This window comes from Vibrio sp. S17_S38, assembly GCF_014694375.1.
Taxonomy (GTDB): domain Bacteria; phylum Pseudomonadota; class Gammaproteobacteria; order Enterobacterales; family Vibrionaceae; genus Vibrio.
The window spans coordinates 1-57,671 of sequence record NZ_JAAUWW010000015.1 but is presented as its reverse complement, the minus strand read 5'-3'; the positions used below and the strand labels follow the sequence as shown (position 1 = coordinate 57,671).

The following is a 57,671-nucleotide window of genomic DNA, read 5'->3' as shown; positions in this document are numbered from 1 at the left end:
GTTCAAAGGCGAAGCTTTTAAAATAAGCCAAGGTTTTGACAGCTACGTTATGGATAACATTTTATTTAAGCTGTCTTTTCCTGCAGAATTTCATGCTCAGACTGCGGTTGAGTGCGCCGTGTCTTTATATCAAAAAATAAAAAATCGCTTGGATGAAGTTGAACGAATTGAGGTGACGACTCATGAGTCAGCGGTGCGTATTATTTCCAAAACAGGGGATTTAGCCAATCCAGCGGATCGAGATCATTGCCTACAATATATGATCGCAGTGCCATTGATTTACGGTGATTTAATCGCGGAACATTATGAAGATAGTTTTCATCAAGCCGATGTTCGAATTGATGCTTTACGTAATAAAATGGTGATTCAAGAGAATACGCAATACACCAAGGACTATCTTGATCCTGAAAAACGCTCCATAGCTAATGCGCTACAAGTGTTTTTTAAGGATGGAAGTTCCACTGATAAGATTGAAGTGCAATATCCCATTGGTCATCGCCGCCGTCGCGAAGAAGGGATCCCAGTTCTTGAAAGTAAGTTTGAACGTAACCTCAACACTCGATTTGTACCACATCAAGTGAAACGTATTTTAACGGCGTGCAAAGATCAGCCAGTGCTAGAAGCTATGCCTGTGAATGAATTTATGGATATGTGGGTAGGGCACTGATTTTTCTATACTCAGATTAAGTGATGAAAATTAACCATATTGTTACCCTCCTTTGATTATTCATTGGAGAGTTTTCTTATAAACATTAAATAGAGATTTAGGTACACTAGCGCCTTATCTAATCGATGTGAGTTCTTCGTGCAATTTAACGATACTCGACTTAAGGATGCTAGATGTTCCAATGGTTAACATATCAATGGCAATTATTGTTGCTAGCAATTGGATTTTTTTCACGCCTGCCTATTCCAGTGAGCACTCCTTATAGTGATATTCGCATGAATCATAGTGGACGTTATTTTCCACTCGTGGGTTTATTGCTTGGAGGAATGTGCGCACTCGTTTATACCCTTGCTCATTTTGTTCTGCCCGTTTCTACGAGCTTATTTTTAATGATGGTGTTTAGTTTAATGCTAACTGGCGCTTTCCATGAGGATGGCTTGGCAGATATGGCTGACGGTATTGGTGGAGGGATGACAGTTGAACGCCGGTTATCAATAATGAAAGATAGCCGAATCGGGACTTACGGTGCATCAGCATTAATGATGGCGTTACTCGGTAAATTTGTGTTATTGAACGAGGTTGAAAAATTAGACTCATTAGCCATGATCGTGATTATTGCTTATGGTTTCAGCCGCAGTATGGCAGCCAGTTTTATTTATGATATGCCTTATGTGACGGAAAGTGATGGCAGTAAAAGTAAGCCATTGGCGAGCCAGCAAAATTCGGGTGAGTTGAGCGTTATTTTACTTACTGGAATCTTGCCTTTATTGTGGTTAAGTCCAAGTGTTGTCGTGATTTTATTGATTAGCTTTATGTTATTACGTTTTAGTTTTAAGCATTGGTTATTCGATCGCTTAGGTGGCTTTACTGGAGATTGTCTCGGTGCGGCTCAGCAGTTATCGGAGTTGATTTTTTACCTTATCATCGTTGGGGCGAGTCCTGTCTTTCAGCATCAAGAACGTACCCTTTATTTACTGCTTGATGTCTTAAAAGGGTGGATGGTATGAAACAGTTGATTTTAGGTGGTGCGCGCTCAGGTAAATCCAGTTTTGCTGAACAACAAGCTCAATCTTTAGCTCAAAAAAACGGCTTCACTTTGCATTATATTGCTACCGCATTATCGTTTGACGATGAAATGACGGAACGGATTGATCATCATCAAGCAAGGCGAGGAGCTGAGTGGATTCTACATGAATCACCTTATCAACTTTGCGAAAAACTACCCCAATTTACGCCAACAGATGTTGTGTTGATCGACTGCTTAACCTTGTGGCTGAATAATCAAATATTTCAGTTAGGTGAGAATGCGAATAGTAAAACGCTCATGCAATGTGTTGATAAATTAGTCAAAGGTATTGAGCAATCTCAAGCTCATATTATTTTGGTTTCCAATGAAGTAGGGATGGGCATTGTTCCATTAGGTGAAGTCTCTCGTTTATTTGTCGATCATGCCGGTTGGATGAATCAATCCATAGCGAAATTGATGGATGGCGTAACGTTTGTTGCCGCGGGCTTACCATTGAAGTTAAAAGGATAAGTGGTGGAAGAAAAATATCATACTCAAACACTTTATCTGATTCGTCATGCAAAAGTGATTGGCGATCCTGCTTTATATGGCTATACGGATGCTAAAGTTAATGATGAAGATAATCAGAATATTGCATTAAGGCTGAGCGGGTTAAATTTTACGCCTGATTTTATTGTTACATCGTCACTTTGTCGCTGTCATAGCTTGGCAACTGAAATTGCTCGGTATCATTCAATATCAGTACAAGTTAACGCCCAATTTAAAGAAATGAATTTTGGTGATTTTGATGGCGTTCCTTTTGATGAACTGAATCAAGAGTGGTCACAATTAGAGCATTTCTGGGCAGAACCAGGTGAGTATCCTTTACCTAATAGTGAATTGTTGTCGACTTTTTATGATCGTATTACCCAAGGTTGGCAGCAGCTACTTGATGCTCAAACTGGAGATGGTTTGCTAATTTGTCATGGTGGTGTCATTCGGATGATTTTGGCAGGAATACTTGGTGTTAATTTTAAACAACCGCAATGGCATTCCAGTTTACAAATATCTAATGGAAGCACGACACAGGTTGATATTTTGAGAGATAATCTCGGTAACGTTCTAGGAACAAAAGTCGTTAATATTAGTCAACTGTGATTTTCAGGACTAAATGAATGAGTAGAAAATATACCACTGATAATAAAGTTATGATTTAAATGCAATAAAACCAGCCTTAATAATACTAAGGCTGGCTTTGTGTTTATCATTTAAAGACGGTTAATCTTTAAAGTTATTAAACTGGAAAGGTTGTTCCAACTCAGAATTACGAATAGCAGCCATCGCTTCTTGTAAATCATCACGTTTTTTACCAGTCACTCGTACTTTATCGCCTTGGATAGCGGCTTGAACTTTTAATTTAGCCTCTTTAATTAATTTAACGACTTTCTTGGCGACATCCTGCTCAATGCCTTGCTTAAAGCTCGCTTCTTGTGTCCATGTTTTACCTGTTTGATCGGGCTTCTTTAAATCAACAGAGTTAGCATCAACACCGCGTTTCGCTAATTGGCCGCGCAGCATGGTCATCATTTGACCGAGTTGATAGTCATTTTCAGCCGAAAGCTTCACAATATCGTTTTTAAATTCGAATTTGGCTTCGACATTACGGAAGTCAAAACGAGTATCAAGTTCACGGTTAGCATTTTCAGCCGCATTACGCACTTCAACGCTGTCTACTTCAGAAATAATATCAAATGAAGGCATGAGGTTAGTCCTTTCTATTTTATTTATTGGTTGTATTTTTAGTGGCTACTGCCTGAATTGATGACGCTAACATATCTAGCATGGTCAACGTATCGTTCCAGCTTAAACATGGATCGGTAATGGACTTACCATAAGCTAAGTTCTCGAGATCGTTCATAGGTTGATTGCCTTCTTCAATAAAGCTTTCCGCCATTATTCCAGCAATATAGGTTGAGCCACTTTCAATTTGTTGGCAGATGTTTTTTGCCACATCGAGCTGTTTACGGTGTTCTTTTTGGCAGTTGGCATGACTAAAATCAACTACAAGGCGAGGTGTTAATTCAACCTCAGCTAATTGTTGGCAAGCTTGTGTTACGGAGTCTGCATCAAAGTTTGGACCAGAATCGCCACCACGTAAAATCGTATGTCCATATGGGTTACCCGCAGTGCGGTATACCGTCATGCGGCCATTTTTATCTGGAGAGCAAAAATAGTGAGAGGCCTGCGCAGCACGGATAGCGTCAGTGGCAATTTTAACATTACCATTGGTTCCGTTTTTAAAACCAACTGGGCAAGAAAGTGCAGATGCCATTTCTCGATGTATTTGAGATTCGGTTGTACGAGCCCCAATGGCGCCCCAAGAAATTAAATCTGCAATATATTGGCCGGTTATCATATCTAAAAACTCAGTGGCGGTTGCCAGACCAAGTGTGTTGATATCGAGCAGAAGTTTGCGCGCTTTGTGTAAACCCGCTTCTAAGGCGTAGCTACCATCAAGATTAGGATCAGAGATTAAACCTTTCCACCCAATAATGGTGCGAGGTTTTTCAAAGTAAGTGCGCATAACAATGAAAAGCTGATCTTGGTATTGAGCTTGAAGTTCATTTAAACGTTGGGCGTAATCTAACGCTGCATTGGTGTCATGGACTGAACATGGGCCAACGACCACTAATAAACGATGGTCGTTACCCGAAAGAATCGCTTCAATTTGACGGCGAGAAGATTCGATATGTTCGGCAACGTGATCGGAAAGTGGGTGAGCTTGGGTGAGTTCCAGAGGCGTTGGCATTGGGCCAAGTGCTTGCGTTCTTAATTCATCTGTTTTTACGTGTGTCATTCGACTGTCTTATTGATTTAAAGGTACACCCGATAAAGATAACGGAAATGGGCAAGGTAATAAACGCCAGATTGGTTTTTATCCATAAGAATTAAGGAATTTATTGGAAATTTTTCGATTAAACCGAATGTAATGACTTTTTCGCTTGTTTTGTTGATGTTTCGTCAGTATTTTCTTTGTACATCAGATGTATTTAAACGGAGTAGTTATGTCTCACACAAATCCTGGAAAGATCCCAGAACACTTGTTATTGGGTGATGTTCTTTCGTCAAAGTCAAGCCGTTGTATTGAAGGGGCGCAACATTTATATGTTTCTTTTAGTGATTTAGTTTTAGACAATATTACTTATCATCCTCAAATTGGTTTGCATCTGGATGCGTTAAGCGAGCAAGAAAAAATCGAATTATCATCAATACTGAATCTTCATGAGCTGTCGTCTAGTGATGTGGATGAACATTTTATTCAAACTTTAGTGAGCTTGGTTGAATCGGCAGTTAATCCATCTCATCAACAAATCAGAGTTTGTCTATCAGATGCCGATAGCCACCAATATGCTGCATTGTTAGGTGGTCATATTGAAGCTCAAGAGGTTAATCCTGCGATTGGACTCAGAGGTGTGGCTCGTTTTGCTTCTCTTGAGCACACCCATTCTTTTGAGCTGGAATGCCAAGTGGTAAAACAATTACGGGCTAAAGGGTTAGATATTGAAATTGTGGTGCCATTTGTTCGCGCATTAAGTGATGCCGCCACGATAATTGATCGCCTTGCCGTTCAAGGGTTGCCGCGCGGCCTTAATGGGTTAAAAGTTTTGTTTTGCTGCGATGCACCTGCTTCCATATTATTAGCGGATCGTTTACTGCAATATTTCGATGGCATGGTAGTGAACACAAATAACTTAACTCAATTAACGATCGGTGCGGATCAAGATAATACCACCTTAGGGACGCTATTTAATCCTGAACATGAAGCGGTGGTTTTACTGATCAGTCAAGCAGTAAAAACAGCTCAACAAGTGAATAAACCCTGTGTAGTGTATTGTCAAAAATTGGCAGAGTACTCTAAGATTCAAGATGTTTTACTCGATCAAGACGGTTTACAGGTACTGGCTGGCGTTTAATTTAAATTGGCTGTTTTACTTTGCCTGTCACCACAAACCGACCATTTATATGGTCGGTTTTTTTATCTCTATTACAAGTTTGGATATTGCTAATTGACTTAAATGTTAATAGTAAGTTAACTGGTCTGATGTGATAGCTATTCAACCCATTTAGTAATATGAGGATAAACATGGATATTCTAACTTCTGTAAATCAACATTTGGCGTATTTCGGTGAGCAATTGGTACCAATGATAGGATATTGCAAACCGGAGATCATTAAGCTCACTCAAGAATCGGTCGAGATTAAAATGCCATTAATTAAATCGACTAAGAATCATTTAAATAGTATGTATTTTGGTGCATTAGCGGTTGGTGCGGATACGGCAGGTGGTTTTTTAGCTATCAGTAAATCAGAACAGATGGGGCAGAAAATATCGTTAGCATTTAAAGCAGTGAAAGCTGAATTTTTAGCTAGGCCTGAAGCGGATGTTGTGTTTGTGTGTAATGACGGGAAGTTGATTGATCAAATGCTAGCGGAAACGATGAGTACCGGTTTGAGAGTGAATCAAGTCGTGACGATAACCGCACTTTGCCCAAGCTTAAATGGCGATGACCCAATGGCTATTTTTGAATTAACACTTTCCGTAAAAGCGGTGAAAAATTGAACTGTTTTGTAATATTGGAGTGCTTTGTAATATTGAATAGCTTATAACGCGTAAAGTATTCATTCATATAGGATATGGCTTTGCTGGAGAAACATAAAAACTTACAAGTGTAAGCCGAAATTTATAGCGTTTGTCAGTTTGGTGGGTAAAATGCAGACAAAAAATAAAACATGTAAGCTCAAATAAACCAAACCAAATCATTATATTAAGATTGGTCAACAGGTAAATACAGCATGTCATTAGAACAATATCATCCAGTTCGTGCGCTTTATAAGCAAGTACAAGTACAGCCAGATCAAATTGCCCTTGAAGGGTTCGAATTATCTGCGCCTTGGGATCAAGTTTCATGGTTTCGATTTGACGCTATATCGACTAAAATGGCGCAAGTTTTAATTCATTTTGGTGTGGGTATTCAAGATAAGTGTGCGATTTTATCGGACAACAAGCCTCAATGGACTTGTGCTGATATTGCTTGTTTGAAAGCGCGCGCTGTTGTCGTTCCTATTTATCCAACCAATACCTCAGAACAAGCTCGTTATATTATTAATGATGCTCAAGCGAGTGTTATTTTTGTCGATACTGCCGAGCAATATAAAGCCGCGTGTAACCTACAAGCGCATAGTAATAGCATTTCCCATATTGTAGTTTTTGATTCAAATACAGCTTTACTGAATACCGAATACCATCATCATTTTGATGCTTTGCTTGTCGATGAAATGTTAATCACGGAAGAACATGAAACTGAATTACAGCAACGTTTATTCGACGCCAATCTTGATGATTTGTTAACCTTGATTTATACATCAGGAACTACTGGTGAGCCTAAAGGGGTTATGCTCGATCATCGAAATATTGCTTCAACGATGCGTCAGCATGATGAAAAACTTGCGTTCTCTACTGGTGATGTATCATTGGCATTTTTACCACTTAGCCATGTATTTGAACGAGCTTGGAGTTTCTATGTGTTATGCCGAGGTGGTAAAAATGTATATCTCGCAGATACGAATAAAGTGAAAGAGGCTATCGCACAAGTTCGCCCTAACACTATGTGCGTCGTTCCTCGATTTTTAGAAAAAGTATACAGTGCAGTAAAAGCAAAAGTGTCTAAAGGCTCATCTACGCAACAAAAAATATTTGGTTGGGCACTATCGGTTGGTATTAGACAATTTGAAGTGCAACAAGGCAGAATGATAGGAACGATTTGGTCAAGTATTCAACAAGCGCTAGCCACTAAATTGGTTTTTTCAAAGTTGCAGCAAGTGCTTGGTGGTCGCCTTAAGTTTATGCCTTGTGGTGGCGCTGCATTAGATAAAGAGGTAGCAAGCTTTTTTCATGCGATAGGAGTACCTGTACTATGCGGCTATGGCATGACGGAAACAACCGCTACGGTGACATGCAATACAATTGTAAATCGTGTATCAGGATCAAATGGCCAAGTGCTGAGTGAAACCGAAGTTAAGATCGGGGAAAGTAATGAAATACTGGTACGAGGCGATACTGTGATGCGTGGTTATTATAATCGACCAATCGATACAAAAAATGCATTTCAAGATGGTTGGTTGAAAACAGGTGATGCCGGTGAGTTTGACGCTAATGGTAATTTATATATTACCGATCGCATTAAAGAACTAATGAAAACCTCTAATGGTAAATACATTGCGCCTCAACGTGTGGAAGGAAAAGTAGGGTGTTGTTCGTTCATTGAACAAATCGCGGTGATTGCAGACCAACGTAATTATGTAACGGCTTTAATTGTTCCTGCTTTTGAATCACTTGAAGTTTGGGCAAGAGACAAAGGTTTACAGTTTGAATCCTCTATTGAGCTACTTCGAAATCATCATGTAATTGAACATTTCGAAAGCCGCTTGAAAGAATTACAGCAAGAATTAGCTGGTTTTGAGAAAATTAAAAAATTTACTTTGTTGTCAGAAGCATTTTCGATTGAGAAAGGCTTGATCACGCCAACGTTAAAATTACGTCGTAAAAACATTTACCAAACTTATGCCTCTGAAATCCAAGCTATGTATCCTTAAATATTGGAAGTTAGAAATATATCAATTGGTTAAAATTAAATGGATGATTAAACATAAAAGAAATTCACCTTTAGTTTTAAAATAAGATTGCTAACAAAATATTAATTATGTTATTTTTGCGGCAATCTTGAGGAGTAAAAGTTGTACCTTGGGGGATACGCGTAAGGACATTCAAGCTGATTGTGCCATTACGTATGAGTAGGTACTGATAAACGTTTATCAGTAGAAGGGATACAAATGCTGAAATTAAAGGAAGCATTTTTATAGGAAGCCCAACATTGAACACGCTAGCCACGATTTTTAAAATCAGCTTTAGAAGCATAAATAAAATCATCAACCAAATCATTTTGGTGATGACACTTATCAACTCGACTCGATTTTCATGCTATTGCTGCATGCCACTTAATCGTCGCACGTCAAGCCTTACCGAACCTTGATTTAATACGAATTTAAAATGTAAACATACTTATTATGGCTTTAATTTAGCGTTTATCTTTACGCTATTTTTCTATATAGGTCTGTTTTCGATTTCCTTTTGTGTTTTAAACGAATCCTTATTTATAGTTTGAATAAGGTTATTTAGGTTGGTTGCTTTTTCTGGCCCATTTGATTGGAAAGGAAAAGTATACAATTACATTTAAGAGTTACTGACATGACTACTGCTTTTAATTTTGAGCTTAATACCGCTCATGCTCCATTCACTACTAATATTCCATATGTAGATGGTGTGTATGACCTTACTTTAGATCAAGTATTACTCGATCAAGAACAACACGAATCGGCTGTTCGTTCTTATCCACGTCGTTTGCCTATTGCTATAAAGAGGGCTTACGGTGTGCTGGTTGAGGATACTCGTGGACAATTATTTTTAGATTGTTTAGCTGGAGCAGGAACTTTAGTGTTGGGTTACAACCACCCTGAAATTAATCAGGCACTTAAAGAACAATTAGATTCAGGCTTACCTTATCAAACCCTTGATATTACGACACCAGCAAAAGATCATTTCATTAAGCAGGTAAAATCTTTCCTACCTGCAAATTTTGCGAATAATTCCGTTATCCAATTCTGTGGTCCTTCTGGCGCAGATGCAGTTGAAGCCGCCATTAAACTGGCTAAGCAAACGACCGGTCGTAATACTATGATGGCGTTTCGTGGTGCTTATCACGGTATGACAAACGGCACGATGGGAATGATGGGGAATTTAGGAACGAAAGCACGTCGCACGGGTTTGATGTCTGATGTTCACTTTATGCCTTTTCCATATAGCTTACGCTGCCCATTTGGTATCGGCGGTGACGACGGTGCGAAACAAAGTATTCGTTATATTGAACGTATGCTCAATGATGATGAAAGTGGCATTCAAAAACCGGCGGCGATTATTGTTGAACCCGTTCAAGGTGAAGGTGGCGTTATTCCTGCCCCTGCTTTTTGGCTACGTGAGTTACGTCGTATCACTCAAGAGCATGGTATTTTATTAATTTTTGATGAAATTCAATGTGGTGTTGGTAAAACAGGGCATAATTTTGCTTTTGAAGAGTCGGGCATTTCGCCGGATATTCTTTGCCTATCAAAAGCGATCGGCGGTGGATTGCCAATGTCGATTCTTGTGTTCAATAAAGAAATTGATACTTGGAATCCGGGTGAGCATACCGGTACTTTCCGTGGTAATCAGCTCGCGATGGTTTCAGGTGCAAAAGCATTAGAAATTATTCAACGTGATAATTTGGTCGCGCATGCTAAAGCTGCAGGTCAATACTTGCGTGAAGGTCTTGAAAAAATCCAACGTGAAGTCGGCTGTATCGCAGAAGTTCGTGGTAAAGGGTTAATGTTAGGTGCAGAGGTTGTTAATCCAAATGGTGAGTTAAATAAATTTGGCGAACGCATTCCTGCTTCTGAATTAACGTTAAAGATCCAACGCGCGGCATTAGAGCGTGGTTTGATGATTGAAAAAGGTGGACGTGATGGTTCCGTTCTACGTTTTTTACCACCAATTATTATCAGTTTTGAGCAAATTGACTTTGCATTAAAAACATTAAAAGAGGCGATCATTGCCGCTGGTGGTGGTATTGATCCAGAAAAAGCTCAGCTTCCACAAGAAGAGACTAATCACCAAGAGTGGCATAAGCACTTTATCCAAACGGGTGAAAATGGCGCAAATAGTTTTGAGCATGCGATGAATCAAGCCACTCAAGCGATGAAAGCAGTTTTTGAAGCAGTGGATAAACCTTATTCAGGCATTGACCCTCAATTGCTAAAAGCACAAATTGAAGCCGTAGATTTGGATTCAAGCAACGATGATTTACAACAAGTTATCCATAACAATACTAACTTAGTCGCTAAAAATTCGATTTTTGTTCAGCATCCAAATTGCATTGCTCATTTGCATACACCGCCACTTGTACCGGCTATTGCATCTGAAATTATGATCGCATCACTAAACCAATCGATGGATTCATGGGATCAAGCATCGGCAGCAACTTATGTTGAGCAGCGCGTAGTGGATTGGTTATGTGACAAATATGGTATGAGCTCCCAGGCTGATGGAGTATTCACCAGTGGTGGTACTCAAAGTAATCAAATGGGCTTATTACTCGCGCGTGATTGGATTGCCGATAAATTGAGTCAACATTCTATTCAAAAATTAGGTTTACCGGATTATGCCGATAAGCTGAGAATCGTGTGTTCCAATAAGTCCCACTTTACGGTGCAAAAAACGGCATCTTTAATGGGGTTAGGTGAAGCAGGGGTTGTGTGTGTCGATACCAACACCGATGGAACCATTCATATTGACTCTCTTGCCGAGACATTGATTGAATTGAAAGCGCAGGGATTAATTCCGTTTGCTGTGGTTGGTACGGCGGGCACAACTGACCATGGTGCGATTGATGATTTGAATGCGATTGCCGACTTAGCGCAAACGCATTCTTTATGGCTACATGTTGATGGCGCTTATGGTGGCGCATTGATTTTGAGTCAACATAAAGACCGTTTGGCTGGTATTGAAAGGGCGTCGTCGATCAGTGTCGATTTCCATAAATTATTTTATCAACCAATTAGCTGTGGCGCGGTACTCGTGAATGATAAAGCGAACTTTAAGTATCTGCTTCATCATGCTGATTACCTTAATCGTGAAACTGATGAATTGCCAAACCTGGTGGATAAATCAATGGCAACAACACGCCGTTTTGATGCTTTAAAAGTCTTTATGACAATGCAAAGTGTGGGAACGCAAGCGTTGGGTGAAATGTATGATCATTTGATCGAACAAACTCAGCAGGTTGCTCAAATGGTCTCTAATGATGCGGCTTTTGAACTGCTAGCACCGCCAGCATTATCGACTGTGTTAATGCGTTACAGTAATGTAAATTTAAGCGAAGAAGCATTGAATGATTTAAATCGTCAAATTCGTATTGAAGCCTTAGTTCGCGGAATTGCAGTGCTAGGCGAAACGACGGTTGATGGCAAAGCAGCATTGAAATTCACAATTTTAAATCCATGTTTAAAGTTATCTGGTTTTGAATCGTTATTACATGACATTAACCAGTTGGCACAAACATTAACAAGCAATAAATAATACACAAAATTACGTTCATATAAGCAATCATCGCTTATCGTTGAACATGGTAGGAAATTAAGAAGGAAGGTGAACTAAAGATGTCTATTTTAAGTATTGCTACTGGTGGTGCTTAAGGTAGGCGCGGTTGTTGCCTTTGTTGAAAACAAAATTTACAGCTTATATAAGCCAATATTACTTATATGAGCATGATTAAAAATTAAGAAGGAAGGTGAACTAAAGATGTCTATTTTACAAATTGGTGCGGGTGGTGTTGGTTGGGTTGTTGCGCATAAAGCGGCTCAAAATAATGATGTGTTAGGGGATATTACTCTTGCATCTCGGACGTTATCTAAGTGCGAAAAAATTATTGATTCAATTAAAGGTAAAAATAACCTCAAAGACCCATCAAAGAAATTAGAAGCTCGATTTGTAGATGCAGTTGATGTGGCATCTTTAGTGGCATTAATTAATGACGTTAAGCCAGATTTAGTGATTAATGCCGGTCCTCCTTGGGTTAACGTGACCATTATGGAAGCGTGCTACCAAGCTAAGGTTTCTTATTTAGATACGTCTGTTGCCGTTGATTTATGCAGCGAAGGACAGCAAGTGCCAGAAGCGTATGATCCTCAATGGGCGTTTCGTGAAAAGTTTGCGCAAGCAGGCATTACCGGTATTTTAGGTGCAGGTTTTGATCCTGGTGTGGTGAGTGTGTTTGCCGCTTACGCCGTTAAACATTTATTCGATGAAATTGACACCATTGATGTAATGGATGTTAATGCGGGTGATCATGGTAAGAAGTTTGCTACCAACTTTGACCCTGAAACCAACATGCTTGAAATCCAAGGTGATTCTTTCTATTGGGAAAATGACAGCTGGAAACAAGTTCCTTGTCATACGCGCATGCTTGAGTTTGATTTTCCAAATTGTGGTGAGTTTAAAGTCTACTCAATGGCACACGATGAAGTACGTTCAATGCAGGAGTTCATTCCTGCAAAACGTATCGAATTCTGGATGGGTTTTGGCGATACATACTTAAACTACTTCAACTGCATGAAAGATATTGGCCTATTAAGCCCAGATCCTGTGACCTTACAAGACGGTACTGTGGTTGAGCCTCTGAAAGTATTGAAAGCCTTACTGCCAGATCCAACGTCATTAGCACCTGGTTACACAGGTAAAACTTGTATTGGTACTTGGGTTCAAGGTACGAAAGATGGTAAAGCACGCAGCGTGTTTATTTATAACAACGCTGATCATGAAGTCGCTTATGAAGATGTTGAGCATCAAGCGATTGCTTATACTACGGGTGTTCCTGCTATTACGGCGGCATTGCAATACTTTAATGGTAGTTGGAATCAAGCGGGCGTGTTCAACATGGAACAACTTGATCCTGATATGTTCTTAGAGACAATGCCCAAAATTGGTCTTGATTGGCATGTTCAAGAATTAGAACCGGGCCAACCGAAGATTAATATCTTAAAATAAGCTTTACTTAATTATCTATTGAAAAAACAGCCATGTGACTATCTCATGGCTGTTTGTTTATCATTCCCTTATTGATTGAGAACTTTCTATGCAAAAAAATCTCCCAACGCCATATTTTATGATCGACGAAGACAAGCTTATTCATAACCTTGAGATCGCTAAAAAACTAAAAGAATTAAGTGGTGTTAAATTGGTTTTAGCGCTCAAGTGCTTTTCTACTTGGGGCGTGTTTGACATTATCAAACCTTATCTTGATGGCACGACAAGCAGCGGTCCTTATGAAGTTATGCTTGGTCATGAAACTTTCGGTGGCGCTGATTCTGGTAAAGAAAATCATGCGTACAGTGTGGGTTACAGTGAAGATGATGTAAAAGCGGTGGTGGGCATTTGCGACAAGATGATCTTTAATTCATTAAGTCAACTACAAGCTCATCGTCACTTAGTGGAAGGTAAAGCGTCAATTGGCGTTCGTTTGAATCCGGGGGTTAGTCGTGCAGGGCAAGATTTGGCCGATCCTGCGCGTCAGTTTTCACGTTTAGGGGTTCAAGACGCTCAATTAAATGCGGATCTATTTGATTCTCTCGATGGTGTGATGTTTCACATGAACTGTGAGAATAAATCTGCCGACGACTTTATCTCTTTACTAGACAGTATTTCACAACGTTTCGGCACTTATCTCGATAAGCTAGATTGGGTAAGTTTAGGCGGTGGGGTGTTCTTTACTTGGCCGGGTTATGAGGTTGAAAAACTCGCACAAGCCTTAAAGCACTTTAGTGAGAAACATGATGTTCAACTCTATTTAGAGCCGGGTGAAGCGGTCATTACCAAAACTGCTGATTTAGTGGTAACGGTGGTTGATGTGGTTGAAAATGGCATGAAAACGGCGATTGTGGACTCTGCTACTGAAGCGCATCGACTTGATACCTTAATCTACAATGAACCAGCCACCATTGGTGAAGCGACTGAAAATGGTGAGTTTGAATATGTGATAGGATCTTGTTCTTGCCTTGCCGGAGATCAGTTTTGTGTGGCGAAATTTGATGAGCCTTTAAATATTGGTCAACGGTTGCATATTCTTGATAGCGCAGGTTACACCATGGTGAAATTGAATTGGTTTAATGGATTAAAAATGCCAAGCGTGTATTGCAAGCGTTCTAATGGCGATATTCAAAAGCTGAACGAATTTGGCTATGATGATTTCAAGCGGTCACTATCGCAATGGTCAGTAAGTTAATTATTTAGCCTAAATAGTGGCAGTTCATCTTATAAAATGGCAGTGTAATCGTCCGATTCACTGTCATTTTTAATATTAAAATACCCTAAATGAATTCTTTTCTTTATCTATTTAACAAGCATTGGGTAAAAATACACCAACGCACTGAGTTTTTTATTGAAACTGTTTGCTATTGAGCGATATCATATACGGCTATTTTTTTGTAAAGATTTTATTATGTCAGATGAAGAACTCGCTCTAAAGTGGATGCGCCAACAAGCTTGTAAAATTGATCAGTATGTTGTTAATCCATCATTTGATGAATGTGTCGAGCTGATTGAACCTGCTTTTAAAAAAGGAAAAAGTGTCGCTCAGTTGAAATATCTACTTGGTGAAGCCGATCGTAGAGCGGGCGCGGCAGATCGTAAGCATGCAGCTTTAAAATATGCGAAAGAAAAGAACCCTAATGCAGGTCAAGTTTTGCGTCTTCAAAGTAAACTTCAGCAAGTTCAAATAGCGTTGAAATTAGCGACCGGTGACAACAATATGACTATATCTCAGTTTTGCTCGGAATATGATGTCACTAAGCGAGACGGTAATACCGCGTGGAATGAAACATTGGTCGAGCTGAATAAGAGAAAATAATCATTTCAATCGTTAATATTGCTCACCTTCGGTTATGCTGAGTAACTGCGCCCTTATCATAAAAATTTAATACCGCATCGTTGCTATTACAATCCAAACCCAATATTGATTGTAATCTGTGTAAGATATCGCCTAAAACCATCCTGCCCCAAAATTAGTTAGATGTTGTCATTTTGAATATCGACGAAGGAGTGTAATTTAGAATCGCCTAAGGTAAATTTGAGAAAAGATTACCGTAAGGATTTGATTTAAGTCTCGGGTACCGGTGAGGTATTTACTGACGTGATGAAGCCGATATAATTAAAAATAACAGCTTCTAATCTGAAAGATATAAAACCCAAAAAGGATATATATGCGATTTACTAAGCAAAACATAGATGTTGAACCGAGTGATATTCTAGCGACAAAGTTAAAAGCATTTTTGGTAGAGAATAAAGCCCAGTTTGAACATAGCTTGATTCCGAATATGGATCATATTGACCATCGAGCGTTAAATGAAAAGGGAATTGAGATCTTAGAGGTGAATTATCTTGTAGATAATCGTTATTCTCTTGTGTACCAGTATGATTGGTTTATTTTTAGTGGCTGTACCAATACGGATGAGTCTGGCATGGAAAAAAATAAGGTCACCATTACGTTATTAGATAATGGCGACCTTGAGTTTGATCGTTCAGCGCTTGGGATTAGTTAACTATTTTAATTGGCTGATTTTTCGGTATCGTCGCTGATACCTTGTTCTTCACTTGGTGCTTTCCTAGCCCAAATACCAGCGAGAATTGAGCCTGAAATGTTATGCCATAACGAAAATAGGGTACCAGGCATAGCCGAAGCAGGGGTAAAAAATTTCATTGCTAATGCTGTTGCCAAGCCGGAGTTTTGTAACCCGACTTCAAATGAAATCGTTCGACAGATAGTTTCATCAAACCTGAGTAAGCGGCAAATCCAATAACCGGCTAGTAATCCAAATCCATTATGAAGGATAACAGCAACCGCAATGATTGGGCCAATAGTGGTAAATTGTGAAGCATTGAGAGCAATCACAATGCCAATAATCATCACAATGGCGATCATTGAAATCAGAGGAAGAATAGGCTCTAATTTTTTCGTAAAACTATGAATGAATTGATTAATTAAAATGCCTGCTCCGACAGGAATTAAGACAATTTTCACTAGACTTAAAAGCATGGCGCTGGCGGGTACATCAACCGTTTGGCCTGCTAACATTTCAGATAAAAATGGTGTCATAAACACGCCCAATAAAGTCGAAATCGCGGTCATTGAAATAGACAGTGCCACATTTCCTTTGGCTAAGTAACACATAACATTGGAAGATGTACCTCCTGCCACACTACCCACAAGCACCATACCAATGGTTAATTCAGGGCTGAAATCTAACAAATGACTAATTAGAATCGCGACTAATGGCATGATGGTAAATTGTAGAATAATACCAACTACTACTGCAGTTTTGTGTTTGACTACATTAATGAAGTCGGAAGGTTTTAATGTGAGTCCCATCGCGAGCATAATTGTGACGAGTAGTGGCACAATGTAAGATTTTAATGGTTGAAAGAGTTCTGGTTGTACGTAAGCAATAATTGAAATGAGTATCGCCCATACTGGAAACAGGCGTGTGATCGTCCCTAACATAAATATCTCCTTATTATTTTCAGCTAGAATGCCACAAGTACCTGCTGGCCACCAAGCTTAGAGTAAATAATATGTTACATAAATGTTGTTTCATGGGCGATATAGATATGTTTATCACGATTTTAGTTGAGCATCAGTATTAGGTAACCAAGCCTTTAGTCCCATTGTTTCCAGTTCTGAAATTACATCTTGTACATTAGTGGCGGTGGGGAGCTTAACGGTTAAATGTGAGCTGAACATGCTGGAGCTCACTCCAAGGCTATCCGCTAAAAAGACTCTATTGCTTTCAATATCGAGTATTTGCCCATGTTCAGCTTCAAGGGTGTTGGAAATATCCTTCATGATACCGTTTCGATCATCGGCATCAATGCGAAGGCTGTAAGTATTTTTATTTTCACCCTGCACATTGATGCTTGAATCTGCGAAATAAACACAGAGATCCGGTTGATCTCGAAAGGCTTGCTTAACTGTTTCTACATTATCATCTGGTATGCTTATTTTAATCAGGCCAGATACTTGATTGTCGAGGTAGCTAATTTTTGTAATGAGCCATTTACCATCATGATCATGGGTTGTTTTCGCCAACTGATTTATCATGGCAGGAGAGGCTTGTCCTGCAAAGTTGATAATGAAAATCTTAGTCATCATTTTACTCCATCTATCTGAATCTAAATTGAAGCTTATTATTAGTTTAGGTAACTTTCCGTTATCTGGCTAAATATCAGAATGTATTTAGTTGAACAATTATCTCAATTATTTTGTGTATTTAGGCTGTGTTCTAGATTTTGGTATGTCATTATTTAAAGAGTTAAAGTTCTCTAAAGCACTAATCGTTATAGATAAAAGGACAAGACATGAAAATTTCGATGCTAAGTACAGGTGAAGAAGTGTTGCATGGCGATATTGTTGATACTAATGCCTCTTGGCTTGGTGAGCAGTTTTTCCAACATGGATTGGGTTTAAGTTATCGAGCTACTGTGGGTGACCAACTTGATGCTTTAGTTAAAGAAATTACAACATTAAGCTGGCGTAGCGATGTCATCATCGTTAATGGTGGACTGGGGCCGACCAGTGATGACATGAGTGCACAAGCGATGGCTGATGCAGCAGGTGTTGAGCTGGAGTTGAATCAAGCTTGGGTAGAGAAAATGGAAGCGTATTTTTCTCAGTCTAAGCGGCCGATGGCACAGAGTAATTTAAAACAAGCTATGTTGCCGAAAGGCGCGGAAGTGATTGATAATCCGGTTGGGACGGCTTGCGGTTTTAGTATGCGATTAAATGATGCATTGATCATGTTTACGCCTGGTGTGCCGTTTGAATTCAAGCGAATGATTAAAGAAGAAATTTTACCTTTATTGCATAAGCTTTACCCTGAAGTTGAGCAACAAGCGTGTCATAAAATTTATACTTTTGGCTTAGGTGAATCTGGAATTGCGGATTTATTGCAACCAATCGATCTTCCAAAAGGATTCAGTTTAGGCTACCGCTCTTATATGCCTTTTATTGAGGTTAAAGTGTTTAGCCCGCGTGATCATGAACAAATTGAATCCATAATGTTTCAGATCGATGAAACATTATCTGCTTATGTTGTCGGTATTAATCAACCTTTAATTGAAGTGGTAGGAGAGGCGTTGAGTGATAATCAATGGCAGCTTTCATTAATGGAACAAGCGACAGGTGGAGAGCTGGCGAGAACCTTATATCAGTCGGAAAAAGCACAGCAGTACTTTCAGCAAAGCATTGTCGATAACCAGGTTGAACCGCTGTCAGATCTAGAAGATGGTGTGATTATCGCAACAGAATACCGCATAGATACTCAAGGTGATGTGAGTTTAGCTAGCTTTAAATTGAAAGATGACAGTTATGCATTGGTACTGGTAACTAGTCAGAATTGTTTTGCTCAACAAGTGGTCTTTAAGCGTAATTATCCATTAAAGTCTCAACAGATCTTACTCAGTACCATGTTATTTGACATGTTGTGTCGTCATGCAAAACATGAAGTAGTGTTTGGTGAGTTTGCTCAATGTGAACGTGTCGGGTTGATGGAATCATAAACAATGAGTAAATATCTATAGAATACAAAGTAGCCTTATTTATTATGAGTTTTTTGTGATGGATATTTACTCGATTGAAGTGGGTGTTTAAATAACATGTCATTGCTATGACAAATGTAAATGGTGTTTTTAATACGGTTTACAGGGGTATAACAATGAGACTTTGACATGAAATTAACAACACTTGCACCTATTTCAATATTGCTTGCGACAACGACTGCTTATTCAGCTGAGAAAACTCCAGATCCTGATGAAGGAAAGTTCAGTGGTGGTATGAAACTTGGTTTTATCTATTCCAATGCTTCAACCAGCTCAACGTCTTTGAACTCAGCGGCTAAGTTGAAGTATGAAAAAGCTAAATGGACAAATGAATTTAAAGGCGATACTTACTATACAAAATCGTCTGATTCAGAGGATGATGGTACTAATAAGTATTCTCTTGGGTATAAGTTGTCTTATCAAATCGCCAAGAGCTATAAAACGTTTATTGATAATAAATATGAACATGATCAATTTGAGACTTATCGTGAAGTGTATTCGGTCACCGCTGGTATTGAAAAAGCATTAATTGATAGTGATACAACACAAGTTAATGTGGGTGGTGGTCCTGGTTATCGTTACAACAAACGTCAACCAGATGATGTGGATGCGCCAAATCAAGTTACGGAAGATATCATTGCGAATGCCTTCATTAATGCAGATACAGAAGTAACAGATAGCTTATCGGTAGGTGGAGATGCAGAAGTCGATTATGGTAAATCCAATACAACTTATACGTTAGGAGCGAATTTAAGTAATAAACTGATTGGGGATGTTGCATTAGTATTTGATGCTAAATATATCTATAACACTGATGTGGCTTCGGATAAGAGTAATGATGAAATTTATACGACGGTCAGTATCAGCTACGATTTTTAATAACCTTTTATACTCGTCTTTATGATTGATTAAAAAACGCTAAGTAATTAAAATACTTAGCGTTTTTTATATCTGTTTTACGAGGTCAGCTATTCTTTATGCCCGTTGTTTTATGGTTTGATAACGAACTTTTTCTAAAACTAAGTCTGTTTTAGCTTTACATATACAAGGCAAAATTTCTTTTGGATGTGTAAAGGCTAATGCAAAGCCAACATATTCTACTTCACCAGATACCAATTCACATTTACAGGCACCACAATGCCCATCTCGACACTGGAATTCAGGTTGTAATCCTGCACCTTCCATTGCCTCAAGCAAGGTTGTTCTGTTGTCGGTCTCTAATAAAGTGGCTTGGTTGACGTGCATTTTATTCATAAGCAATAAGAGCGATTACAGCTCGAAATCTCCAAAGTCATCCGCGCCAATTTCGTTATCAATTTGACCAACAAGGTATGAACTAATTTCAGTTTCTTGAGGTGCAACTTGTACATTATCAGAAGATAACCAAGCATTAATCCATGGAATAGGGTTTGACGTTGCCTTTGGATAGGCCATTTCTAAACCAACCGCTTGCATTCGAATATTGGTGATGTACTCAACGTATTGGCACAGAATATCTTTGTTAAGGCCGATCATTGAGCCATCTTTAAATAAGTATTCTGCCCATTCTTTTTCTTGCTCGGCTGCTTCTTTGAAAAGATCAAAGCAGTCTTGCTTACATTCTTCTGCAATTTGCATAAAGCTAAAGTCATCTTGCCCATTACGTAGAATATTCAACATATGTTGAGTTCCTGTAAGGTGAAGAGCTTCATCACGCGCAATCAATTTGATGATTTTAGCGTTGCCTTCCATTAATTCACGCTCAGCAAAGGCAAATGAACAAGCAAAACTGACATAAAAACGAATTGCTTCTAAGGCGTTAACAGACATTAGGCAAAGATAAAGTTGCTTTTTTAATGCCATTAAGCTGACATTTACTTCTTCGCCGTTAAGAATATGTGTGCCTTCACCATAGCGATGATAATCATTGGTTAAACTGATTAATTTATCGTAGTAATGCGCGATATCTTTAGCACGTTTAACGATGTGTTCATTCTCAACGATATCGTCAAACACCACGCTTGGATCATTAACAATATTACGAATAATATGCGTATAAGAACGGGAGTGGATTGTTTCAGAAAATGACCATGTTTCAATCCAAGTTTCTAACTCAGGTAGCGACACTAAAGGGAGGAGGGCAACGTTTGGACTGCGACCTTGGATTGAATCTAATAGCGTTTGATATTTTAAGTTACTGATGAAAATATGTTTTTCATGATCAGGTAACTTGTTGTAATCAATACGGTCGCTTGAAACATCAACTTCTTCAGGACGCCAGAAAAAAGATAATTGTTTTTCGATCAATTTCTCAAAGATTTCAAATTTTTGTTGATCGTAACGTGCAACGTTGACTGATTGGCCAAGAAACATTGGCTCTTTTAGTTGATCGTTTTTATTTTGATTAAAAATACTGTATGCCATGTAAACCTCTTAAGTGAATAGCGTATACCCATATTATTTTGAAACTGCAGCTTTGTTGGCTACGTGTACTGTAACTTCAATTATTGGGGATATTGGCTATTCAAAAGCAACTGTTACTTAAAATAAGCTGCTGTATTACCTTCCAAAATATAATGAGAGCATATTTCTATTGATGCTTTTACTTTAGAAGGTATTTAATGAAAGTAACCTGCAACAAAAGAAGCAGGTTACGGTTTTTAAATGGTGTTAGATTTTACAGCCACCGCCTGCGCAATCATCTTCTTGTTCAACAACTATGCCATTATCACCTTGTTCATCACTCGCACCGTCACGAGTGTTGTGATAATACAATGTTTTGACACCAAATTTATAAGCTGTCAGTAAATCTTTAAGTAGCAGCTTCATTGGGACTTTACCATTTTCTTGAGCATTTGGATCGTAGTTTGTGTTGGCAGAGATAGATTGATCAACGAACTTTTGCATAATCCCGACCAAATGCAGATAACCGTCATTAGATGGAATTTTCCATAATAGTTCATATTTGTCTTTCAATGCTTGATATTCAGGAACCACTTGTTTCAGAATGCCGTCTTTTGATGCCTTAACCGATACAAATCCTCGTGGTGGTTCAATACCATTGGTTGCATTAGAGATTTGTGATGATGTTTCAGATGGCATCAAGGCTGTTAAGGTCGAGTTACGTAAACCATGCGTCATTATTTCGCTGCGCAACGTTTCCCAATCTAAGTGTAAAGGCTCATTACAAATGGCATCCAAATCTTTCTTATAAGTATCGATTGGTAGAGTGCCTTTTGAATAGGTCGTTTCATTGAAAGCAGGGCAAGCGCCTTTTTCTTTCGCAAGTTCTACTGATGCTTTTAGAAGGTAATATTGCATCGCTTCAAAAGTACGGTGGGTTAAACCGTTAGCACTACCATCTGAGTATTTCACACCATTTTTAGCTAAGTAGTATGCATAATTAATTACGCCTACACCCAATGTGCGACGGTTCATTGTTGCTTTACGTGCAGCTGGAAGAGGGTAATCTTGGTAGTCTAATAATGCATCTAAAGCACGAATAACAAGATCAGATAAATCTTCAAAATCACTCAGTTCTTTAATTTCACCCAAGTTAAAGGCTGAAAGTGTACAAAGTGCAATTTCACCTTCATCATCATCTACGTTGCTAAGTGGTTTAGTTGGCAGTGCAATCTCAAGGCATAAGTTAGATTGACGTACTGGTGCTACGCTTGGATCAAATGGACTGTGAGTATTACAGTGATCGACGTTTTGGATATAAATACGACCAGTAGAAGCACGCTCTTGCATAAGTAGAGAGAACAAATCGACGGCTTTCACGGTTTCACGACGGATAGAAGTATCCGCTTCGTATTTCACATACAGTTCTTCAAATCTATCTTGGTCTTCGAAAAATGCATCATAAAGACCAGGAACATCTGAAGGTGAGAATAAGCTGATGTGACCGCCTTTAATGAGGCGAGAGTACATAAGTTTATTTAGCTGAACACCGTAGTCCATATGGCGAACGCGGTTCTCTTCAACACCACGGTTGTTTTTAAGGACTAACAGGGATTGAACTTCTCCGTGCCAAAGAGGGTAGAACATAGTTGCAGCGCCGCCACGTACGCCGCCTTGTGAGCAACATTTTACCGCTGTTTGAAAGTATTTATAAAATGGGATACAGCCGGTATGGAAGGCTTCGCCATTACGGATTTCAGAACCAAGCGCACGAATACGGCCTGCATTGATACCGATACCTGCACGTTGAGAAACGTAACGAACAATTGAGCTAGCAGTGGCGTTAATAGAATCTAAGCTATCACCACATTCGATTAAGACACATGAACTAAATTGACGAGTAGGCGTGCGGACGCCAGCCATGATTGGTGTTGGTAGCGAAATTTTAAACATTGATACAGCATCGTAAAAGCGTTTGATGTAATCAAGGCGAGTGTCTTTTGGGTATTTGGCAAATAAACAAGCAGCAACCAAAATATAGAGAAATTGGGCACTTTCGTAGATTTGTTTGGTAACACGGTTTTGGACGAAATACTTACCTTCAAGTTGCTTAACCGCAGCATAAGAGAAGTTCATATCGCGGTTATGATCAAGGAATTGATCCATCGCGTTAAATTCGTCTGCCGTGTAATCTTCTAGCAAATGTTTATCATATTTACCCATATCAACTAATTTAGCGACATGATCAAATAATGCTGGTGGTTCAAATTCGCCATAAGCCTTTTTACGCAAATGGAAAACGGATAAGCGTGCTGCTAAGTATTGGTAGTCAGGGCTTTGTTCTGAGATGAGATCCGCTGCTGATTTAATGATAGTTTCATGGATATCAGAAGTGGTAATACCGTCATAAAATTGGATATGAGCCTTTAGTTCAACTTGTGACACGGAAACATTATGTAAATCTTCTGCAGCCCATGTGATCACTCGGTGGATCTTTTCAAGATCGATTTGCTCTTTATATCCATCACGTTTCGTGACTGTCAATTGTTGATTCATTCGAATTGAGTTCCCTAACTAACTAAATGGTGCAAAGCCGCATGCTAAATGTGTTCGAAAGTTGCGAGCTTTTGACTGGCTTGTCTTGATTCAAGGAAAAGTAACAAACACTACATATGGGGCCTCTTCCTTGAATAGGTTACAAGATAGTGCGAAATGCTTGAGTTTTCAAGTCAGGAAATAATGAGGGCTGTGGATAAGTGAGGGATAGTTTTTTTTCAGTAAGTAGCTACTAACCTATGCAATTATGTATTACTGGGAAAGAAAAAAAATCTCATAATATTATGCAGAAAAACTAGCCGATCAAAAAAATATTTAGCTTGATCTTTAATAGAAAATGATCAGAAAAAAGATCGATTTAATTGTGTGCGATTAGGCATGTTTTTATGAAATAGTCATGTATGAAAACCGATGTTTTATGATCGGTTATTCACACGGTAAATGATTTGAAATTTCGTTATTTTATACACTGAGTATGAATGATGTAATTGACATCAACGTTTCTACCAAGCGAGTAAGTATCAGTGAGTAAGTTGTAACCTAAACCAGTAATGGATTGCTCTTGTAGTGATGTGCTATCGACCATTTTAAGCAGTTCTGAAGGTCGAATGAATTTAGCATGGTCGTGAGTGCCTTTAGGGACTAATTTCATGACTTGTTCAGCACCGACAATCGCAAATAGGTAAGATTTAACATTACGGTTTAAGGTTGAGAAAAAAACATGACCGCCGGGTTTAACTAATTTTGAACAGGCTTGGATCACCGATAAAGGATCTGGCACATGTTCGAGCATCTCCATACAGGTAACAACATCATAACTGGCAGGATTCTGTTCGGCGTGATCTTCTACTGTACTTTGAATATAAGTTAGGTTTGTACCGGTCTCAAGTGCGTGTAATCGTGCGACTTCAAGCGGCTCTGCGCCCATGTCCAATCCAGTAACTTCGGCGCCTTCTTTTGCCATACTCTCAGCTAAAATTCCGCCACCACAACCGACATCAAGTACTTTTTTCGCAAATAGGCCGTCAGCATTATCTAAAACAAAGTTTAAACGTAACGGATTGATTTGGTGTAGAGGCTTAAATTCACCATCTAAATCCCACCAACGAGAGGCCATATCCGCAAATTTTTTGATCTCAGCAGGATCAACATTCTGTTTAGTTGTCATATTGGTCATTCTTTCTCAATATTAAGATGGTTAACACTATATCAGGAAAGAATAGAGCGACAAATAGAACAAGATGTATTTGATAAATAGCATTAATCCAATTTTATATTCATTAGATTTAGAGTTAGCACGATATAAGATGCACTTACTTATCATTAAAATAGATTGAGATTATGTCTATTCGTCTATCTTATTGCCTTGTCATCGCGCTAATATTTTGAGCGTAGTTCAATTTTTCTGCACTTAAAGCGTGAAGTTGCTATCAACAGCTTAAAAGCAATATGAAATAGATGCCGAGAAGTGGTTTTATGTGTTATATTTTTACACCTTGTGCGTGTCGCAATTTTAAAGCTATTTTGGGCTTTTATATAAATCATGCGATCAAAAAGAATAGAGGGATAATGGCTCTATGAGCGATTTAGCTAAACAAATTACGCCAGTAAATATTGAAGACGAACTTCGCGGTTCGTATCTTGATTATGCGATGTCTGTCATCGTTGGTCGTGCACTTCCTGATGTGCGCGATGGTCTAAAGCCTGTTCACCGCCGAGTTTTATTCGCGATGAATGTGCTTGGTAATGATTGGAATAAACCTTACAAAAAATCTGCTCGTGTCGTTGGTGACGTGATCGGTAAATATCACCCACATGGTGATAGTGCGGTATATGACACCATCGTTCGTATGGCTCAACCATTCTCTTTACGTTATATGCTTGCCGACGGCCAAGGTAACTTTGGTTCTATCGATGGCGACTCTGCCGCGGCGATGCGTTATACCGAAGTTCGTATGTCTAAAATTGCACATGAACTGCTTGCTGATCTTGATAAAGAAACAGTTGATTACGTTGATAACTATGACGGAACGGAAAGAATTCCGGCGGTTATGCCAACTAAAGTGCCTAACCTATTGATTAATGGTGCTTCAGGTATCGCGGTAGGTATGGCAACTAATATTCCACCACATAACTTAGGTGAAGTGGTCGATGGTTGTTTGGCTTATATTAGCAATGAAAGCATTACCATTGATGAGTTAATGGAATTCATTCCTGGTCCTGATTTCCCAACGGCGGCTTTAATTAGTGGTCGTAAAGGTATTATTGACGCATACAAAACTGGACGCGGTAAAGTTTACATGCGTTCAAAAGCACATATCGATGTGGAAAAAAATGGTCGCGAAACAATCGTTGTAACTGAAATTCCATACCAAGTGAACAAAGCTCGCGTAATTGAAAAAATTGCCGAGTTAGTAAAAGACAAAAAAGTTGAAGGTATCAGTGCGCTGCGTGATGAGTCAGATAAAGACGGCATGCGTATCGTTATTGAATGTAAGCGTGATGCGGTAGGTGAAGTGGTTTTAAACAACTTGTATTCACAAACTCAATTGCAAACGACTTTTGGCGTGAACATGGTTGCGCTAGATAACGGCCAACCGAAACTGTTCAACCTTAAAGAAATGATTAAGTGCTTCGTTGATCATCGCCGTGAAGTAGTAACACGTCGTACTATCTTCGAATTACGTAAAGCTCGTGATCGCGCTCATATTCTGGAAGCTTTATCACTTGCTCTATCAAACATTGATGAAATCATCGAACTTATTAAACAAGCTCCAACCCCTGCTGAAGCTAAAATTGGCTTGGTGGCTCGTGGTTGGCCGCTTGGTAACGTTGCTGGCATGCTTGAGCGTGCAGGGACAGATGCCGCGCGACCTGATTGGTTAGAAGATCAATACGGCATTCGTGATGGCGAATACTTCTTAACCGAGCAACAAGCACAAGCTATCCTAGAATTGCGCCTACACCGCCTAACTGGTTTAGAGCACGATAAGATTCTTGATGAATACAAAGCATTATTAGATGAAATTGCAGAATTGATTCACATTCTTTCAAGCACAGAGCGTTTGATGGAAGTGATTCGTGAAGAACTTGAAGCGGTTCGTGAAGCGTTTGGTGATGCTCGCCGTACTGAAATTACAGCGGCTAGCCATGATATTGATATGGAAGAGCTGATCGCGAGAGAAGATGTTGTTGTAACACTTTCTCACGAAGGTTATGTGAAGTATCAAATTCTAAGCGATTACGAAGCTCAACGTCGTGGTGGTAAAGGTAAGAGTGCAACTAAGATGAAAGATGAAGATTTCATCGAGCGTCTATTAGTTGCCAATACGCATGACAATATTTTATGTTTCTCAACTCGTGGTAAAACATACCGCTTGAAGACTTACCAATTACCATTTGCGAGTCGTAACGCTCGTGGCAAACCAATTGTAAATATTTTACCGCTAGAAGAAAATGAACGTATTACCGCCATTCTTCCTGTCACTGAGTTTACTGAAGATAAATTTATCTTTATGGCAACAGGTGATGGTACGGTTAAGAAAACATCGTTAGCAAGTTTTGCTAATGTTCGTTCAAATGGCCTGATTGCAGTAAATTTACGTGATGAAGACTCTTTAATCGGTGTTGATATTACTTCCGGTTCTGATGAAATCATGCTGTTCTCGAAAGAAGGTAAAGTGGTTCGCTTTAGTGAAGAGCACGTTCGCGCTATGGGACGTACTGCTTCTGGTGTTCGTGGTATCCGCTTGGCAGAAGGTGATCAAGTCGTCTCACTTATTATTCCTTCAAACGAAGGTGGTGATGTACTGACTGTTACTGAAAATGGTTATGGTAAACGTACCGTTATCACTGAGTATCCAACTAAAGGTCGTGGCACTAAGGGTGTTGTCTCGATTAAGGTTTCTGAGCGTAACGGCCAAGTGGTTGGTGCGGTTCAGGCATTGGATGCGGATGAGTTCATGATGATAACTAATGCTGGCACGTTGGTTCGTACTCGTGTATCGGAAGTGAGTCAGGTTGGTCGTAACACACAAGGTGTGACATTGATCCGTACCTCTGAAGGTGAAAAAGTGGTTGGTTTACAACGTATCGAAGAAATCGAAGAAGAAATTATCTTAGATGAGAACGGTGATGTTGTCGCGGTTATTGCTCCAACAACTGATGAATCAGCGACAGAAGTAGACAACTTAACGGATGATAATCAAGAAACAGACCAAGAATAGTCATTAATTCTTCAACTGTTATTTGAAATAAAAGCCGAAGCTTCAAGCCTTCGGCTTTTTTACGTCAAAAATTTGATACCTTACCTCAAAGAGGTATTTCAATAATATCCGACTAAAATACTATGTTTTTACTTGCTTACACATGTTATTGTTATATTATAACAATAATTATTTGTATCATTAATCCTAACTTTACTTGTGTCTCAAGATGTTTAGGGAAATAATATCTCGTAGAAGAACAAATGAATAGAGAGAATAAAATGGCTGAAGTACGTGCCAGAGTTGACTTAAAAGTGGGTATTAATAGTGATATTAGTGCAGAGATATTGTCATTTCACGGTCTTAAAACCGAAAAAGAACACATCGCTATTATTTTTAAGCAAGCTGATAAACAAGATCAGACGCCATTAGTTCGTATGCATTCAGAATGTTTAACTGGCGATGTATTCCATTCTTCTCGTTGTGATTGCGGCGAGCAACTTGATGAAACGGTAAATAAAATGGGCCAACACGGCGGCATCTTATTATATTTGCGTCAAGAAGGTCGTGGTATTGGCTTATACAATAAAATTGATGCTTATCGCTTACAAAGTGAAGGTATGAATACTTATGAAGCCAATAATCATTTAGGGTTTGGGGATGACTTACGTGACTTTTCCGAAGCAGCTCAAATGCTAAAAGCGCTAGAAATTGATAAAATAAAATTGATTACGAATAACCCTAAAAAAATGAAAGAGTTACAAGAGTTTGGCATTGAACTAGAAGAAGTTATTCCAACTCATGTACATATGAAAACCGGTAATGAAAGTTACTTGAAAGCGAAAGCATCTCATGGGAAGCATCGTTTAAAATTCGATTAGTGGTAAAAAATCTAGTCTGTAACACCTTATATGTAGTCAATCATTATCTATTTTATGAACCTCTATCGATCTTATTGATAGAGGTTTTTTTGTACCAAAATTTTATCTACATCATAAAACTTTATGAAGAGTTGATGAACAGGTTGTATATGGGGTGTAATTCAGTATTATTCGTATGATCTCATGGTAGTGATAATCACTTGCATTTAGTCTGAGGATAAGAACAAATGACATTTACTATTTAAAGCCAATTTTTATAGGGTGTAAATAAACTATGACTGAGCATATGAATTGAAAATAAATCTATTAGTTTTAATAACATAGGAATTAATAATGAAAGCAATATATTTATGCTGCGTAGTTTTATTTGGTTTAATAACAACGCCAGTCAGTGCTGCTACAACCGAAAGCTTAGTACGGCAAGTGATTGATGAAAATTTGGATGCTTCTCAACGAGAAGATAGTGATGCTTATATGGCGACCATGCATAGCCAATCGCTTGCTTGGATCCCAACGAAAAAAGCGATTCAAGGTATATTTGGAAACTATAAGCTGAACTATTATTTGGAACAGTTTCACTATATTGCCCAAGAGAACGAATACGCTTACGCAAGAGTATGGATAAGAACAACAAAGGTTTCAGGACCTTCTTTTAATAATAATAAACTTGAGGCATTAATTGTGTTTAAGAAAGAAGGTGAGAAGTGGAAAGTTTGGTCACAAGCCAATATGCAAATTCAATATATAGATTAAAGGTCGGATCTTGTCAAATGAAGGTGAGACTGGCATAGTCCCTCCATTATCGAATGAAAGAGATACCTTATGAGCTTGCAATATCAATCTGTGCCGGTGACGCCATTTCAGCAAAATTGTTCTATCGTTTGGTGTGATCAAACCATGAAAGGTGTGATTGTTGATCCCGGTGGAGAAGTGAATCATTTGGTGACTATTATCAATACGCTAGGTGTTCAGCTCGAAAAAATCGTCTTAACCCATGGTCACCTTGATCATGTCGGTGGAACTCCCGATTTACGAGAAGAAATGAATGTTCCTGTAATAGGACCTCATATCGATGATGCATTTTGGTTACAAGGCTTAATGAATCAAAGTCAAATGTTTGGTTTTCCACCGATTGATCCTTTTGAACCCACACAATGGCTGCAGGAGGGGGACATCATTGAATTTGGAGAGGAAGTTTTAAAGGTCATTCATACACCTGGCCATACTCCAGGACATGTTATTTTATTTAGTCAAAGTGCAAAAATTGCTTTTGTCGGTGATGTGTTATTTAACGGTGCGATTGGCCGTACTGATTTTCCTAAAGGTGATTATCAAACCCTAATTGACAGTATTAAAAATAAATTATGGCCATTGGGTAACGATGTTCGTTTTATTCCTGGTCATGGCCCTGAGTCTACTTTCGGACAAGAGCGGAAATCGAATCCGTATGTGGCTGATGAAATGCCGTTGTATTAAAAACAATAAAGTTAACTCGCCGCGAGATATCGGCGAGTTAATCCTATAAATTCATCTTTTGATGTGGTTAAGTCGCACTCCGCTATAAAAATATCATAGCCCCATAGCTCTCTTTGAATGATCATTCTATTGATTAACATTGCTCTTAATCCAGTCACAGTCCAACCATCTTTAAATGTATAAGCCGTGTCATTGATAATGTGATTTTCAAATTCATGTTGTTTTTGTTGTTGCTTCAAACCGAGATACAGCAAGTTACGTTGGTGGATTAAAATGTGTCTGATCGCTTTAAGACTGATGCTTTGAATAAAAGGTTGATAGTTCTTCATTTCAATTCCGATCCAAGGAATATCTGTATTCCAGCCTTGAATTGTATATTCACAATTGCCGGTATGATTAATGTTGCTCCATTGCAATAGCCAGCCACCTCGATATAAATGTTGTTGTAAATGAGTGTCTGTCAAAGTAAAGCCAAAATTCTGGCTGTAAATTAATTCTTTAATTGCGATGTAAAGACTAAAGATAATGAGACAAAAAAGTACGGTAACTTTGATATTAAATTGAGCTTGAATCGTGAAAATGCAGCAAAGTAAAAGTGCCCATAGCACGTACTTTAACCATAGAGGGATATCTGGTTGCTTGTGGAAAAACTGTAGGGTTGGCATTACCTTCATTTTATGTACCACTTGATTAAATAAATTTAGTCTTTTGCTCATCTTGCTTTGGGGCAGCTCTATGACGATATAATAAAATCATGAGTTAATTTGTTTATTTTAGCTAATTTCAATGAAATGTTAGTAATGTAGTGTAAAAAATAGCCAATTACTGTGAATTTGAATTATATTTTGTTATAACACCGTCAACTTTTTACCACACTATAAATAGTGACTTTATGGAGAGTTTTAATGAGACTGGCACATAAGCGCAACATACAGCGTAAACTTAAGAAAGCAGTAAAAGTTGCTAAAGTAACGGCTGATAGCAATATAACAGCAGCTAAGCCTAACGCTAAAAAAGTAATAGCGAAAACTAAATCAGCTGTAGTTAAAGCTGAGAAAAAAGTAATAGCTGCGGTTGAGGCGACTCAAGATATTAAGTTGACGCCAAAGCAGCAGTCTATTCTTGATATTGTTGCTGCTCACGTTGAAGGTATTAACTCTAAAGATATTGGCCTTGAAGCGGGTCAAGAAGAAGCTAAAGCAGCAGCATGGGCAACTGGTGGTTTGAAAAAGCTGCTTGAAGAGGATTTAGTGATTAAAGAGCAAGCTGAATCGAACAAAGTGATGTACAAACTGGCTTAGTTGATTGATCCTAGTTTAGTTCACGTTAAATTGGTTTACTGATGTTCTTATGACCAAACAATACCATGATATTTTCGAGTGTTATTTGTTCGTATTGTTGGTTTTATATCCTATTGAGCGTTTATTTTTGAGTTTAACTAGATATTTTTCATTTGGACGTTAGGATCCTGTCAATTGAGTTTCATTTTTTTACAATTTTATGTTCAGTGTACAAGTATATTTGTGCTCTGAAATCGGTTCGCTATTCCAATATGGATGAGATGTATGACTAAAGGTATAGACAAATATAGTATAGACAGCACGGACTATACGATAGGGCAAGATAATGTCCAAAAATGGGGCTTTGATGTCCATAATGCGGTATTTAGTATTAGTGCAGGGTTAATTCTCCTTTTTTTGGCCGTTATTTTAATCGTTGATCCTGCTACCGCAAAAGATGTTTTAGATGGTGTGAAAATGTCCATCATCAATCGATTCGACTCGCTATTCATTATCGCAGGTAATATTTTTGTTATTTTTTGCTTAGCGTTGGTTGTTTCTCCTTATGGAAAAATTCGCTTAGGCGGTGTTGATGCAAAAGCAGAACATTCTTATCTTTCATGGCTAGCGATGCTTTTCGCCGCAGGTATGGGGATTGGATTGATGTTTTGGAGTGTGGCTGAACCTGCCGCGTATTATACGGACTGGTTTGGAACGCCTCTTAATGTAGCCCCTAATACTCCAGAAGCTGCAAGAATGGCATTGGGAGCAACCATGTACCATTGGGGGCTTCATCCTTGGGCGATCTATGCTGTAGTCGCGCTTTCATTATCTTTCTTTGCTTACAATAAGGGGTTACCTCTATCCATGCGTTCTATTTTTTATCCTATTTTAGGAGATAGAACATGGGGGTGGCCTGGGCATATTATTGATATTCTTGCGGTAGTTGCTACATTATTTGGTCTTGCAACATCGTTAGGTTTTGGTGCACAGCAAGCTGCAAGTGGTATTGGGCATGTTTTTGGTATTCATGCAGGTGTCGGTTTGCAACTTATTGTGATTTTTGTCGTGACATTGTTGGCGGCAGTTTCTGTTTATCGAGGTATCGATGGTGGGGTGAAATTAGTCAGTAACCTTAATATGATTGTTGCATTTATTTTACTCGTTTTTATTATTTGTGTCTCTTTTGGAACGGTATCCCATACTATTCCTGAAACAGCAATGAGCTATATTGAGAACATTCTTCCTTTGTCGAATCCATTTGGTCGTACTGATACGGATTGGATGCATGGATGGACTGTCTTTTATTGGGCATGGTGGATGTCTTGGTCACCATTCGTAGGTATGTTTATTGCTCGTGTATCTCGTGGTCGCACAGTGCGTGAGTTCATTATTGCTGTTTTGTTGCTTCCAACGTTTATTACGACTATTTGGATGGGAACATTTGGCGGTGTTGGTATTGAACAGATCGTCGATAAAGTTGGTGTATTAGGGGAGCAAGGTTTCACTGATGTCACTATGGCTATGTTTCAAATGTTCGATGCACTGCCAATGAGTAATGTAATTTCAGTTGTAGGCATTGTGTTGATTTTAGTTTTCTTTATTAGCTCATCTGACTCAGGCTCACTAGTGATTGATAGTATTACCGCTGGCGGGAAAATTGATGCACCAGTACCTCAACGACTATTTTGGGCTTTGATTGAGGGGGCTGTTGCTATGGCGTTGCTTTGGGTTGGAGGAAGTAATGCTATTGCTGCGCTACAAGCCGTGGCTATTTCAACCGCACTGCCGTTTGTATTCGTACTATTGATCATGTGTGTTAGTTTGATCATGGGGATGAGAACGGAACGTATTAAGCATTAAAATTAGTTAGTAAGAATAAAAGTAAATAATAAAAGGTTGGCCGTTTTAATAATGGCCAACCTTTTTCTTATCTAACATTTAATCACTATAATTCACTGGATTTTAACTAACACCAAATGTCACTGATGGGAGTTTCTGGTGAGAAGTGATAATGAATTTGGGCCTGTAGCAACTCGGCAGTTGCAATAGCATCGACTAATGCATGGTGAGGTTGATAAGCTGGTAAGTTATAACGAGTACGACTGGTTCCTAATCGTACGGATTCTGCTTTTTTCCGTCGTAGTTTATTCCACCAGCCACTTACAGCTTGGTTTTGAATTATGGATTCGATTTCGAGTGTGTCCACCATTGGAAATAAAATCCCTTCACCAAGCCGCTCTTTTAATGCTCTATCAAAAAATCGACGTTCAATATTACGATAGTGTACAACCACAATTTTACCCGCTAACGAATCTAAAACTTCCTCCAATATCCGCTTTAAATCAGGAGCATCAGATAGATCGCTATGTGTAATACCATGGATGATGACAGAATCTTCATTCATTGGTTTGCGCGGTTTAACGAGCCAATGTTTACTTTGGTTGCAATAGATCCGTTGTAGCGTAAAGGGAATAAGACCGATACTAATAATCCCATCTTTATCATAATCAAGACCGGTGGTTTCAAAATCTAATGCCACAAATTCAACCGCGCTTAATGGAGTTTCAGGGTCAATGACTCCAGTTTGATAAAACGTTTGTAAACGATGATCTTTGACTTCTTTAGCTTGTCTACTAAAGAAAACATTCCAATCAAAATCCTCTTCAGAGTGTGTATTATTCATAGTCATTACTCTTATCGCATACGGCGGATAGTGTTTGGTTGGCTCTTAGTTGGCGGTGGCGTATTTTTAAATGAATTACCGTGATAATGGTACTTTAAGAAATTCTGAGCATTACTTAAAATCTGAAAAGCATCCTTTAAATTTCGACGCTCAAAATCAGACATGTTATCCGGTTCAATATTGTTGTCAGGTTCTATTTCATTTTCAACATCAAATGCTTGGTGGCGGATCCTGACCATAGAAATATATTCCATTGCATCATGCAGATCCTGACCGCGGCCTTTTGGTAAAATACCGGCTTCAATAATGTCATCTAAGCGATCAAATGAGTTTTGTGAGCGAGAACCGACAGCGAGGGCATGCACACGAACTAAATCAGCTAATGGTGCAGTTCCACGACGTTTTAAATTAATCGAGTTGTTATGACGGCCATCTTTTTCCATCACAAAGCTTTTAAAAAATCCAAGCGGCGGGGTTCTATTATTTGCATTACGGGCAAGACAAGCCAAAAATTTATTACTGTTACGAGCGCGACGGACAATAAAACCATTTAAGTTTTCAGCCCATTTTATACGTCCGTGAACACCATCTAAATCAAAGAATATTGAGCTATTTAATAGAGCTTTAGGGTTCGGGTTATCTATCCAGTCTGCAAAGCACTCTTCCCATTCATCCCGTGTCATACGCCACATGGGATTGGTTGCCATAATATCGCCAGTGCATAATTCATAGCCACAACGAGCTAATCCTTGGCAAACAAATTCAGCAAGTTGAGCAAAGTATTCACCATGTTTCTTTTCATCATAGCTATTATCTAGAATGATGGCGTTATCTTGATCTGTCACGATAAGTTGTTCATCACGAGCCATTGAGCCTAGTGCTAGCAAGCAGTATGGGATAGGGGGAGCGCCTAAATGTTCTTCGGCTAACTCTGCAATGCGCTGCTTAAAACTGCGGCCAATTACAGCCATTGCGCTGCCCACCATATGTGAATTGGCATCTTCATGTACCATGCGAACAAAGCAATCTTTTACTTGTTCAGAAATAGTGACTAAATCATCAATGTTTTGTTGGTGGAAAATTTGGTTGACGAGTAATAGACTATTTTGGGACTCGTAACGAATAATATCAGCTACTTCGATAATACCGATTGGCTGCTTATTTTTAAGAATAGGTAAATGGTGAACGTTGCAGCGTAACATTGCTAGCATAGCTTCATAAATATAAGCGTTATGATCTAACGATATTAGCTCTGGTGACATTACCTCGCTAACGGCGGTACTGGGATCTAATCCTTCGGCTAAAACTCGAGTACATAAATCTCGATCGGTAATAATGCCTACCACTTGGCTTTCATTATTTTCATCAATACGAATGGTTTCATCAATCACTAACAAGGCTGATATATGTTCATCAGCCATCAATTTTGCAGCACGTTGAATCGATTCTTGTTTATCAAGAGAAAATGCTTCTCGAGTGATTAAGGTTTTTACTTTTGATGTAGTGAGATCGTTGGAGTTTTTGTTGTCAGAATTTGCTTGGCGTAAACGTGCGTTGTTCTCAACTTCTACAAAATCCGCAAAACTATCCTCGCTTTCATATAACTCGTTAAATATTTCTACAGGAATACAATACAGCAGTGAGTCTACAGTGGCCGTAGCCGGTAAACGAACTTTACCATTCATTAATAACCCCATTTGACCAAAGATATCACCTTGGTCTAAGCGGTTATAAAGTTCACCTTTACGACGATAAATCTCGATAACGCCAGATCTGACCATGTACAAATCTTTTATATGATCGCCAAATTTAATAATGGGCGTATTTTCTCGGTAATAAGAGATTTCGGTGTTTTGAGCGACATAAGCTAGCTTGTCTTCTGGCAAACTGTCAAAGGGAGGGTATTGAGCAATAAAGTTTTGAATTTCGTGTAATTCTGCTTCCATGATGTCCACAACTACTAATGGGAGATAGGTTAACTATAGGCAATCAAAGTCTGGATCTAAAGCATTATTATTGTTTTTAGTAGGGTTTTTGGGCTTGCTGAGGTTTTTAGAGCTCTTATGTAAAAAATGCGCACTTTTTAAATAAAATCGAGAACGTTATCAGCAACGTTCTCGTTCTTAGGTTAGCCATTGGTGGTTAGCTACGACGCCATGTATGGTATTTTTCTAACCAGTTTAATATAGTTTGAGGTGCGTGATTTCGTTTCCATTCACCCGCTGCGTATTTGTTACCTTCTGCCCATGTAGGATATGCATGGATAGTTCCAAGTATTTTATTTAAGCCAAGCCCATGCTTCATCGCTAATACGAATTCAGCTATTAAATCACCGGCTTGTTGACCAACAATCGTGACGCCTAGAATCGTATCCTTTCCCTTTGGTGTGATGACTTTAATAAACCCTTTAGTCGCACTTTCAGCAATGGCGCGGTCTAATTCTTCAAAATCGAAACGAGTCACTTCATAATCAATTCCTTGCTGCTGCGCTTCGGTTTCATTTAAACCAACACGGGCAACTTCTGGGTCAATAAAGGTTGTCCAAGGGATGACTCGATAATCGACTTTGAATTTTTTAAAGCTACCGAATAAAGCATTAACGGCAGCAAACCAAGCTTGGTGTGCCGCGACATGGGTAAATTGATAAGGACCAACAATGTCACCTGCGGCAAAAATATTAGGATAAAGTGTTTCTAAATAGTCATTAGTTTGTACGGTGCGATTGGTTTCGATACCGAGTGTTTCTAATCCGTAACCTTCAAGGCGTGCCGAGCGTCCTACCGCGCAAAGTAGTTGTTCAAATTCGATTTCAACTTCTTTACCATTATGTTCAACCACGATTATTTTTTTATTCCCCTGTAATTCACAGCGTAGGGCTTTGTGGTTGGTTAAAATATTTACGCCACTTTCGGTTAATTCGGTATGGGCAAATTCAGAGACTTCCAAATCTTCTCGCAGCATGATTCTTTCCGCCATTTCAATTTGGATGACTTTAGATCCTAGACGAGCAAAGCTTTGAGCAAGCTCACATCCAATAGGCCCACCACCTAAAACGACAAGGCGCTTTGGTGGAACCTCTAAATGCATAAATGTTTCCCACAACGTATCGCTTGTGACATAACCAACATCATCTAAACCGGGAAGTGATGGAATAAATGGACGAGCGCCTGTTGCAATAACAATGCTGCGAGTAGTTAAGCGCTCGGTGGAACCATCGTGAGCTTTGATTTCAACCGTCCACGGGTCAATAATGGTGGCATAACCTGTTTTCACCTCTACACCTAAGTTGGTATAGCGCTCAATGCTATCGTGAGGCTCGACTTGTGCCACCACATCATGGACACGCTGCATCACTTTTTTAAACGAAAAGGTAGGATCTTGGCTGTCTAATCCATAATTTTCAGCATGACGAAATTGATGAGCAACTTTGGCGCTTTTAATGATCGCTTTACTCGGAACACAGCCATAGTTTAAGCAGTCGCCGCCCATTTTATGAGTTTCAATTAACGTAACTTTAGCGCGTACGGTGGCGGCGATGTAGCTGCTGACTAAACCTGCTGCGCCAGCACCAATGACGATCATATTGCGATCAAACGTTTTTGGTTTGGTCCATTTAGCATAAACACGCTGTTTATTAATCGATGAAATAAGCGCCTTTGCTATTAAAGGAAATAGGCCGAGCAAAGCAAAAGATAAGATTAAATTGAAAGATAAAATACCCTTTAAGCTATCTAGTTGAGCTAATTGAGTGCCAGCATTAACAAAAACTACAGTACCGGCAAACATACCTATTTGGCTGACAAGGTAGAAGGTCAGTGTTTTTATTTTGGTGAGCCCCATTAATAAGTTAATTAAAAAGAAGGGGAATACCGGCACGAGGCGAAGAGTGAATAGGTAGAAAGCGCCATCTTTCTCAATACCGGCATTAATGGATTTTAAACGCTTTGAAAATTTCTTTTCAATCGTATCTCTTAGAATATACCTAGATACTAAAAATGCTAATGTTGCTCCTATTGTGGAAGCAAAGGAAACGATGAAAAGTCCTGTAGCTAATCCAAATAAGCCACCGGCCGCCAAAGTCAAAATTGCAGCACCTGGTAAAGATAATGCAGTGACGGCAATGTAGATAAGAAAAAAGACAGTCGCAACAAGAAAGGGGGAAGTGCGTTGCCAATGAGAAAATTCATCCATGCGAGATTTAATGCCTTCCAGCGTTAAAACATGGTGAAGATCGAAAGTGAAAAATAAAGTTATTAAGAGGAATATTCCAATGAGTACTATTAGTTTTTTAAGCATGTTTATTCCATTTATGGTATTTCAGCTAAAATTCCAGATTTAAATAACTAAAATAAATAAGAGTTAACGATAAGAAAGAATTTTTCACGTATAACTTTCACACTAATTGATTTATTTTGCCTCTACGCATAAGACATAATCGGTATTTTTAGATGATTCTTATCTTATTAATAAAAAAGGCCAGCACATGCTGACCTTTCAAAAGTAGAGATAATTTAAGTGCCTACAAAACAGCAGCAATACCTTTACATAATGGACCCATGTTATTTTTGGTCATGCCAGCAACACTGATGCGGCCTGAGCCTACGATATAAATCGCAAATTCATCTTTTAAGCGATTAACTTGTTCTTTACTTAAACCTGAGAAAGAGAACATGCCGTTTTGAGCTTCGATAAAGCTAAAGTCTTGCGTGACACCTTCATTTTTCAACGTTTGGACGAATAAAGTGCGCATTTCTTGAATACGGTCGCGCATTTCAGTTACTTCTTGCTCCCATTCATTACGAAGGGCTTCATTATTCAAGATGTAAGTGACGACGGCTGCACCGTGCGCTGGTGGATTTGAATAAATTGAACGAATGATTTTTTTCACTTGAGAAAACGCAGTTGCTGCAATGTCACTATCTTTTGCAACTAAAGTGAATGCGCCTACACGCTCATTGTATAAACCAAAGTTTTTAGAGAATGAGCTCGCAACTAAAATTTCCTCACAGTATTGTGCAAAAATACGCAAACCTGCTGCATCTTCTTCAACACCTTTAGAAAAGCCTTGATAAGCGAAATCAAATAATGGAAGCAGGGCTTTATCCGCACAAAGTTCCGCCAACTGTTCCCATTCAGTAGCCGTTGGATCAATACCAGTTGGATTGTGACAACAGCCGTGTAAAAGAACAACATCACCTGCTTGTGCCGCTTCAAGGCTGGTTAGCATTGCAGCGAAATCTTTATCATGAGTTTCTGCGTTGTAATAATTGTATTGCGCAGTTTCAACACCAGCGGCAGTAAATACACCAACGTGGTTTGCCCATGTTGGGTTTGAAATCCAAATTTTACCTGTATTTAATTCACGTTTAATGAATTCACCTGCGACACGAAGCGCTCCGGTACCACCAGGCGCTTGAGCTGTTTTAGCGCGCTTTTCTGTAACTATTTTTGATTCAGAACCAAATAATAGCTTTTGAACCGCCGACCCATATTCAGCAGTACCTTCAATGGTTAAGTACGATTTGGTTTTTTCGGATTCTAATAACGCTGCTTCTGCTTTTTTTACGGTAGCAAGAACAGGGGTTTGGCCTTCTTCGTTTTTGTAAATGCCTACACCTAAGTTGATTTTGGTTGAACGAGAATCACTTTTAAATTCTTCAGTTAAACCAAGTATCGGGTCAGCAGGTGCAGCAGGTACTTTTTCAAACATAAATCCATCCATGTAATTTGAGTAATTAATCCAATTATTTATACCGTTATACGCTTACGGATACAACTGGAAATCCATACATTATATTAATTAAGTTATTCATAAAGACCGTTTTTTCTTAGAATTTAAATGAAAGCGATTAAGTTTTAATATTAGGTTTGTTCTAAGGCAATGTTTATCAGGAAAAAATCCTCTTTATCGATATTTTGAGGAGTATAATTTAGCCTTATAAGGGGGCTTTATGTTTACTATATTACTTAAATGGTGGGGAGTACGGTGTATTTACATTAGCTGTCATTGGCGATGTGGTTGGGCAATATTTATTCACACTCTATAATGTCAGCGTACTTTATTTCCTGCGGTGACTTGTTTGATGCTTGCCAGTACCTACAGAGGTCATCGGCTACTATCTAAATAACGTGAAGTGAACAATATCTCCCCTTTAAATTGTATACAATTTTAACCTGGTTCCTATATACTACTTGTTACTCATGTTTAACATTATTGGCCATATGACTAACAAGAACGCATTCGGTACAGATCGAAATAAAACTATGTTATTGGTGATTGGGGTTATGCTGATTGCTGCCAATTTACGTGCACCGGTAACGGGTATTGCACCTATGATTGAATTGATTTCTCATTCTTTTCAATTATCTTCGATGCAAGCTGGAATGCTAACCACATTACCTCTTATCGCTTTTGCTCTATTTGCTCCGCCATCCTCTTACTTAGCGAAAAAATTCGGTTTGGAATATACCGTTTTCTTAGCTTTGGTATTAATCGCGGCAGGATTATTGTTTCGTTCTTTAGGGAGTGTGAGCGCGCTATTCATGGGGACGGCACTCATTGGAGTTGGGGTAAGTATTGGTAATGTGTTGCTGCCTATAGTTGTGAAACGTGATTTCCCAATGAAGGTGGCAATCATGACTTCTAGCTATGTATTGGCAATGGGAATAGCATCAGGAGCCGCCTCTGCATTTTCAATTCCATTAGCGAACGATTACCAACTAGGTTGGCAGGGATCGTTAGCAGCACTTTCGATTTTAACTTTTATCGCTATGATTTTCTGGCTGCCGCAATTACGTAATAACAGTAAACCTACGGAAGTTAGTACTTCTAGTTCTACAACTAATTTGTGGACAAAACGGTTGGCTTGGCAGGTTTCATTTTATCTAGGTTTAGGTTCTTATTTTACCTATACCATGATCGCATGGTTGCCAAGTCTATTGATCCAGTCAGGCTTTAGTGCTGAAGAAGCTGGGGGGATCCATGGCATATTTCAAATTGGAACTGCGTTACCTGGGATTTTTATTATCCCTTTAGTCGCTCGCTTGAATGATCAACGTTTGCCCGCTTTTGGTATTTGCATTATTGCGGGTATCTGTTCTGTTGGCTTGTTGTATTTGCCTGAGTTTGCTTATATTTGGTCCTTTCTATTAGGCTTAACTTCTGGCGCTTGGTTTATCTTAGGTCTTTCTTTTATTAGTTTTAGAACAAGTAGTGCATTACAAGCCACGACACTTTCAGGAATGGCGCAATTTGTTGGCTACTCACTTGCAGCTGTAGGGCCTATGCTGGCGGGTTACTTACATGGGCTTCATAATGGATGGCAAGAAGTGATGACCATGATTGTGATTGTTTGTGTTATAGCAGCATCATTAGGGTTATTCGCTGGTCGTAGAATTACAGTTGATTAATATCTTTAGGAAACGCTAAATATATAAGGTCATATTAGACTAGCCACATAATAAAGAAGCCTGCTCAATGAAAATTGAGCAGGCTTCTGTGTTTTTTACGCTAAAACGCTAAATCAGATACTATTTCTAAATTAGAAGTTTGCGCTGCGTGGTGTACGTGGGAATGGAATAACGTCACGAACGTTGCCCATGCCAGTCACGTAAGACACTAAGCGTTCAAACCCAAGACCAAAACCTGCGTGAGGTACCGTGCCGTAACGACGTAGATCGCGATACCAAGACATATGTTCAGGGTCAATGCCCATCTCAATCATACGCGCATCAAGTACATCTAAACGCTCTTCACGTTGAGCGCCACCGATGATTTCACCGATACCCGGAGCAAGTACATCCATTGCTGCAACAGTTTTACCATCGTCATTTTGACGCATGTAGAATGCTTTAATGTCTTTCGGGTAGTTTTTCACAATCACTGGTGCTTTGAAGTGCTCTTCTGCAAGGAAGCGCTCATGTTCAGAAGACATGTCGATTCCCCATTCAACATCAAATTCAAACTTACGGCCTGAATCTTTCAGAATTTGAATTGCATCAGTATAGTCAACTTGTGCAAAATCAGATTTTACGAATTGCTCAAGACGAGTAATTGCTTCTTTATCAATGCGAGAAGCAAAGAACTCAAGATCGTCACGTCGTTCTTCTAGCACTGCTGCAAATACGTATTTCAACATGTCTTCGGCTAATTTAGCTGCATCATCAAGATCGGCAAATGCGATTTCTGGCTCAACCATCCAAAATTCTGCAAGGTGGCGACTGGTATTTGAGTTTTCTGCGCGGAAAGTAGGGCCGAATGTATACACTTTGCTTAGTGCACAAGCATAAGCTTCTGCGTTAAGTTGACCAGATACCGTTAGGAATGTTTCTTTACCGAAAAAGTCTTCATTGTAATCAACGTTACCTTTGTCATCTAAAGGAAGGTTGTTATGATCTAATGTTGATACTCGGAACATTTCACCAGCGCCTTCAGCATCGGATGCGGTAATTAATGGCGCTGAAACCCAGAAATATCCTTGTTCATGATAGAAGCGGTGAATAGCTTGAGATAAACAGTTACGAACGCGAGCGACTGCGCCAATAACGTTAGTACGAGGACGAAGGTGCGCCACTTCACGTAAATATTCAATAGAGTGACGAGTTTTTGCCATTGGGTAAGTATCAGCGTCTTCAACCCAACCAACGACTTTTACTGCGATAGCAGCAAGTTCACAATCTTGACCTTTTGCAGGCGATTCAACAATAGTGCCTGTGACTTCAACAGAGCAGCCCGTTGTCAGTTTTAGTACTTCATCCTGATAATTATTTAACTCATTTGGAACTACGGCCTGAATTGGGTCAAAACAAGAGCCGTCATAAATGGCAAGGAAAGAGATTCCAGCTTTTGAATCACGACGTGAACGGATCCAACCGCGAACAGTGACTTCACTGCCTACTGCTAATTTTCCGCTTAAAACGTCTGTTACAGGCGCGTAAGTCATTTTTTTCTCCATTAAAACACCGCTCTTTGATAATCTGAGGGTGCGAACTGTCTTAAATTTGTACGATACAAAATCGTATCACAAGTACCTGACATATTACCTGTCATCTTTTTCGCTTCAACCTTTTATTGTTCGTTTCTCTGCATTTTTAATGGGTTGAATATGATTTATTGTATTGCTTAGCGAAATTATCGATTTCTCTCGGAGAAAGTGCCAGTGACACAGGTTACTATGCGACAATGAATAAGAAATATCTTGGATAGAAAGAAGAGGTAAATGTGAAATATCGACTAACCTATTCAGCAATAATAATGGCTGCTCTAATGAGTGGTTGTTCAACCATTGGAGGCGATCAAGTATCGATTGGCTCTTCTGATGAAATCAATCAAAAAATAACCTTACAACAAGATCCATTGACGAAGAGCCAAGATTTACAAACCGCATCATATTGGGCTAAATGTGATGGCAAGTTTGATGGTGTAGGTTACCGTTACCGTACATCGGTTTATAGTAATGCTCATCAGCAAACCCAACTTTATATTCGGTTAAAGTCATCGCAAGGAGCTTACGGGATAAATAAAGCGTTTGATGAAACTGGAAATAGTTACCCTGTGACGGTTTATTCCCCTGAGAGTAAATCTGATTCCGTCGTGTATGAATACTTTGCATTAGATTTTTCATCTGAACAGTTGAAGGCCGCTACCAAAGATCCATTAACACTACAATTGGTGGGAGATAAGAATAAATGCAAAATCGTTGTTGAAAAGCCAGTTAGCCGAGTGTTTAGTTTGAATCTAGATGCTTTACTTAAGCAAGTGTCATCATTAGAAAAGAATAATTAACAAACTGAAATAGGTATAAAATTATGACAATAAAAAGAGTTAACCCATGCGCCCGTTGGTCTGATGTGACGGTTTATAATGGTATAGCGCATTTCGTAGAAGTTGCTGATTCAGATTCTAGCGCTGATATTCGTGGCCAGGCGCAGCAAATATTTACACAAGCAGAAGAAATGCTCGCCAGTGTTGGGAGTAACTCTTCTCGCGTGTTGTCATGCACCATTTATATTACCGATTTTTCAAACTTTGATGCATTTAATGAAGAATGGGAAGCGTGGTTTCCTGAAGGATGCGCACCAAGCCGGGCTTGTGTAAAAGCTGAACTTGCCAATCCTGAACTGTTAGTCGAAATTGCTTTTGTCGCGGCAGCGGGAGAATAAAAGGTTTTCAAATGCTCAAATAAAAGAAAGGCGTACTAAATGAAAGTACGCCTTTTTGTTCTTTTAATCGATGCTTTTTAGGGCTGAGTAAAAATGGTTAAGACCCTAACTCAACAATCAACAAATCACTTTAACTGCTAATCCACCTTGTGATGTTTCACGATATTTTGCATTCATATCTTTGCCTGTCTCTAGCATGGTTTCGATAACTTTATCTAAAGAGACGCGTGGCTCTGATGAACGACGCATTGCCATGCGAGTTGAGTTAATTGCTTTAACTGCGGCAATACCATTGCGCTCAATACATGGCACTTGAACTTGACCAGCAACCGGGTCGCAGGTTAGTCCAAGATTATGTTCCATGCCAATTTCCGCTGCCATACAGACTTGTTCTGGGCTGCCACCAAGTAATTCCGCAAGACCTGCTGCCGCCATAGAACAAGCGACACCAACTTCACCTTGGCATCCTACTTCTGCTCCAGAAATAGAAGCATTTTGTTTGTATAAGCCACCAATTGCGCCAGAAGCGGCAAAGTATCGAATGTAATCTTTTTCTGTAACCGTTTGAATAAACTTATCATAATAAGCTAAAACAGCGGGAATAATGCCACATGCACCATTAGTTGGCGCGGTAACGACACGTCCACCAGCGGCATTTTCTTCATTTACAGCAAAGGCATACATGTTGACCCAGTCAATTACCGCCATTGGATCGGTTGAAGTATTCGATGAGGTTAATAGCAGTTGGCGCAGGGCAGGTGCACGACGAGGCACACGCAATGGACCAGGAAGAATTCCTTCGGTGCTCATGCCTTTTTCCATGCAATCACGCATCGTTTTCCATATATTAGCGAAATAGGTACGCACATCATCATTGGAGTGCTGAGCATTTTCGTTCTTCATCACTAATGTACTAATGGATAAACCATGCTCTTTACATAATGCAAGAAGTTCAGTAGCCGTGTTAAATTCATATGGCGCTTTAATGGCATCTTCTACTTTTTTACCAAAACTTTCTTCATCAACAATGAAACCACCGCCAATAGAATAGTAAGTTTTGGAGTAGGCGACGTCATCATCAATCCATGCATGTAAGGTCATACCATTTTCATGCAATGAAAGGTTTGTTTTTTGGAAGTTCATTCCACCATTTTTTGGAAAATCAACCGTGTGGCAATGCATGCCCACGGGTAAACGTTCTGTTTCCTCTACTCGAGCAATAAAGCTCGGAATAGCGTCAATATCTACATGTTCTGGCGTGTTACCTGCCAGACCCATAATGATAGCAATATCAGTATGGTGACCTTTCCCTGTCAGTGATAATGAACCGTAAACATCGACAGTAATTTTTGTAATATCACGCAACTTACCTTGACCACGAAGATCATCAATAAATTGTTTACCGGCTTTCATTGGACCAACAGTATGAGAACTTGAAGGGCCAACGCCAATTTTGTAGATATCAAAAACACTTACCATGTTATTACCTCGAAGTAAGCCCCTTAAAATTAAGAGGCTTTGGTTTTCTTATGTCGTTTTGGTGCTTTTATATTAATGACAATTTAGCTTTAAATTAGGCCATTAAAAAAAGCTGTAGAGTACAGAAGTGATAGCAGCAATACCACAAGTTGCTGTAAAGATTTGTGCAACATTTGATGTCTTGAATTTTGCCATCGCTGGAACTTTACGCATCGCATAAATAGGAAGAAGGAATAGGATGGCAGCGATCATAGGTGCGCCCATTGATTCAATCATACCTAAAATGCTTGGGTTGATAATTGAAATGATCCAAGTGGTGACTACGATAAAAATAAGTGACAGCTTATTACACTTATTGTCATTCATTTTTGAACGAGATTTTACTAGCCCAACAAGACCTTCGTGCGCACCTAGGAAATGACCAAAGTAACTTGAAGTAATCGCCGCAAACGCAACAATTGGTCCTAAGTAAGAAATCATTGGAGAGGAGTGAATGTTGGCTAAGTAAGAAAGCACGCTAATGTTTTGAGCTTGTGCTTCACCAAGTTGTGCTGGGGTTAAAGAAAGCACTACAGAAAATACGAAGAACATAACGAATGCCATCAGCATGGTTGCAGCGCCGCCAGTGATCATATCGGTTTTCTTGGCTGCATTATCACCATATACACGGCGTTGTTCTTTTGTGAATTGGCTGATGATTGGGCTATGGTTAAAAGAGAACACAATGATAGGGATCGCAAGCCAAATAATTTTAGGCATTGCCACCCAATCAGGGCTAACTTCTGCCATTGAAGTGTTCCACTCAGGAATAAGGAAGATAGAAAGCGCAAGTAAGATGAATACTAATGGGTAAACCATAGCAGACGTTACTTTAAGCATGAGATCTTTTCCAAAGATCACGCCGCAAGTCATTAATGAAATCAAAGCGCCAGAAAGTAACCAACGAGGAATCGATTCAATACCAATTTGGTTTACTAAGAATGAGTCAACAGTATTAGTGATACCAACACCATAGATAAGAACGATAGGGTAAATGGCAAAGAAGTAAGCAAAAGTAATGATGGTGGCACCGGTTTTACCAAAATGCTCTTCTACAACGTCAGTAATATCGGCGTCGGGGTTTTTCGATGAAAGTACAAAACGAGCTAAACCTTTGTGTGCTAGCCAGATCATAGGCATTGCAATTAGGGCTAAAATCACTAATGGCCAAAAACCACCCGCACCCGCTTTAATTGGTAAAAATAGAACACCAGCACCGACGGCAGTACCGAAAAGTGATAGCACCCAAGAAAAATCTTTATAGGTCCATTTACTTGTAGCGGAAATGCTTTCGCTCGCTGTGTTTACAGTGTTTGTTTGCATGGTATAAATTCTCTTAATTGTGGGAACAGGAAGAATTGCGGTGGATTATGCGTGTTTAAAGGGCAAAAAACACGATCCATATCAATTAAATTTAGATAGAGAATTTGAAGTGCGCAGATCTTGCGTTGTATCACATAATGAAGATGGTTCGGATTAGATTTTCTAATTTAACGATAACTTGTAGTTATTAGGACCTATAGATTATTTTAAGTTATAAAATAAGGTTAGGTTTTTATTTGTAGTTGTTTTTGGAGAGCTTGGATTATTTGAGCTGTCACTCCCCAAATAAAGTGCTTTTGATAGCTCACAGAGTAGATTTGATGGCCTATTCCTCTAATCATCATATTGGTAGTATGTAAATTTCGAGGGTTAAATAAGTAGCTTGCAGGTACTTCAAAGATAGAATCTACTTCATTAGGGTCTAGAATACATTGAGGGTTGTTGTTAATCAGAGCGACAAATGGGGTGATTTCAAATTGGCTAATTGTGATCAGTTCAGGTAGTTGACCAAGCAGTTTAATTTGCTCAGATAATAGGCCTATCTCTTCTTCTGTTTCCCTTAAAGCTGTATCAGCAAGTGAATGATCACTCAGCTCATACTTTCCTCCGGGAAAACTGACTTCACCAGCGTGGTGCTTTAAGTGAGAGGCTCGCTTAGTAAACAAAACATGTATTCCGTTAGGTCTATCGATACAAGGAATAAGGATGGCTGCTTTTCTAAGAGGGCGTTGTTTTAAATGAGCGACACGCAGTAAACTTTCGGCTTGATATTGGCTAGGAGCAATTAAAGAAAATTGTCGTATGAGTTCATCTCTTTTCATGCCCTTTATTTTCCTTAAATACGATTGTTCATATAGTTTAATATCGAGTATAGACTCGTTTTTTAACAGTCTGACAATATAGGTAAAATTCTGCTGACTTTATCAAGAGTTTCTTGGTATTCAGCTTCCATTTCGCTATCTGCAACAATACCACCGCCAGCCCAAGAGTATAGGTTCCCCTGATGAGCCAGTAATGTGCGTATGGTTATGTTGCTGTCCATATTGCCACAGCGACTAATATAGCCAATGCTGCCACAATAAAGGTTTCTTCGATGTGGTTCTAGCTCTTCAATAATCTGCATTGCTCGAATTTTAGGTGCACCAGTAATAGAACCACCAGGGAAACAAGCCCTCAATAATGTAGAGGCTGATTGCTTCGAATCAAGCTCTGCTCGTATGGTACTGACTAGATGATGCACCGCAGGAAAGCTTTCGATTTCAAATAAAAGAGGAACGGTTACGGTACCGGGCTTTGCTACTCGACCAATATCATTACGTAGTAAATCAACAATCATTAAGTTTTCAGCTTGATCTTTTTCAGCATTTTTTAGCTGATGCGCAAGTTCTGTATCTTCTTGTGGATCAGAGCTGCGAGGGCGAGTGCCTTTAATCGGCTTCGTTTCAATGTTTAGTTTGGATGAATCATTGTTGAGTAACAAAAATCTTTCTGGTGAAATGCTCATCACTGCAAGCTCATTAGTTCTAATGAAAGCAGAAAAAGGCGCATGGTTACTATTTTCAAGTTTTTGGTAGGCTTGCCATTCACTACCTTGGTAGCTGGCCATAAATCGTTGTGCAAGATTGATCTGGTAACAATCACCAGAATGTAAGTATTCTTGAATGGTGGCGAACTTTTCAGAGTATTCCGATTTAGTCATATTGGAAGACCAAGCGGAGGTGAGTTTGAATTCGTCATTGGTCTTTTTTTGTTGTTCACCCAACCATTGCTGATGTTTGTCTAAGTTCTGCCCAACAAAATAAGCACGTTTTAATTGATGATCTATGATTAACGCCCACTCATAGATCCCAATCGCCATATCGGCCGTTGGAATATCTTCAGCGGCAGTGCTAGGAATGGTTTCAATACGTCTCCCCAGATCATAGCTAAAATAACCCAATGCACCGCCAATGAAAGGGATGTTATCAATAGGAGATAATGGGGGTAATAATTTAGCTTGATAGTGCTCTAACAGTTCAAATGGATCTTGGTTTAGCTCGTGTGTGGTTACGTTATTTTCTGTATAGAGTGTTACTTGGGTACGTTCGTCTTTCGTTATTAAAGTCGCGATAGGGTTGGCGACTAAAATATCGTAACGATTGTTTGGATGTCCTTCGGCAGCAGAGCGTAACAACATTGCCCAAGGTAGGTGCTGCAGACGTGAAAAATAGGTCAAACTTAAATCTGACGAATAATTGAGCATTTCTATGTTAACTGAATGTGACAACGTAGCTTTCATGGTTTTTATTTGATTTTTCATTACGTAAATTGTGACAAGGATTCAATCGTTGCATGGTATCTAGCGAGTAGCAAGAGTATCATAAAACCGCACAAAGCAATCGAGTTACAAGAACAGTAACCTAATAATCTAAAAAGAATTTAATCACCACTTGTTAATTGAATTAGATAGATGAATGAAAATGGACGCGTAAGTACTATGTCGTCCGATTATTCAAGTATTTTCAGGTGAAGAATCATTATTACTGAGGCAATTATGACCGTTATCCGTAAGCAAGATGTGATCAGCAGCGTTGCTGATGCCCTCCAATATATCTCTTATTATCATCCTCTGGATTTTATTCAAGCGCTCGAAAAAGCGTATAACAAAGAAGAAAGCCAAGCGGCGAAAGATGCTATTGCTCAGATATTAATTAATTCACGCATGTCAGCCGAAGGGCACCGCCCAATTTGTCAAGATACTGGGATTGTGACGTGTTTTGTTAATATCGGGATGGAAGTATCGTGGGATGAAACCGATATGACGGTACAACAAATGGTTGATGAAGGCATTCGTCAAGCTTATACCAATCCTGATAATCCGTTGAGAGCATCCATATTGTCAGATCCTGCAGGTAAACGAATTAATACTAAAGATAATACGCCGGGTGTTGTGCATATTAATATGGTTCCTGGTAATAAAGTCGATATTCAAATTGCAGCAAAAGGCGGGGGCTCAGAAAATAAAACCAAAATGGTGATGTTAAACCCATCGGATGATATTGCTGAATGGGTTGAAAAAACTTTGCCATTAATGGGAGCAGGTTGGTGTCCTCCGGGCATGCTAGGAATAGGTATTGGCGGCACGGCAGAAAAAGCAGCAGTGTTGGCAAAAGAATCTTTAATGGAGCACATTGATATTGCCGAGCTGATAGAACGCGGCCCTGAAACCACAGAAGAAAAATTGCGTGTTGATATTTTTAACCGTGTGAACAAGCTTGGTATTGGTGCACAAGGCCTTGGCGGTTTAACTACTGTTGTGGATGTGAAAATTAAAACCGCGCCTACTCACGCAGCGTCTAAACCTGTGTGCTTAATTCCAAACTGCGCAGCGACACGCCATGTTCATTTTACTTTAGATGGCTCTGGTCCTGCTCAATTAGATCCACCAAAACTAGAAGATTGGCCAAAAATCACTTGGGAAGCCGGCGAGAATACTCGTCGAGTAAACTTAGATGAAGTGACCAAAGAAGATGTCCAAGAATGGAAAACAGGTGAAACGGTTTTATTGTCGGGTAAAATTCTAACTGGACGAGATGCTGCTCATAAACGTATTCAGAGTTTATTAGAAAGCGGTGAAGGCTTACCTGAAGGACTAGATTTTAAAGGTAAATTTATTTATTACGTTGGCCCTGTTGACGCTGTTGGTGATGAAGTTGTCGGTCCAGCAGGACCAACAACATCCACACGTATGGATCAATTTACCGACATGATGCTAGAAGAAACCGGCATTATGGGAATGATTGGTAAGGCTGAGCGTGGCGCGGCAACCGTTGAGTCGATTAAAAATAATAAATCGGTTTATCTCATGGCAGTCGGCGGCGCAGCGTATTTGGTGGCGAAAGCGATTAAAAAAGCACGTGTTGTGGCGTTTGAAGAATTAGGTATGGAAGCTATTTACGAATTTGAAGTAAAAGATATGCCCGTTACGGTTGCGGTTGATTCTACAGGGGCAAATGCCCACCAAATCGGACCTGATACCTGGAAGGTAAAAATAGCTGAAATGGAAAAATAACCTGACTAATCAAAGGAAATTGATTATAGTTTGGTTATTGAACATATACTTAACTTACACATACGTAATTGACATAAGTATTTACGGCTGAATATTTAGGAGATGACATGCCACGTTTTGTACGGATATTACAAATTCTTATCGCGATAGTGGTTGGTGGTTATACGATTTTTGAACTCATTCGCTTTGGGATCTCTATTTTCAGTGAACCTTTAGGTACGTTTGTTACCATGACCATTGTTCTAGCTTTGTTCTTAGAGTTAGCGTTGTTCGTAATTTATAAAATGATACAAGAAGATTAATTCTCTTTATTCATCCTATGTTACAAAGGCTCGCATGAATTTATGCGAGCCTTTTTTATTTATAAATTCGTCAGTGGTATTATGTGTGTCTTACCTTATCGTATGGTTGGAGTAGTTAATGAAGTTAAAGCAAGAAGTGAATGATCTCGTAAAGCGTAGCCTTGACCGCCACTTACGTTTGGCTGTGACGGGCTTATCTCGAGCAGGAAAAACAGCGTTTATTACTTCATTAGTGAACCAGTTACTTCATAGTTCAACCCAAGATAATTTGCCTCTGTTTGAAGCTAGCCGTAATAAACAATTACTTGGTGCAAAGCGTATTCCTCAAACCAACTTAATGGTTCCAAGGTTTGATTATGATTTAGCGATAGAGCAACTAAATTCAACGCCACCAAAATGGCCGGAGCCAACTCGCGATGTCAGCGAAATTCGCTTAGCTATTCGGTTTAAACCTAAAAAAGGGGCACGTCGTTTACTTAAATCAACTTCTACTTTGTATTTAGATATTGTGGATTATCCGGGGGAATGGCTATTGGATCTTCCTTTGCTGGATATGACTTTTGAGCAATGGTCTAACGAGCAATTAAAACATCTGACTTCTGATGGTACGTCTAGCGTGCGTGCCGCACTAGCTAAAGAGTGGCTAGTTAAATTAAACCACTTTGACTTATATGCGAGTGCGAATGAAAACCGTGTTGCTGAGTTGGCAAGATCTTACACTCTATATTTACACGAATGTAAAAAGGCAGGATTACACTGGGTGCAACCTGGGCGGTTCGTTTTACCTGGTGAGTTGGAAGGGGCGCCAGTGTTACAGTTTTTTCCTGTGATGATAGAGGTTGATACGGATGGGAAGTCACTAAAAGACATTAATAAAAATTCGTCGTATGCCATGCTGCGTTCACGTTTTAATGAATACAAAAAGAAAATTGTCAAAGCCTTTTATCAAGAGCATTTTGCCAGTTTTGATCGACAAATAGTGCTGGTGGATTGTTTACAACCTCTCAATGCCGGACATGATTCTTTTAATGATATGAGTGGGGCGATCACTCAACTTTTACAAAGCTTTAAGTATGGACGTAACTCTATTCTTAAACGTTTATTTTCAGCCAAAATTGACAAGGTGCTTTTTGTTGCCACTAAAGCTGATCATGTTACTCCGGATCAACATGGCAATATGGTATCGCTATTGCAACAGCTGGTGAATGAAGCGTGGCAACATGTGTCCTATGAAGGCATTGATATGGAATGCATGAGTTTATCGTCTATTCAAGCCACGATGCCTGGTTATGCCAGTGCTGGAGATACAACCTTACAAGCGATTAAAGGCACTACGCTGGATGAAGAAACATTGACTCTTTATCCCGGTGAAGTACCGGCAAAATTACCCAATGCACAATATTGGCAACAACATGGCTTTGATTTTCATCAGTTCCGACCTTTAAAAATCCCACAAGGTCAGTCATTGCCACACATTCGAGTGGATAAAGCGATGCAGTTTTTATTAGGAGATAAATTACGATGAGTGATTATAAATCGAGGAAGGTATTTTCTAGTGATAAATTTGATTCTTATGATGGTGAGTTAGATCCTAACGCTTCAACAATAGATAGCGAATCAATAGCCGTTACTCAACCAACAAAATCGACTCCCAAGCCAACGAAAACCTTATTAAGAGGGCAGCAAGAATTACAAAAAATTGTTAACGAAGTAGAAGGTGCTGAGAATTTAACGGCTAAAGTGAATTTTACTGAACAGACTCAATTTACGCCTATGACACTTTCAGAGCAATCTGCCATCGTTCAAGGACAAGCTTTAGAGGCTCAAATGGTGGAAGTTATCCACCCAAAAGGTAAACGTCCTTTATTGTGGTCGATTGGTTGTCTTTCGTTTGCAGGTTTATTGGGTTGGCAGTGTGTTAATAACATTGTAACGGCTTATCAAACCAATAATTGGCTATCGTTGGGTTGGTCTGCCCTTATTGCAGGGGCTGCATCTTTTGGTGTTGTGGTCATTGGCAGAGAATTATGGAAGCTACGCCGCCTGCGTAATCAATTGAGTAACCAAGAAAAAGCCATGGATATTATTTATGCGAACTCGGTTAATTCATCAAAAATAAACACTAAGCAAGCAAGCTATGGTAAAGCTTATCCTTTTTGTGAGTTGATTGCTAAAGATGCTGGAATAACACTTGAGAATGTTGGTTATGATCGTTGGAAAAAATCAGTCACGGCTAATCATAATGATGCAGATGTGATCGAGCTATACGATTCTATGGTGGTCAGCCTTCAAGACCAACAAGCGAAAAAACTTGTCGCTAATTATTCATGCGAAGCCGCAGTATTAGTTGCAATTAGTCCACTCGCCATTGCTGATATGGTCTTAATTGCTTGGCGTAACTTTAAGCTGATTAATGAATTAGGTAAGGTGTATGGTGTTGAGCTTGGTTACTTTTCACGTTTACGATTAGTGAAACTTGTCTTTATTAATATGGCGGCAGCAGGAGCAAGTGAATTAGTGGTAGATGCGAGTATGCATGCACTGTCGATTGATATTGCAGGTAAGCTTTCAGCGCGAGCAGCACAAGGAATTGGTGTTGGTTTATTAACGGCAAGATTAGGCATTAAGGCTATGGCATTATTGCGTCCTTTACCTTGGCAAAAAGATAAAGCGGTACACTTAAGTGAAATTCGTAAACAGATCGTTCTTCGGGTTATTGGTAAGAAGACTTAACCAAATAGGGGTTTTGCGCCCATTTCAGCGAAAAGTCGAATGTAAGCCGACAGCCCTTTATTTATAAGGGCTGACGGAAATGGCCTATTTTCTAATATCCTTCTTAAACCACCTGTTCTACCTGTAAGGCTCAACTAAAATTGGAGATTGTTTTAGGCTGTTTTCTGTAATTTATGCTCATATTGCACTGGTGATATATTCCCCGATCTTAAATGTTTCCTTTTTTGGTTATAGAACGGTTCGATATAATCAACAATGTCACTTATGGCTTGGTGCCGAGTGTCATAACGCCGATAATTAACTCGCTCAGATTTTAAACTTCTAAAAAATCGTTCTGTGACTGCATTATCTAAGCAATTTCCTGCACGGCTCATACTTCCTTCAATACCATTTTCCTTTAGTGACCCTTGAAAAGAATAACTAGTATATTGACAACCTTGATCTGAATGAAAAATGACATTACCTTTAATTTTTCGCTTTTGGACTGCAAGACGTAGGGCTCTGGTCGTTAGCTCACTATTAGGTTTATCAGAAAAAGCCCAGCTAAGTTCGAAAAGTGAACTTAAATAATTCTAGTGTTCTGATAGCAAAGCAAATGCATCAAAACCAGTTATTATCTGTAGACTCTATTTGTGAGTCTCTTTCGCTTTCTTGCGCTACCTTCTATCGATATTTATCTCTCTGAGACCGGCTATTTTGGTTTTCATTTTTTGGATAGAGAGTTCGTTCTTTGTAGAAAATAAAGTACAAACCAAGCCGATCAGTTGCTTTAAGTCCCCATATAGATAAACACAATGTTTGATTGAAAATAACATAATATTTCCATGCATAGTATATGGATATATGTTATATATCCATATACTATGCGTTGATATATAAAGAAATTATGAAAAAAACAATATTACTTACAGGTTTATTCAGTATTCCAGTACTGGCTGCGCCGGAATCCCCTCAGATTTTTGTTGGCGTAAAGGGTGGGTATCAATGGGCCCTAGACGACAATTACAATCATTCAAATCCAGAGGGAATAATTTTAGGTCTCTATGGCGGGTTACAGTTTACTCCCTCCTGGAGTTGGGATTTAGGCTATCAATATCACGATGAACTAAAGGCGGACGCCACATCGGTTAATGTTAAAACTTGGTTGATTGAAAGTGCTCTGCGTTACGATTGGTACCTACAAGATGACCTGAGTTTGTACGGTCGAATTGGTGCTGCTTATTGGGACATGGAAAAAACACAACTGTCTTCAAGTAAGAGCGATGCAACAGGTTTTTCTCCTCTTGGTGAGGTGGGGATTAACTATCACTTTAATCCTAACGTCCGATTATCAATGGGCTATCAATACATTGACAGTATTGGTAAGTCAAACACGGGTAAGTATGATAGCCATGGATTGTTGGTCAGTCTAACCTATACGTTTGGCAGCACAACTCAACCAGCGTTAGTCGAAACAGCACCGACGTCTATTATTGAAGATACTCCCGTTAAAGAGACAGCCACTGCAAAAGCACCGCCTCAAATACAGGCATTTTCACCAAAAACTACAGATGGATTGTTTGGTTTTGATTCAGTCGAACCTAGCCAAGAGTTTACTGACCAATTAACTGAGACCTCTTCAGTATTAAATTCTTACCCACAAGCTCAGGCCGTGGTTGTTGGACACACTGACTCAACAGGCTCAGCACTCTACAATCAAAACCTATCTGAGCATCGTGCTCAAGCGGTCGTGAATAAACTGATTGAATTGGGTGCCGCACAGGCACAACTTAAGTGGAGAGGTGAAGGTGAGTCTCAACCTGTTGCAGATAACAATACTGCAGAAGGACGAGCTGAAAATCGCCGAGTTGAGATCACCATCCCTAGCTTCCAGTTTCAAGAATAGGTTGTATTACGATGAATCAATATTTTAAAGTCTTATTTTTAATAGTGGTTTTTCCACTACTAACGTTATTAACCGGTTGTAATTCAGAGGGCGCTTTCTCCGGCTCGGAATCAACGGTAAAATTAGAGCGTATAGATATCACCGCTTCACCGATCACAACGAAAGGTGTGAGTCAACTGACGCTTGCAGTAGGTAACGATCAGCCCTTTGAAGCGGTTGGTCACTATTCTGATGGCTCATCTAGCACATTGACGGATTTAACCGTGAGTGATTGGCACACAAGCGACTCTGAAGTAGGGCGCTTTGATGAGCCAGGCGTATTTACTGCGACTAACGAAGGTTATACCACAGTAATGGCCACGAAGGATGGTGTCACCAGTAACACGGTGAGCGTGGATGTTTCAGCAGCGGTCATCACATCAATTCAAGTGACGCCTTCACCGGTGAAGGTTGCGAAAGGTCAGACTCAACAGTTAACCGCAACAGCGACGTACAGTGATGCAACATCGTCTGACATTTCTAGCTCAGTGACGTGGGAGCCAGCTAATTCGACGACGGTTACTGTGTCATCAACCGGTTTACTCTTGGGTGATGAGGTTGGTAGCACAACGTTAACGGCTTCGAAAGATGGCATCACCAGTAATACGGTGGATGTGAATGTGTCGGTAGCGGTCATTATTACATCGATTCAAGTAACGCCTTCTCCGGTGAAGGTTGCGAAAGGTCAGACTCAGCAGTTAATTGCAACAGCGACGTTCAGTGATACGACGTCCTCTGACATCTCTAGCTCAGTGACGTGGACACCTATCGATACGGCTACGGCTACCGTGTCATCAACGGGTTTATTGTCTGCGGTTGAGGTGGGTAATACGACCCTCACGGCCACGAAGGATGGAGTGACCAGTAATACGGTGGATGTGAATGTGTCGGCAGCAGTCATTACTGCGATTCAAGTGACGCCTTCACCTGTGAATATTGCGAAAGGTCAGACTCAGCAGTTAACTGCAACAGCGACGTTCAGTGATACGACGTCCTCTGACATCTCTAGCTCAGTGACGTGGACACCTATCGATACGGCTACGGCTACCGTGTCATCAACCGGTTCACTCTCGGGTGATGGAGTTGGTAGCACAACGTTAACGGCTTCGAAAGATGGCATCACCAGTAATACGGTGGATGTGAATGTGTCGGCAGCGGTCATTACATCGATTCAAGTGACGCCTTCACCGGTCAACGTAGTAAAAGGTCAGACTCAGCAGTTAA

The 57,671-nt window shown here is 39.5% G+C and carries 47 protein-coding genes and 1 pseudogene (1 of these 48 running past the window's edge); 29 read left to right on the top strand and 19 right to left on the bottom strand.

Annotated features, from left to right (window positions below):
* The 4 genes from HC725_RS12310 to HC725_RS12295 form a co-directional block, all read left to right on the top strand.
* Positions 1 to 667: the end of a bifunctional 2-methylcitrate dehydratase/aconitate hydratase gene (locus tag HC725_RS12310; RefSeq protein WP_190332123.1), read on the top strand. The gene continues 815 nt to the left of window position 1, outside the view; 667 of the gene's 1,482 nt are visible here — the last part of the coding sequence; its start codon lies off the left edge, out of view; its stop codon occupies positions 665 to 667.
* 173 nt (positions 668 to 840) lie between these two features.
* Entirely contained in the window at positions 841 to 1,674 is an 834-nt protein-coding gene (locus HC725_RS12305; RefSeq protein ID WP_190332122.1) for an adenosylcobinamide-GDP ribazoletransferase, read from the top strand.
* A complete protein-coding gene (gene cobU / locus HC725_RS12300) occupies positions 1,671 to 2,204 on the top strand; it encodes a bifunctional adenosylcobinamide kinase/adenosylcobinamide-phosphate guanylyltransferase (protein ID WP_190332121.1) in 534 nt (177 codons plus the stop codon). Before HC725_RS12305 ends, cobU begins: the two co-directional genes overlap by 4 nt.
* A gap of 3 nt (positions 2,205 to 2,207) precedes the next feature.
* Positions 2,208 to 2,831, top strand: a complete 624-nt coding sequence (locus HC725_RS12295) for a histidine phosphatase family protein (RefSeq protein WP_190332120.1) — start codon at positions 2,208 to 2,210, stop codon at positions 2,829 to 2,831.
* Positions 2,832 to 2,951: 120 nt separating this feature from the next.
* Here HC725_RS12295 and HC725_RS12290 read toward each other — a convergent pair whose 3' ends face one another.
* Positions 2,952 to 3,434, bottom strand: coding sequence for a YajQ family cyclic di-GMP-binding protein (locus HC725_RS12290; protein WP_190332119.1), 483 nt, complete (start codon positions 3,432 to 3,434; stop codon positions 2,952 to 2,954).
* Between the two features lie 19 nt (positions 3,435 to 3,453).
* Complete coding sequence (locus tag HC725_RS12285; protein WP_190332118.1) at positions 3,454 to 4,530, bottom strand: 3-deoxy-7-phosphoheptulonate synthase; 1,077 nt, start codon at positions 4,528 to 4,530, stop codon at positions 3,454 to 3,456.
* 208 nt (positions 4,531 to 4,738) lie between these two features.
* Between HC725_RS12285 and HC725_RS12280 the strand changes: the two genes are divergently transcribed.
* The 8 genes from HC725_RS12280 (at position 4,739) to HC725_RS12245 (ending at position 15,917) form a co-directional block, all read left to right on the top strand.
* On the top strand, positions 4,739 to 5,647 hold the full coding sequence (locus HC725_RS12280; RefSeq protein ID WP_190332117.1) for a putative PEP-binding protein: 909 nt from the start codon (positions 4,739 to 4,741) through the stop codon (positions 5,645 to 5,647).
* Between the two features lie 170 nt (positions 5,648 to 5,817).
* A complete protein-coding gene (locus tag HC725_RS12275) occupies positions 5,818 to 6,294 on the top strand; it encodes a PaaI family thioesterase (RefSeq protein WP_190332116.1) in 477 nt (158 codons plus the stop codon).
* Positions 6,295 to 6,527: 233 nt separating this feature from the next.
* Positions 6,528 to 8,327, top strand: coding sequence for an AMP-dependent synthetase/ligase (locus HC725_RS12270; protein WP_190332115.1), 1,800 nt, complete (start codon positions 6,528 to 6,530; stop codon positions 8,325 to 8,327).
* A 652-nt stretch (positions 8,328 to 8,979) separates the two neighbouring features.
* On the top strand, positions 8,980 to 11,901 hold the full coding sequence (locus tag HC725_RS12265) for a pyridoxal phosphate-dependent class III aminotransferase (protein ID WP_190332114.1): 2,922 nt from the start codon (positions 8,980 to 8,982) through the stop codon (positions 11,899 to 11,901).
* 222 nt (positions 11,902 to 12,123) lie between these two features.
* The gene (locus tag HC725_RS12260; RefSeq protein ID WP_190332113.1) at positions 12,124 to 13,368 is read left to right on the top strand and encodes a carboxynorspermidine synthase; all 1,245 of its coding nucleotides are present in this window, start codon (positions 12,124 to 12,126) and stop codon (positions 13,366 to 13,368) included.
* A gap of 88 nt (positions 13,369 to 13,456) precedes the next feature.
* The gene (gene nspC, locus HC725_RS12255; RefSeq protein WP_190332112.1) at positions 13,457 to 14,602 is read left to right on the top strand and encodes a carboxynorspermidine decarboxylase; all 1,146 of its coding nucleotides are present in this window, start codon (positions 13,457 to 13,459) and stop codon (positions 14,600 to 14,602) included.
* 216 nt (positions 14,603 to 14,818) lie between these two features.
* The gene (locus HC725_RS12250) at positions 14,819 to 15,226 is read left to right on the top strand and encodes a hypothetical protein (RefSeq protein ID WP_190332111.1); all 408 of its coding nucleotides are present in this window, start codon (positions 14,819 to 14,821) and stop codon (positions 15,224 to 15,226) included.
* Between the two features lie 352 nt (positions 15,227 to 15,578).
* Positions 15,579 to 15,917, top strand: coding sequence for a hypothetical protein (locus tag HC725_RS12245; RefSeq protein WP_190332110.1), 339 nt, complete (start codon positions 15,579 to 15,581; stop codon positions 15,915 to 15,917).
* A 5-nt stretch (positions 15,918 to 15,922) separates the two neighbouring features.
* On the opposite strand, the gene HC725_RS12240 is transcribed toward HC725_RS12245, so the two are convergent.
* Complete coding sequence (locus HC725_RS12240) at positions 15,923 to 16,876, bottom strand: bile acid:sodium symporter family protein (protein WP_190332109.1); 954 nt, start codon at positions 16,874 to 16,876, stop codon at positions 15,923 to 15,925.
* Between the two features lie 114 nt (positions 16,877 to 16,990).
* Positions 16,991 to 17,524, bottom strand: a complete 534-nt coding sequence (locus tag HC725_RS12235; protein ID WP_190332108.1) for a glycine cleavage system protein R — start codon at positions 17,522 to 17,524, stop codon at positions 16,991 to 16,993.
* Positions 17,525 to 17,730: 206 nt separating this feature from the next.
* Between HC725_RS12235 and HC725_RS12230 the strand changes: the two genes are divergently transcribed.
* A complete protein-coding gene (locus tag HC725_RS12230; protein ID WP_190332107.1) occupies positions 17,731 to 18,930 on the top strand; it encodes a CinA family nicotinamide mononucleotide deamidase-related protein in 1,200 nt (399 codons plus the stop codon).
* Positions 18,931 to 19,098: 168 nt separating this feature from the next.
* Complete coding sequence (locus HC725_RS12225; protein ID WP_190332106.1) at positions 19,099 to 19,848, top strand: DUF481 domain-containing protein; 750 nt, start codon at positions 19,099 to 19,101, stop codon at positions 19,846 to 19,848.
* A gap of 96 nt (positions 19,849 to 19,944) precedes the next feature.
* On the opposite strand, the gene yfaE is transcribed toward HC725_RS12225, so the two are convergent.
* The 4 genes from yfaE to ubiG form a co-directional block, all read right to left on the bottom strand.
* Positions 19,945 to 20,223, bottom strand: coding sequence for a class I ribonucleotide reductase maintenance protein YfaE (gene yfaE / locus HC725_RS12220; RefSeq protein WP_190332105.1), 279 nt, complete (start codon positions 20,221 to 20,223; stop codon positions 19,945 to 19,947).
* A 15-nt stretch (positions 20,224 to 20,238) separates the two neighbouring features.
* Positions 20,239 to 21,372, bottom strand: a complete 1,134-nt coding sequence (gene nrdB, locus HC725_RS12215) for a class Ia ribonucleoside-diphosphate reductase subunit beta (RefSeq protein WP_190332104.1) — start codon at positions 21,370 to 21,372, stop codon at positions 20,239 to 20,241.
* Between the two features lie 246 nt (positions 21,373 to 21,618).
* On the bottom strand, positions 21,619 to 23,907 hold the full coding sequence (gene nrdA / locus HC725_RS12210) for a class 1a ribonucleoside-diphosphate reductase subunit alpha (protein WP_190332103.1): 2,289 nt from the start codon (positions 23,905 to 23,907) through the stop codon (positions 21,619 to 21,621).
* Between the two features lie 457 nt (positions 23,908 to 24,364).
* Positions 24,365 to 25,075: a bifunctional 2-polyprenyl-6-hydroxyphenol methylase/3-demethylubiquinol 3-O-methyltransferase UbiG gene (ubiG, locus tag HC725_RS12205; protein WP_190332102.1), complete on the bottom strand. Its 711-nt coding sequence runs from the start codon at positions 25,073 to 25,075 to the stop codon at positions 24,365 to 24,367.
* Positions 25,076 to 25,484: 409 nt separating this feature from the next.
* Between ubiG and gyrA the strand changes: the two genes are divergently transcribed.
* From gyrA to HC725_RS12185, 4 genes are all read left to right on the top strand, one after another.
* On the top strand, positions 25,485 to 28,133 hold the full coding sequence (gene gyrA, locus HC725_RS12200) for a DNA topoisomerase (ATP-hydrolyzing) subunit A (RefSeq protein WP_190332101.1): 2,649 nt from the start codon (positions 25,485 to 25,487) through the stop codon (positions 28,131 to 28,133).
* A 260-nt stretch (positions 28,134 to 28,393) separates the two neighbouring features.
* Positions 28,394 to 28,993 (top strand): GTP cyclohydrolase II, encoded by a 600-nt coding sequence (locus HC725_RS12195; protein ID WP_190332100.1) that lies wholly within the window; start codon positions 28,394 to 28,396, stop codon positions 28,991 to 28,993.
* Between the two features lie 333 nt (positions 28,994 to 29,326).
* Positions 29,327 to 29,746 (top strand): hypothetical protein, encoded by a 420-nt coding sequence (locus tag HC725_RS12190; RefSeq protein WP_190332099.1) that lies wholly within the window; start codon positions 29,327 to 29,329, stop codon positions 29,744 to 29,746.
* Positions 29,747 to 29,815: 69 nt separating this feature from the next.
* On the top strand, positions 29,816 to 30,469 hold the full coding sequence (locus HC725_RS12185) for an MBL fold metallo-hydrolase (RefSeq protein WP_190332098.1): 654 nt from the start codon (positions 29,816 to 29,818) through the stop codon (positions 30,467 to 30,469).
* 11 nt (positions 30,470 to 30,480) lie between these two features.
* On the opposite strand, the gene HC725_RS12180 is transcribed toward HC725_RS12185, so the two are convergent.
* The gene (locus HC725_RS12180; protein ID WP_190332097.1) at positions 30,481 to 31,143 is read right to left on the bottom strand and encodes a DUF2982 domain-containing protein; all 663 of its coding nucleotides are present in this window, start codon (positions 31,141 to 31,143) and stop codon (positions 30,481 to 30,483) included.
* A gap of 231 nt (positions 31,144 to 31,374) precedes the next feature.
* Between HC725_RS12180 and HC725_RS12175 the strand changes: the two genes are divergently transcribed.
* A complete protein-coding gene (locus HC725_RS12175) occupies positions 31,375 to 31,770 on the top strand; it encodes a MarR family transcriptional regulator (protein WP_190332096.1) in 396 nt (131 codons plus the stop codon).
* A gap of 264 nt (positions 31,771 to 32,034) precedes the next feature.
* On the top strand, positions 32,035 to 33,612 hold the full coding sequence (locus tag HC725_RS12170; RefSeq protein ID WP_190332095.1) for a BCCT family transporter: 1,578 nt from the start codon (positions 32,035 to 32,037) through the stop codon (positions 33,610 to 33,612).
* Positions 33,613 to 33,718: 106 nt separating this feature from the next.
* On the opposite strand, the gene HC725_RS12165 is transcribed toward HC725_RS12170, so the two are convergent.
* The 4 genes from HC725_RS12165 to HC725_RS12150 form a co-directional block, all read right to left on the bottom strand.
* Complete coding sequence (locus HC725_RS12165) at positions 33,719 to 34,435, bottom strand: 3'-5' exonuclease (protein WP_190332094.1); 717 nt, start codon at positions 34,433 to 34,435, stop codon at positions 33,719 to 33,721.
* Between the two features lie 11 nt (positions 34,436 to 34,446).
* A complete protein-coding gene (locus HC725_RS12160; RefSeq protein ID WP_190332093.1) occupies positions 34,447 to 36,381 on the bottom strand; it encodes a DUF294 nucleotidyltransferase-like domain-containing protein in 1,935 nt (644 codons plus the stop codon).
* Positions 36,382 to 36,577: 196 nt separating this feature from the next.
* On the bottom strand, positions 36,578 to 38,731 hold the full coding sequence (locus HC725_RS12155; protein WP_190332092.1) for an FAD-dependent oxidoreductase: 2,154 nt from the start codon (positions 38,729 to 38,731) through the stop codon (positions 36,578 to 36,580).
* Between the two features lie 223 nt (positions 38,732 to 38,954).
* Complete coding sequence (locus tag HC725_RS12150; protein ID WP_190332091.1) at positions 38,955 to 40,145, bottom strand: amino acid aminotransferase; 1,191 nt, start codon at positions 40,143 to 40,145, stop codon at positions 38,955 to 38,957.
* 512 nt (positions 40,146 to 40,657) lie between these two features.
* Between HC725_RS12150 and HC725_RS12145 the strand changes: the two genes are divergently transcribed.
* Complete coding sequence (locus tag HC725_RS12145) at positions 40,658 to 41,845, top strand: MFS transporter (protein ID WP_190332090.1); 1,188 nt, start codon at positions 40,658 to 40,660, stop codon at positions 41,843 to 41,845.
* Between the two features lie 131 nt (positions 41,846 to 41,976).
* On the opposite strand, the gene asnS is transcribed toward HC725_RS12145, so the two are convergent.
* A complete protein-coding gene (gene asnS / locus HC725_RS12140) occupies positions 41,977 to 43,377 on the bottom strand; it encodes an asparagine--tRNA ligase (protein WP_190332089.1) in 1,401 nt (466 codons plus the stop codon).
* 278 nt (positions 43,378 to 43,655) lie between these two features.
* On the opposite strand from asnS, the gene HC725_RS12135 reads away from it, so the two are divergent.
* The gene (locus tag HC725_RS12135) at positions 43,656 to 44,219 is read left to right on the top strand and encodes a hypothetical protein (protein WP_190332088.1); all 564 of its coding nucleotides are present in this window, start codon (positions 43,656 to 43,658) and stop codon (positions 44,217 to 44,219) included.
* Between the two features lie 23 nt (positions 44,220 to 44,242).
* Positions 44,243 to 44,596, top strand: coding sequence for a RidA family protein (locus tag HC725_RS12130; protein ID WP_190332087.1), 354 nt, complete (start codon positions 44,243 to 44,245; stop codon positions 44,594 to 44,596).
* 117 nt (positions 44,597 to 44,713) lie between these two features.
* Here HC725_RS12130 and HC725_RS12125 read toward each other — a convergent pair whose 3' ends face one another.
* From HC725_RS12125 to pabB, 4 genes are all read right to left on the bottom strand, one after another.
* Positions 44,714 to 46,075: an L-serine ammonia-lyase gene (locus tag HC725_RS12125; RefSeq protein ID WP_190332086.1), complete on the bottom strand. Its 1,362-nt coding sequence runs from the start codon at positions 46,073 to 46,075 to the stop codon at positions 44,714 to 44,716.
* Between the two features lie 102 nt (positions 46,076 to 46,177).
* Complete coding sequence (locus HC725_RS12120; protein ID WP_190332085.1) at positions 46,178 to 47,437, bottom strand: aromatic amino acid transport family protein; 1,260 nt, start codon at positions 47,435 to 47,437, stop codon at positions 46,178 to 46,180.
* Between the two features lie 224 nt (positions 47,438 to 47,661).
* Entirely contained in the window at positions 47,662 to 48,267 is a 606-nt protein-coding gene (locus HC725_RS12115; RefSeq protein WP_190332159.1) for a CoA pyrophosphatase, read from the bottom strand.
* Between the two features lie 53 nt (positions 48,268 to 48,320).
* The gene (pabB, locus tag HC725_RS12110; RefSeq protein WP_238928497.1) at positions 48,321 to 49,715 is read right to left on the bottom strand and encodes an aminodeoxychorismate synthase component 1; all 1,395 of its coding nucleotides are present in this window, start codon (positions 49,713 to 49,715) and stop codon (positions 48,321 to 48,323) included.
* 255 nt (positions 49,716 to 49,970) lie between these two features.
* On the opposite strand from pabB, the gene HC725_RS12105 reads away from it, so the two are divergent.
* The 4 genes from HC725_RS12105 (at position 49,971) to HC725_RS12090 (ending at position 54,523) form a co-directional block, all read left to right on the top strand.
* A complete protein-coding gene (locus HC725_RS12105) occupies positions 49,971 to 51,488 on the top strand; it encodes a fumarate hydratase (RefSeq protein WP_190332083.1) in 1,518 nt (505 codons plus the stop codon).
* Positions 51,489 to 51,595: 107 nt separating this feature from the next.
* Positions 51,596 to 51,790: a hypothetical protein gene (locus HC725_RS12100; protein WP_190332082.1), complete on the top strand. Its 195-nt coding sequence runs from the start codon at positions 51,596 to 51,598 to the stop codon at positions 51,788 to 51,790.
* A gap of 118 nt (positions 51,791 to 51,908) precedes the next feature.
* A complete protein-coding gene (locus HC725_RS12095; RefSeq protein ID WP_190332081.1) occupies positions 51,909 to 53,315 on the top strand; it encodes a YcjX family protein in 1,407 nt (468 codons plus the stop codon).
* The gene (locus HC725_RS12090) at positions 53,312 to 54,523 is read left to right on the top strand and encodes a YcjF family protein (RefSeq protein WP_190332080.1); all 1,212 of its coding nucleotides are present in this window, start codon (positions 53,312 to 53,314) and stop codon (positions 54,521 to 54,523) included. Before HC725_RS12095 ends, HC725_RS12090 begins: the two co-directional genes overlap by 4 nt.
* A gap of 152 nt (positions 54,524 to 54,675) precedes the next feature.
* Here the strand turns inward: HC725_RS12090 and HC725_RS16925 are convergent.
* Positions 54,676 to 55,059, bottom strand: a pseudogene (locus HC725_RS16925) (IS3 family transposase); the annotation flags it as partial.
* 350 nt (positions 55,060 to 55,409) lie between these two features.
* On the opposite strand from HC725_RS16925, the gene HC725_RS12080 reads away from it, so the two are divergent.
* Both HC725_RS12080 and HC725_RS12075 read left to right on the top strand, forming a co-directional pair.
* A complete protein-coding gene (locus HC725_RS12080) occupies positions 55,410 to 56,408 on the top strand; it encodes an OmpA family protein (protein ID WP_190332079.1) in 999 nt (332 codons plus the stop codon).
* A gap of 11 nt (positions 56,409 to 56,419) precedes the next feature.
* On the top strand, positions 56,420 to 57,671 hold a 1,252-nt coding region (locus HC725_RS12075), incomplete at its 3' end, for an Ig-like domain-containing protein (protein ID WP_190332078.1).

What these genes read in the sequence shown, in the direction of transcription:
- nspC (WP_190332112.1), top strand. Translation starts at nt 13,457, where the DNA reads ATGCAAAAAAATCTCCCAACGCCATATTTTATGATCGACGAAGACAAG.
- HC725_RS12235 (WP_190332108.1), bottom strand. Translation starts at nt 17,524, where the DNA reads ATGATGACTAAGATTTTCATTATCAACTTTGCAGGACAAGCCTCTCCT.
- cobU (WP_190332121.1), top strand. Translation starts at nt 1,671, where the DNA reads ATGAAACAGTTGATTTTAGGTGGTGCGCGCTCAGGTAAATCCAGTTTT.
- HC725_RS12100 (WP_190332082.1), top strand. Translation starts at nt 51,596, where the DNA reads ATGCCACGTTTTGTACGGATATTACAAATTCTTATCGCGATAGTGGTT.
- HC725_RS12145 (WP_190332090.1), top strand. Translation starts at nt 40,658, where the DNA reads ATGACTAACAAGAACGCATTCGGTACAGATCGAAATAAAACTATGTTA.
- HC725_RS12170 (WP_190332095.1), top strand. Translation starts at nt 32,035, where the DNA reads ATGACTAAAGGTATAGACAAATATAGTATAGACAGCACGGACTATACG.
- HC725_RS12250 (WP_190332111.1), top strand. Translation starts at nt 14,819, where the DNA reads ATGTCAGATGAAGAACTCGCTCTAAAGTGGATGCGCCAACAAGCTTGT.
- HC725_RS12240 (WP_190332109.1), bottom strand. Translation starts at nt 16,876, where the DNA reads ATGTTAGGGACGATCACACGCCTGTTTCCAGTATGGGCGATACTCATT.
- asnS (WP_190332089.1), bottom strand. Translation starts at nt 43,377, where the DNA reads ATGACTTACGCGCCTGTAACAGACGTTTTAAGCGGAAAATTAGCAGTA.
- HC725_RS12150 (WP_190332091.1), bottom strand. Translation starts at nt 40,145, where the DNA reads ATGTTTGAAAAAGTACCTGCTGCACCTGCTGACCCGATACTTGGTTTA.
- HC725_RS12175 (WP_190332096.1), top strand. Translation starts at nt 31,375, where the DNA reads ATGAGACTGGCACATAAGCGCAACATACAGCGTAAACTTAAGAAAGCA.
- gyrA (WP_190332101.1), top strand. Translation starts at nt 25,485, where the DNA reads ATGAGCGATTTAGCTAAACAAATTACGCCAGTAAATATTGAAGACGAA.
- HC725_RS12090 (WP_190332080.1), top strand. Translation starts at nt 53,312, where the DNA reads ATGAGTGATTATAAATCGAGGAAGGTATTTTCTAGTGATAAATTTGAT.
- HC725_RS12290 (WP_190332119.1), bottom strand. Translation starts at nt 3,434, where the DNA reads ATGCCTTCATTTGATATTATTTCTGAAGTAGACAGCGTTGAAGTGCGT.
- HC725_RS12230 (WP_190332107.1), top strand. Translation starts at nt 17,731, where the DNA reads ATGAAAATTTCGATGCTAAGTACAGGTGAAGAAGTGTTGCATGGCGAT.
- HC725_RS12285 (WP_190332118.1), bottom strand. Translation starts at nt 4,530, where the DNA reads ATGACACACGTAAAAACAGATGAATTAAGAACGCAAGCACTTGGCCCA.
- HC725_RS12185 (WP_190332098.1), top strand. Translation starts at nt 29,816, where the DNA reads ATGAGCTTGCAATATCAATCTGTGCCGGTGACGCCATTTCAGCAAAAT.
- HC725_RS12165 (WP_190332094.1), bottom strand. Translation starts at nt 34,435, where the DNA reads ATGAATAATACACACTCTGAAGAGGATTTTGATTGGAATGTTTTCTTT.
- HC725_RS12180 (WP_190332097.1), bottom strand. Translation starts at nt 31,143, where the DNA reads ATGAAGGTAATGCCAACCCTACAGTTTTTCCACAAGCAACCAGATATC.
- HC725_RS12225 (WP_190332106.1), top strand. Translation starts at nt 19,099, where the DNA reads ATGAAATTAACAACACTTGCACCTATTTCAATATTGCTTGCGACAACG.
- HC725_RS12130 (WP_190332087.1), top strand. Translation starts at nt 44,243, where the DNA reads ATGACAATAAAAAGAGTTAACCCATGCGCCCGTTGGTCTGATGTGACG.
- ubiG (WP_190332102.1), bottom strand. Translation starts at nt 25,075, where the DNA reads ATGACAACTAAACAGAATGTTGATCCTGCTGAGATCAAAAAATTTGCG.
- HC725_RS12105 (WP_190332083.1), top strand. Translation starts at nt 49,971, where the DNA reads ATGACCGTTATCCGTAAGCAAGATGTGATCAGCAGCGTTGCTGATGCC.
- HC725_RS12275 (WP_190332116.1), top strand. Translation starts at nt 5,818, where the DNA reads ATGGATATTCTAACTTCTGTAAATCAACATTTGGCGTATTTCGGTGAG.
- HC725_RS12305 (WP_190332122.1), top strand. Translation starts at nt 841, where the DNA reads ATGTTCCAATGGTTAACATATCAATGGCAATTATTGTTGCTAGCAATT.
- HC725_RS12095 (WP_190332081.1), top strand. Translation starts at nt 51,909, where the DNA reads ATGAAGTTAAAGCAAGAAGTGAATGATCTCGTAAAGCGTAGCCTTGAC.
- HC725_RS12260 (WP_190332113.1), top strand. Translation starts at nt 12,124, where the DNA reads ATGTCTATTTTACAAATTGGTGCGGGTGGTGTTGGTTGGGTTGTTGCG.
- HC725_RS12265 (WP_190332114.1), top strand. Translation starts at nt 8,980, where the DNA reads ATGACTACTGCTTTTAATTTTGAGCTTAATACCGCTCATGCTCCATTC.
- yfaE (WP_190332105.1), bottom strand. Translation starts at nt 20,223, where the DNA reads ATGAATAAAATGCACGTCAACCAAGCCACTTTATTAGAGACCGACAAC.
- HC725_RS12195 (WP_190332100.1), top strand. Translation starts at nt 28,394, where the DNA reads ATGGCTGAAGTACGTGCCAGAGTTGACTTAAAAGTGGGTATTAATAGT.
- HC725_RS12160 (WP_190332093.1), bottom strand. Translation starts at nt 36,381, where the DNA reads ATGGAAGCAGAATTACACGAAATTCAAAACTTTATTGCTCAATACCCT.
- HC725_RS12120 (WP_190332085.1), bottom strand. Translation starts at nt 47,437, where the DNA reads ATGCAAACAAACACTGTAAACACAGCGAGCGAAAGCATTTCCGCTACA.
- HC725_RS12190 (WP_190332099.1), top strand. Translation starts at nt 29,327, where the DNA reads ATGAAAGCAATATATTTATGCTGCGTAGTTTTATTTGGTTTAATAACA.
- HC725_RS12125 (WP_190332086.1), bottom strand. Translation starts at nt 46,075, where the DNA reads ATGGTAAGTGTTTTTGATATCTACAAAATTGGCGTTGGCCCTTCAAGT.
- HC725_RS12245 (WP_190332110.1), top strand. Translation starts at nt 15,579, where the DNA reads ATGCGATTTACTAAGCAAAACATAGATGTTGAACCGAGTGATATTCTA.
- HC725_RS12280 (WP_190332117.1), top strand. Translation starts at nt 4,739, where the DNA reads ATGTCTCACACAAATCCTGGAAAGATCCCAGAACACTTGTTATTGGGT.
- pabB (WP_238928497.1), bottom strand. Translation starts at nt 49,715, where the DNA reads ATGAAAGCTACGTTGTCACATTCAGTTAACATAGAAATGCTCAATTAT.
- HC725_RS12155 (WP_190332092.1), bottom strand. Translation starts at nt 38,731, where the DNA reads ATGCTTAAAAAACTAATAGTACTCATTGGAATATTCCTCTTAATAACT.
- HC725_RS12270 (WP_190332115.1), top strand. Translation starts at nt 6,528, where the DNA reads ATGTCATTAGAACAATATCATCCAGTTCGTGCGCTTTATAAGCAAGTA.
- nrdA (WP_190332103.1), bottom strand. Translation starts at nt 23,907, where the DNA reads ATGAATCAACAATTGACAGTCACGAAACGTGATGGATATAAAGAGCAA.
- HC725_RS12080 (WP_190332079.1), top strand. Translation starts at nt 55,410, where the DNA reads ATGAAAAAAACAATATTACTTACAGGTTTATTCAGTATTCCAGTACTG.
- nrdB (WP_190332104.1), bottom strand. Translation starts at nt 21,372, where the DNA reads ATGGCATACAGTATTTTTAATCAAAATAAAAACGATCAACTAAAAGAG.